Annotated in this window: 58 protein-coding genes and 3 tRNA genes (2 of these 61 cut by a window edge); 36 read left to right on the top strand and 25 right to left on the bottom strand. The window is 33.5% G+C overall.

The features are described from left to right. The 3 genes from ACM55H_RS08895 to ACM55H_RS08885 all read left to right on the top strand — a co-directional run. Positions 1 to 605: the 3' portion of a hypothetical protein gene (locus tag ACM55H_RS08895; protein ID WP_416836170.1), read on the top strand. It extends 76 nt beyond the left edge of the window; 605 of the gene's 681 nt are visible here — the last part of the coding sequence; its start codon lies beyond the left edge, outside the window; it ends in the stop codon at positions 603 to 605. Between the two features lie 154 nt (positions 606 to 759). Then, on the top strand, positions 760 to 1,716 hold the full coding sequence (locus tag ACM55H_RS08890) for a GSCFA domain-containing protein (RefSeq protein WP_416836169.1): 957 nt from the start codon (positions 760 to 762) through the stop codon (positions 1,714 to 1,716). 2 nt (positions 1,717 to 1,718) lie between these two features. After that, positions 1,719 to 2,339: a DUF4230 domain-containing protein gene (locus tag ACM55H_RS08885; RefSeq protein WP_416836168.1), complete on the top strand. Its 621-nt coding sequence runs from the start codon at positions 1,719 to 1,721 to the stop codon at positions 2,337 to 2,339. 70 nt (positions 2,340 to 2,409) lie between these two features. On the opposite strand, the gene ACM55H_RS08880 is transcribed toward ACM55H_RS08885, so the two are convergent. From ACM55H_RS08880 to ACM55H_RS08855, 6 genes are all read right to left on the bottom strand, one after another. Further along, entirely contained in the window at positions 2,410 to 4,167 is a 1,758-nt protein-coding gene (locus tag ACM55H_RS08880) for an aromatic amino acid hydroxylase (protein WP_416836167.1), read from the bottom strand. A 224-nt stretch (positions 4,168 to 4,391) separates the two neighbouring features. Further along, the gene (locus tag ACM55H_RS08875; RefSeq protein ID WP_416836165.1) at positions 4,392 to 5,525 is read right to left on the bottom strand and encodes an esterase-like activity of phytase family protein; all 1,134 of its coding nucleotides are present in this window, start codon (positions 5,523 to 5,525) and stop codon (positions 4,392 to 4,394) included. A gap of 112 nt (positions 5,526 to 5,637) precedes the next feature. Beyond that, positions 5,638 to 6,024 carry a group III truncated hemoglobin gene (locus ACM55H_RS08870; protein WP_416836164.1) on the bottom strand — a complete coding sequence of 129 codons (387 nt, stop codon included), beginning with the start codon at positions 6,022 to 6,024 and terminating at the stop codon, positions 5,638 to 5,640. A 57-nt stretch (positions 6,025 to 6,081) separates the two neighbouring features. Further along, positions 6,082 to 6,615, bottom strand: coding sequence for a DUF4136 domain-containing protein (locus tag ACM55H_RS08865; protein WP_416836163.1), 534 nt, complete (start codon positions 6,613 to 6,615; stop codon positions 6,082 to 6,084). A 49-nt stretch (positions 6,616 to 6,664) separates the two neighbouring features. Next, complete coding sequence (locus ACM55H_RS08860; protein ID WP_416836162.1) at positions 6,665 to 8,647, bottom strand: urocanate hydratase; 1,983 nt, start codon at positions 8,645 to 8,647, stop codon at positions 6,665 to 6,667. 230 nt (positions 8,648 to 8,877) lie between these two features. Beyond that, on the bottom strand, positions 8,878 to 9,054 hold the full coding sequence (locus tag ACM55H_RS08855; RefSeq protein WP_291248393.1) for a DUF5522 domain-containing protein: 177 nt from the start codon (positions 9,052 to 9,054) through the stop codon (positions 8,878 to 8,880). 123 nt (positions 9,055 to 9,177) lie between these two features. On the opposite strand from ACM55H_RS08855, the gene ACM55H_RS08850 reads away from it, so the two are divergent. The 8 genes from ACM55H_RS08850 to hemL all read left to right on the top strand — a co-directional run bounded on the left by ACM55H_RS08850 (position 9,178) and on the right by hemL (position 18,952). Further along, on the top strand, positions 9,178 to 9,513 hold the full coding sequence (locus tag ACM55H_RS08850; RefSeq protein ID WP_416836161.1) for a hypothetical protein: 336 nt from the start codon (positions 9,178 to 9,180) through the stop codon (positions 9,511 to 9,513). A gap of 536 nt (positions 9,514 to 10,049) precedes the next feature. Next, positions 10,050 to 11,612 (top strand): ice-binding family protein, encoded by a 1,563-nt coding sequence (locus ACM55H_RS08845; protein WP_416836160.1) that lies wholly within the window; start codon positions 10,050 to 10,052, stop codon positions 11,610 to 11,612. A 267-nt stretch (positions 11,613 to 11,879) separates the two neighbouring features. Then, complete coding sequence (locus ACM55H_RS08840) at positions 11,880 to 13,472, top strand: ice-binding family protein (protein WP_416836159.1); 1,593 nt, start codon at positions 11,880 to 11,882, stop codon at positions 13,470 to 13,472. Between the two features lie 188 nt (positions 13,473 to 13,660). Then, the gene (locus tag ACM55H_RS08835) at positions 13,661 to 13,888 is read left to right on the top strand and encodes a hypothetical protein (protein ID WP_416836158.1); all 228 of its coding nucleotides are present in this window, start codon (positions 13,661 to 13,663) and stop codon (positions 13,886 to 13,888) included. Positions 13,889 to 13,919: 31 nt separating this feature from the next. Beyond that, the gene (locus ACM55H_RS08830) at positions 13,920 to 15,755 is read left to right on the top strand and encodes a T9SS type A sorting domain-containing protein (protein ID WP_416836157.1); all 1,836 of its coding nucleotides are present in this window, start codon (positions 13,920 to 13,922) and stop codon (positions 15,753 to 15,755) included. A gap of 92 nt (positions 15,756 to 15,847) precedes the next feature. Beyond that, a complete protein-coding gene (locus tag ACM55H_RS08825) occupies positions 15,848 to 16,744 on the top strand; it encodes a 1-aminocyclopropane-1-carboxylate deaminase/D-cysteine desulfhydrase (protein WP_416836156.1) in 897 nt (298 codons plus the stop codon). Further along, complete coding sequence (locus tag ACM55H_RS08820; protein WP_416836155.1) at positions 16,737 to 17,633, top strand: glucosaminidase domain-containing protein; 897 nt, start codon at positions 16,737 to 16,739, stop codon at positions 17,631 to 17,633. The genes ACM55H_RS08825 and ACM55H_RS08820 overlap by 8 nt, the downstream gene beginning before the upstream one ends. 32 nt (positions 17,634 to 17,665) lie before the next feature. Further along, positions 17,666 to 18,952, top strand: coding sequence for a glutamate-1-semialdehyde 2,1-aminomutase (hemL, locus tag ACM55H_RS08815; protein ID WP_416836154.1), 1,287 nt, complete (start codon positions 17,666 to 17,668; stop codon positions 18,950 to 18,952). 59 nt (positions 18,953 to 19,011) lie between these two features. On the opposite strand, the gene ACM55H_RS08810 is transcribed toward hemL, so the two are convergent. The 13 genes from ACM55H_RS08810 to ACM55H_RS08750 all read right to left on the bottom strand — a co-directional run bounded on the left by ACM55H_RS08810 (position 19,012) and on the right by ACM55H_RS08750 (position 28,727). Continuing rightward, positions 19,012 to 19,722: a DUF4369 domain-containing protein gene (locus ACM55H_RS08810; RefSeq protein ID WP_416836153.1), complete on the bottom strand. Its 711-nt coding sequence runs from the start codon at positions 19,720 to 19,722 to the stop codon at positions 19,012 to 19,014. Between the two features lie 215 nt (positions 19,723 to 19,937). After that, on the bottom strand, positions 19,938 to 21,800 hold the full coding sequence (locus tag ACM55H_RS08805; protein WP_416836152.1) for a M61 family metallopeptidase: 1,863 nt from the start codon (positions 21,798 to 21,800) through the stop codon (positions 19,938 to 19,940). A gap of 53 nt (positions 21,801 to 21,853) precedes the next feature. Next, complete coding sequence (locus tag ACM55H_RS08800) at positions 21,854 to 22,801, bottom strand: alpha/beta hydrolase (RefSeq protein ID WP_416836151.1); 948 nt, start codon at positions 22,799 to 22,801, stop codon at positions 21,854 to 21,856. A gap of 1 nt (position 22,802) precedes the next feature. Then, positions 22,803 to 23,144, bottom strand: coding sequence for a hypothetical protein (locus tag ACM55H_RS08795; protein WP_416836150.1), 342 nt, complete (start codon positions 23,142 to 23,144; stop codon positions 22,803 to 22,805). A gap of 10 nt (positions 23,145 to 23,154) precedes the next feature. Beyond that, positions 23,155 to 23,736 (bottom strand): hypothetical protein, encoded by a 582-nt coding sequence (locus ACM55H_RS08790; protein WP_416836149.1) that lies wholly within the window; start codon positions 23,734 to 23,736, stop codon positions 23,155 to 23,157. Beyond that, positions 23,733 to 24,011, bottom strand: coding sequence for a DUF2089 family protein (locus ACM55H_RS08785; protein ID WP_039109031.1), 279 nt, complete (start codon positions 24,009 to 24,011; stop codon positions 23,733 to 23,735). Before ACM55H_RS08785 ends, ACM55H_RS08790 begins: the two co-directional genes overlap by 4 nt. A 154-nt stretch (positions 24,012 to 24,165) precedes the next feature. Next, on the bottom strand, positions 24,166 to 24,444 hold the full coding sequence (locus ACM55H_RS08780) for a DUF2805 domain-containing protein (protein WP_035670363.1): 279 nt from the start codon (positions 24,442 to 24,444) through the stop codon (positions 24,166 to 24,168). Between the two features lie 120 nt (positions 24,445 to 24,564). Then, positions 24,565 to 25,392, bottom strand: coding sequence for a sterol desaturase family protein (locus tag ACM55H_RS08775; protein WP_416836148.1), 828 nt, complete (start codon positions 25,390 to 25,392; stop codon positions 24,565 to 24,567). A 46-nt stretch (positions 25,393 to 25,438) separates the two neighbouring features. After that, positions 25,439 to 26,041, bottom strand: a complete 603-nt coding sequence (locus ACM55H_RS08770; RefSeq protein WP_416836147.1) for an alpha-ketoglutarate-dependent dioxygenase AlkB family protein — start codon at positions 26,039 to 26,041, stop codon at positions 25,439 to 25,441. Between the two features lie 75 nt (positions 26,042 to 26,116). Continuing rightward, a complete protein-coding gene (aqpZ, locus tag ACM55H_RS08765) occupies positions 26,117 to 26,824 on the bottom strand; it encodes an aquaporin Z (RefSeq protein WP_416836146.1) in 708 nt (235 codons plus the stop codon). A gap of 28 nt (positions 26,825 to 26,852) precedes the next feature. Continuing rightward, a complete protein-coding gene (locus ACM55H_RS08760; protein ID WP_416836145.1) occupies positions 26,853 to 27,218 on the bottom strand; it encodes a DoxX family protein in 366 nt (121 codons plus the stop codon). An 82-nt stretch (positions 27,219 to 27,300) separates the two neighbouring features. Next, a complete protein-coding gene (locus tag ACM55H_RS08755; protein WP_416836144.1) occupies positions 27,301 to 28,197 on the bottom strand; it encodes an EamA family transporter in 897 nt (298 codons plus the stop codon). A gap of 128 nt (positions 28,198 to 28,325) precedes the next feature. Continuing rightward, positions 28,326 to 28,727, bottom strand: coding sequence for a DUF2721 domain-containing protein (locus ACM55H_RS08750; protein ID WP_039109037.1), 402 nt, complete (start codon positions 28,725 to 28,727; stop codon positions 28,326 to 28,328). 228 nt (positions 28,728 to 28,955) lie between these two features. Between ACM55H_RS08750 and ACM55H_RS08745 the strand changes: the two genes are divergently transcribed. Further along, a complete protein-coding gene (locus ACM55H_RS08745; RefSeq protein WP_416836143.1) occupies positions 28,956 to 29,423 on the top strand; it encodes a hypothetical protein in 468 nt (155 codons plus the stop codon). 282 nt (positions 29,424 to 29,705) lie between these two features. Here ACM55H_RS08745 and ACM55H_RS08740 read toward each other — a convergent pair whose 3' ends face one another. Both ACM55H_RS08740 and htpG read right to left on the bottom strand, forming a co-directional pair. Beyond that, complete coding sequence (locus ACM55H_RS08740; protein ID WP_416836142.1) at positions 29,706 to 30,272, bottom strand: hypothetical protein; 567 nt, start codon at positions 30,270 to 30,272, stop codon at positions 29,706 to 29,708. Between the two features lie 393 nt (positions 30,273 to 30,665). Then, a complete protein-coding gene (gene htpG / locus ACM55H_RS08735; RefSeq protein WP_416836140.1) occupies positions 30,666 to 32,567 on the bottom strand; it encodes a molecular chaperone HtpG in 1,902 nt (633 codons plus the stop codon). 178 nt (positions 32,568 to 32,745) lie between these two features. On the opposite strand from htpG, the gene ACM55H_RS08730 reads away from it, so the two are divergent. The 3 genes from ACM55H_RS08730 (at position 32,746) to ACM55H_RS08720 (ending at position 34,982) form a co-directional block, all read left to right on the top strand. Then, the gene (locus ACM55H_RS08730) at positions 32,746 to 33,219 is read left to right on the top strand and encodes a lipocalin family protein (RefSeq protein WP_416836139.1); all 474 of its coding nucleotides are present in this window, start codon (positions 32,746 to 32,748) and stop codon (positions 33,217 to 33,219) included. An 18-nt stretch (positions 33,220 to 33,237) separates the two neighbouring features. Next, positions 33,238 to 33,933, top strand: a complete 696-nt coding sequence (locus ACM55H_RS08725) for a YiaD family glycine zipper/OmpA-like lipoprotein (RefSeq protein ID WP_416836138.1) — start codon at positions 33,238 to 33,240, stop codon at positions 33,931 to 33,933. A gap of 104 nt (positions 33,934 to 34,037) precedes the next feature. Then, complete coding sequence (locus ACM55H_RS08720; protein ID WP_416836137.1) at positions 34,038 to 34,982, top strand: ABC transporter ATP-binding protein; 945 nt, start codon at positions 34,038 to 34,040, stop codon at positions 34,980 to 34,982. Positions 34,983 to 35,094: 112 nt separating this feature from the next. Here ACM55H_RS08720 and ACM55H_RS08715 read toward each other — a convergent pair whose 3' ends face one another. Further along, on the bottom strand, positions 35,095 to 35,547 hold the full coding sequence (locus ACM55H_RS08715) for a hypothetical protein (RefSeq protein WP_416836136.1): 453 nt from the start codon (positions 35,545 to 35,547) through the stop codon (positions 35,095 to 35,097). 219 nt (positions 35,548 to 35,766) lie between these two features. On the opposite strand from ACM55H_RS08715, the gene ACM55H_RS08710 reads away from it, so the two are divergent. The 5 genes from ACM55H_RS08710 (at position 35,767) to ACM55H_RS08690 (ending at position 41,188) form a co-directional block, all read left to right on the top strand. Then, positions 35,767 to 37,581 (top strand): hypothetical protein, encoded by a 1,815-nt coding sequence (locus ACM55H_RS08710; protein WP_416836135.1) that lies wholly within the window; start codon positions 35,767 to 35,769, stop codon positions 37,579 to 37,581. A gap of 139 nt (positions 37,582 to 37,720) precedes the next feature. Continuing rightward, positions 37,721 to 38,095 (top strand): hypothetical protein, encoded by a 375-nt coding sequence (locus tag ACM55H_RS08705; RefSeq protein WP_416836134.1) that lies wholly within the window; start codon positions 37,721 to 37,723, stop codon positions 38,093 to 38,095. 113 nt (positions 38,096 to 38,208) lie between these two features. Continuing rightward, positions 38,209 to 39,006, top strand: a complete 798-nt coding sequence (locus ACM55H_RS08700; protein WP_416836133.1) for an MbnP family protein — start codon at positions 38,209 to 38,211, stop codon at positions 39,004 to 39,006. A 168-nt stretch (positions 39,007 to 39,174) separates the two neighbouring features. Then, complete coding sequence (locus ACM55H_RS08695) at positions 39,175 to 40,212, top strand: cytochrome-c peroxidase (protein WP_416836132.1); 1,038 nt, start codon at positions 39,175 to 39,177, stop codon at positions 40,210 to 40,212. Between the two features lie 4 nt (positions 40,213 to 40,216). Then, positions 40,217 to 41,188, top strand: a complete 972-nt coding sequence (locus ACM55H_RS08690) for a transporter (RefSeq protein WP_416836131.1) — start codon at positions 40,217 to 40,219, stop codon at positions 41,186 to 41,188. Positions 41,189 to 41,244: 56 nt separating this feature from the next. Here the strand turns inward: ACM55H_RS08690 and lysS are convergent, their stop codons facing one another. Beyond that, on the bottom strand, positions 41,245 to 42,954 hold the full coding sequence (gene lysS / locus ACM55H_RS08685) for a lysine--tRNA ligase (protein ID WP_416836130.1): 1,710 nt from the start codon (positions 42,952 to 42,954) through the stop codon (positions 41,245 to 41,247). A 205-nt stretch (positions 42,955 to 43,159) separates the two neighbouring features. Here lysS and ACM55H_RS08680 point away from each other — a divergent pair, with 205 nt between their 5' ends. Both ACM55H_RS08680 and lipB read left to right on the top strand, forming a co-directional pair. Beyond that, complete coding sequence (locus tag ACM55H_RS08680) at positions 43,160 to 43,891, top strand: hypothetical protein (protein ID WP_416836128.1); 732 nt, start codon at positions 43,160 to 43,162, stop codon at positions 43,889 to 43,891. Positions 43,892 to 44,008: 117 nt separating this feature from the next. After that, positions 44,009 to 44,719 (top strand): lipoyl(octanoyl) transferase LipB, encoded by a 711-nt coding sequence (gene lipB / locus ACM55H_RS08675; protein ID WP_416836127.1) that lies wholly within the window; start codon positions 44,009 to 44,011, stop codon positions 44,717 to 44,719. Here the strand turns inward: lipB and ACM55H_RS08670 are convergent. Further along, positions 44,716 to 45,375, bottom strand: coding sequence for a ribonuclease HII (locus ACM55H_RS08670; RefSeq protein WP_416836126.1), 660 nt, complete (start codon positions 45,373 to 45,375; stop codon positions 44,716 to 44,718). The two genes, lipB and ACM55H_RS08670, sit on opposite strands and share 4 nt — an antisense overlap. Positions 45,376 to 45,550: 175 nt before the next feature. On the opposite strand from ACM55H_RS08670, the gene ACM55H_RS08665 reads away from it, so the two are divergent. From ACM55H_RS08665 to ACM55H_RS08645, 5 genes are all read left to right on the top strand, one after another. Then, positions 45,551 to 47,509 (top strand): putative porin, encoded by a 1,959-nt coding sequence (locus tag ACM55H_RS08665; protein WP_416836125.1) that lies wholly within the window; start codon positions 45,551 to 45,553, stop codon positions 47,507 to 47,509. Between the two features lie 241 nt (positions 47,510 to 47,750). Beyond that, positions 47,751 to 49,112 carry a pyridoxal-phosphate dependent enzyme gene (locus ACM55H_RS08660; RefSeq protein WP_416836124.1) on the top strand — a complete coding sequence of 454 codons (1,362 nt, stop codon included), beginning with the start codon at positions 47,751 to 47,753 and terminating at the stop codon, positions 49,110 to 49,112. 99 nt (positions 49,113 to 49,211) lie between these two features. After that, entirely contained in the window at positions 49,212 to 49,694 is a 483-nt protein-coding gene (locus ACM55H_RS08655) for a 3'-5' exonuclease (RefSeq protein WP_416836123.1), read from the top strand. Positions 49,695 to 49,748: 54 nt separating this feature from the next. After that, the gene (locus ACM55H_RS08650) at positions 49,749 to 51,020 is read left to right on the top strand and encodes a DUF2851 family protein (RefSeq protein WP_416836122.1); all 1,272 of its coding nucleotides are present in this window, start codon (positions 49,749 to 49,751) and stop codon (positions 51,018 to 51,020) included. A gap of 97 nt (positions 51,021 to 51,117) precedes the next feature. After that, entirely contained in the window at positions 51,118 to 51,345 is a 228-nt protein-coding gene (locus tag ACM55H_RS08645; RefSeq protein WP_039109053.1) for a hypothetical protein, read from the top strand. A gap of 77 nt (positions 51,346 to 51,422) precedes the next feature. Here ACM55H_RS08645 and ACM55H_RS08640 read toward each other — a convergent pair whose 3' ends face one another. Continuing rightward, positions 51,423 to 52,901: an amino acid permease gene (locus tag ACM55H_RS08640; RefSeq protein ID WP_416836121.1), complete on the bottom strand. Its 1,479-nt coding sequence runs from the start codon at positions 52,899 to 52,901 to the stop codon at positions 51,423 to 51,425. A gap of 312 nt (positions 52,902 to 53,213) precedes the next feature. On the opposite strand from ACM55H_RS08640, the gene ACM55H_RS08635 reads away from it, so the two are divergent. The 9 genes from ACM55H_RS08635 to tuf form a co-directional block, all read left to right on the top strand. Beyond that, a complete protein-coding gene (locus ACM55H_RS08635; protein WP_416836120.1) occupies positions 53,214 to 54,098 on the top strand; it encodes a ComEA family DNA-binding protein in 885 nt (294 codons plus the stop codon). Positions 54,099 to 54,115: 17 nt separating this feature from the next. Next, positions 54,116 to 55,258: an acyl-CoA dehydrogenase family protein gene (locus tag ACM55H_RS08630; RefSeq protein WP_416836119.1), complete on the top strand. Its 1,143-nt coding sequence runs from the start codon at positions 54,116 to 54,118 to the stop codon at positions 55,256 to 55,258. Between the two features lie 262 nt (positions 55,259 to 55,520). After that, positions 55,521 to 55,715, top strand: coding sequence for a 30S ribosomal protein S21 (rpsU, locus tag ACM55H_RS08625; protein WP_035670421.1), 195 nt, complete (start codon positions 55,521 to 55,523; stop codon positions 55,713 to 55,715). A gap of 69 nt (positions 55,716 to 55,784) precedes the next feature. Further along, positions 55,785 to 56,681 carry a tyrosine-type recombinase/integrase gene (locus ACM55H_RS08620; protein ID WP_416836118.1) on the top strand — a complete coding sequence of 299 codons (897 nt, stop codon included), beginning with the start codon at positions 55,785 to 55,787 and terminating at the stop codon, positions 56,679 to 56,681. Between the two features lie 34 nt (positions 56,682 to 56,715). Continuing rightward, positions 56,716 to 57,018, top strand: coding sequence for a ribosome hibernation-promoting factor, HPF/YfiA family (gene hpf / locus ACM55H_RS08615; protein WP_039109464.1), 303 nt, complete (start codon positions 56,716 to 56,718; stop codon positions 57,016 to 57,018). 90 nt (positions 57,019 to 57,108) lie between these two features. Beyond that, positions 57,109 to 57,182 (top strand) — tRNA-Thr (locus ACM55H_RS08610). A gap of 62 nt (positions 57,183 to 57,244) precedes the next feature. Further along, positions 57,245 to 57,325: transfer RNA gene (locus ACM55H_RS08605), tRNA-Tyr, on the top strand. 65 nt (positions 57,326 to 57,390) lie between these two features. After that, positions 57,391 to 57,462 (top strand) — tRNA-Thr (locus ACM55H_RS08600). A gap of 59 nt (positions 57,463 to 57,521) precedes the next feature. Then, positions 57,522 to 57,671, top strand: the start of a protein-coding gene (gene tuf, locus ACM55H_RS08595) for an elongation factor Tu (protein ID WP_039109058.1). The gene runs 1,038 nt beyond the window's last position; only the first 150 of its 1,188 coding nucleotides appear in the window; it begins with the start codon at positions 57,522 to 57,524; the stop codon falls past the right edge of the window.

Here is a 57,671-nt window from a genome sequence, read left to right as displayed (position 1 = left end):
TTGTAAGTATTGATGGCGTTCAGAAACATGTTGATTTTACCTATACGGATGGTTTGATTTCGAAAACAGTAACGTTGAACAAAACAAATCAACTTCTCGAAACTGTAGAATACACTTATGTTGCCGGTGAATTGATACGCATAAAGTCCCCAAACAATTATATAATAAATTACATTCATAATTCAGATGAAACTGTTTCTTATGAAAAAAATGTCATTAATTCAGGAAATCAAGAAGTGAAAATGTATCATGGAATTTTGTATTTTCAAAATGAAAATTTCATCAAGGACGAAAGAATATTAGACAACACAACAGTAGGAGTTACTTCTAGTTACAGTATAAGTTTTGATTATGATTCTAAACACAATCCATTGTTTAATGTATTGGGATATAAAAAACTATTGGATTATAATGAAGCAATCTCATCGAATAATAGTTTGATAAGTACAGTGATTATAAGTACTACTAAAGACGAGCAAATAGCATCTTCGGCTAAATTTTATAAAAATTCCTTTGCATACGATTTAGAGAATTATCCAACTGAACAGGTTTCGGAAACATCAATTTCTACTAATGGTTATCTGAAAACACAATATTTCTATTAATAAAATCATGAGTTCATAGAAAACTGGAAAACCCTTTCATAGTTTAAAACATTGAAAGGGTTTCTTAATTTTGAATATACTTGATGAATGAAAAAAGAGTTAAATCGTATTTAATTCACTAAAATTATTCAAATTTGTAGTAAATAAAATAACAATGCAATTTAGAACTCCAATTCCCATTTCTCAAAGTAGTCATTCTATTGATTACAATTCTAAAATTGTGTCTTTGGGATCTTGTTTTGTGGAAAACATGGGTGAAAAATTCAATTATTTTAAATTCGAAAATATCATAAATCCTTTCGGAATAATTTTCAATCCGGTTTCTATTGAAAAAATTATTTATAAAACCATAAATGCAGTATTATTCACTGAAGAAGATATTTTTTTCTATAACGAACGTTGGCATTGTTTTGATGTACATTCGGATTTGAGTAATTCAAATAAGGAGGATTTATTAGCATCTTTAAGCGCGATACTCGAATCAACAAAACAGCAATTACAAGAAGCTTCTCATGTTATTATTACATACGGAACCTCGTGGGTATATCGAAATATTGAAAGTGATGCCATTGTGGCGAATTGCCATAAAGTACCGCAAAAACAGTTTAAGAAAGAATTACTTTCGGTTGACGAGAGTAAAGAAAGTATTGCGAATACTATTAAATTAATCCATTCAGTTAATCCTAGTTGCAATATCATTTTCACGATTTCACCAATACGACATATCAAAGATGGTTTTGTCGAAAACCAATGGAGTAAAGCGAACTTAATTTCGGCTGTTCACAGCGTTCTGAATAAGGAACATTATAAACTGCATACTGAATACTTTCCAAGCTACGAAATCATGATAGACGAACTTCGTGATTATCGGTTTTATGGGGAAGATATGTTGCATCCCAATCAAGTGGCAATCGATTATATCTGGAAGCGTTTTAAGGAAACTACCATTTCTGAAGCTGCTTTAGCTACGATAGATGAAGTAGAAAGTATTCAAAAAAGTCTTTCACATAAGCCTTTTAATCCTAATTCTGAAAGTCATTTGAAGTTTGAGTCCAAACTTCGAGATAAAATCACTAAATTGGAAAAACAATATTCATTCATGAAATTTTAATTATGCTTAGAAAAATAGGTATTGGAATAGGAGTTATTGCCGGAATATTTTTATTATTCAAATTTTGTGACTTTAAGAAAAACGATGATGAAGACATCAGTTATAATACTAATCTCATTCAACAACAAATTGTAAACGTAGGGAAACTTGTGGTTACCGAAGGCCATTTTTCAGAAGTGATAACCTATAAAAATCAACAGAAATATTTATTAGACATGCTTTCTTTCGAGAAAAAAGCCTTGGTTATTGTTAATGCAGATGTGACTGTTGCTTATGATTTGCATAAAATGAAATACGATATCGATGAAAAAAATAAAACGATAACGATTGTAAGCATCCCAAAAGAAGAAATAAAAATCAGCCCCGATATTCAATTTTACGATGTGGAGCAAAGCAAATTGAATCCTTTTACGGGTGATGATTACAATAAAATCAATAAGTCAGTTAAAGCGAATTTAGCCAAGAAAATAGAAAAATCGTCATTAAAAACGAATGCTCAAAATCGCTTAATTAGTGAATTATCCAAAATATTGATTCTGACCAATACCATGGGTTGGAAGTTACAGTATGAGGGAAAAGTAATTGAAAGCGAGAAAGATTTTGGACAGCAAATAAAATTGTAATTTAAAAAATGAACCGCAGTTTCACAGATTTTAGATAATTCTAATAATTTGCTAAACTGCGGTAGTTTTTTTAAGCTTTCTCCTTATCAAAAATCAAATCCAAACCGCCAGCAATCAAATGCGCTACTTCGGGTCTTTTTTCTTTTAAATTTTCAAGATAAGCGATGACTTCCTGTAACAGTTGAGGTTCGTTTCTGTCTCTCAAAAGTTCTGTGATTTCTACGGCTAACAACCAGTCATTTGGGTGATTGGTATGCAATTTATCAAAAATTGGCGCTAAAGAAGTTTGCATGTCTTTAGATTCTCTGATCATTCGAATCGTCTGGTATAAAACCTCTAAATCGTCACGTTCTGTGGTATGTTTAGCCTTGATGGTTTTGCTTGTTGGAACATGCGAAATCAAATCAAAACTATTCACATCAGCCGGACCTGAAAAGGCCGAAATCACTTTTTTTCCTATCGCCATATCGTAATTGCCCCATTCCGGTTGAAACAAAATAGTTTCTTTGTGTGTTACGGTACAGTTTTTTAAACTGATTAAAATAATCTCGCCGTGCAGGTTTCTGGAGCCTGTTATAATTTCCCCTTTTACCGTAATGTCACCTTCAAATTCTAAGGTTACACTTTTGTTTTCAGTGATAGAATAGGCACTTAAATCTCTTGGACTCATGTCTTCAATTGCAAGATTTATACCTTTTAGTTTCCCAATAGGACTTCCAAAACCTTCCAGATGTTTGATTGTTCCATGACCCACTAATTCTTTTTCTCTATACGATAAGGCAGTTTTTCCTGTAGTTTGGATATAGACGGGTTTTCCTTCTTCTTCAATAACATTGGTGAAAACTCCCGAAATCTGAATTCCGGTACTCAGTTCAATCGTTCCCAAAGCATTAGAATGAATCAATTTATTAATTCCCGATAATCCTCCGGTACGCAATGCCATTTTATTGGCAAACTCTTCCAAAACCAAGCTTAAATAAGCAAAATCTGGAGTGACGTAAAGTTGTGGTTGCAGTTTTGTAATGTCAAAACTTTGGTTGGCTGCTGATAGGTCGTAAGCGATTTTCTTCACATTATCCGTCATGCACCACGCACTTTCACCAATAGACGAAAGTAATCCGGCACCATAAATTTTCGGGTTGTCGATAGTTCCTATCAAGCCATATTCTACGGTCCACCAATGTAGGTTTCTAATTTGCGCCATTTCCGATAATTCGCCCATATTATTCTGCAAATCCTCCACCGCTTTTTCGGCAGCATCAATATCGGCTTGAGGCGTATCTTCCGCTTCTTTCAAAATAGAAAGCAGTCGGATGGCTTCGTACATTTGGTAATCTTTATTCGAAGAAATCGCTTTACAGCCTATTTCTCCAAAACGACGCAGGTATTCTGCATATTCAGGATTGGCAATAATGGGCGCATGACCGGCACCTTCGTGAATAATATCTGGTGCTGGCGTGTATTCTATATGTTCGAGTTGACGAATATCAGAAGCAATTACGAGTACATTATAGGCTTGAAATTCCATGAAAGCATTGGGTGGAATAAATCCGTCCACCGCTACAGCAGCCCAGCCTATTTCAGTCAGAATCCGATTCATACCGTACATGCTTGGAATGTGGTCAATTTCAATTCCTGTTTTTTTCAATCCTTCGAGGTATGAACTATGAGCTACTTTCGAAAGATAATTTACATTTTTACGCATTACATAACGCCAAACTGCCTGATTTATAGGTGTGTAGTCGCTATAGTCTTGAGGCTTAATAAATTGCTTTAAGTGCTTTGGCAATCGGTCTAATAATGGATTACTTTCAATAGTTGAGTTCATTTCGAAATCGTTGTAGTTATAATGCAAAAGTACAAATTTCAGGAGCTATTTCCAGCTTTTCATTACAAGTTTTTACAAATCCGTTTGTTTTTCTAAAGTTGCTGCAAGAGCTTCCTCCGGTCGCTTTGCGGCAACAAGAAAAACCAAAAACGGCTTTCGTAAAAAGCTTTTCATTACTACCAGGGCTAGGGGAGTTGGTAATTTATTGATGTTTGTTGGATTTACTATTCCATCAACTCAAACACCAACACTTGCGTTTTTTGCATCTCAGAAAAATTATTATCCGAAATGAAAATAATGGATTGGTGGCCATTTGCCAATTTTGGTCCAAAAGTGATCCCTTCGATATTATCAATAAAAATCCCTAAATCATCCATGTTCAGCATCAGTTTTTTGGGAGCCAATTCAAAATGTTGATTCTTTAACGAACCGTAGTTTTTAATATTAGCTGCCTTTTTCAAGTCACACAAAAATACTTTTATAGTGCAGGCTTGTGTACCGGTAGAATAGGAACGCTCCACTACAAGCAACTGGTTTTTTCCATAATATTGAATTGCCGAAACGCCATTCACGGCAAAAGCGCCTTTTGGATTCGGTTCCAGTGCAATAGGTTCTAATTTGTATGCGTATTGAGCAGTATTCTTTTTTGTTTTGGCATTAAATTGATACAATCGAATCAAACCTCCTTTGCTGGTATTGGCTTGGTCACCGTCTTCAAATAAAGGTTCTTCAATGTTAGTAAAGATGTTTTTGTATTTTGTGTCAAAAGTAATCCCTTCTAAAGTCCCATTATTTCTGGGGCCTTTTTCCTCTTTTTGTATTTCTAAATTCGCTGGTAATTTAGCTTTGCCAAGAAAATTGCCTTTTAAATCTATAAAATTAATAGAAGGGTTTTGTAAAACTAATTTATCTGTAGTAACTACACGAGCGCCTTCGCTACTCCAAACTAAGGAGTTGGTTTTGGGATTGAATCGAATATCTTCAGGGTCGGCTGCCGTTGTTGGGTTAGTATTCCAGTTACCAAAACTTTTTCCGGTTTCATTTTTTAAAGTAGTGACGCTTTGAAAATTAATACTTTCTAATTTATTTTCGAACAACCGAATTTTTGCAGTGTAAAATCTGGAATCGTTAAAAGCTGATCTATCATCACTTATTAGGTAGTAAAGGTCGTTTTTTGCATCATAATCAATTCCGGATAAACCACCAACTTTAGTGTCTTGAAAAGTTTGATTAAAAGGAATTTCTAACGAACTGATAAATTTTAAACTGGGAGTCGGTTTGTTTTCAGCAGTTTGTTTTAAATTGGAACAAGAAAGGAGGACAGCTTGTAAAACAACGAGAATTAGAAATTTACGCATATTTTATTTAGTATAATATTCGTGTGGCTTTTAGTTGAATTGTATTTTATTTCAAAGATACTGGTTATCGAAAAAAAGTTGATTGGTTAGTCTTTAATAATTAGTTAAGGATTTAATTTTTTTCGGCATTCCTGAAATACTCAATTTTATAATTGAACATTTCAGCCATATTTTTGGCACGTAATTTCGCTTCTTCGGCTAATGGGCCTACAAATAAACTATCGGTAGTTTCAATGAAAATTTCCATCCAGCGTTCAAAGTGTTCTTTGGCAACGGGTAATTGTTTGTGAGGAGGAAATGGACTGCCGGAATAAGAGTGAACTTCCAGTAAAATAGTTTGCCAAAAGCGATACATTTTTTCTAAATGTTCTGGCCAGCGGCTGCCTATTTTTTCGTTGAATATTGGTCCAATAAATTGGTCTTTTTGAACTTTGGAGTAAAAAGAATCAACAAGTAATTTGATGTCTTCCAAAGTTGTAATGTCGGTAAGGATTGCCATAATTTGGTATAAAAAAGCCTACGCAAAGGTAGGCTTTATGTTTAAATTTATCTTAAGCTATTTTGCTTTAGGCGGGAATTGCTCTAAAATTTTAGCCACAAATTCATTGATTTGTTTTTCTTTCTCTTTTCGGTTTTGAGTCAAATACCCTACGCCTTCACCTTCCCAAACCAACTCTTTTTTCTTGGCATCAATTAAATCAATATAAAGAGTACCTTCAGTTGAAGTCGAAACATAGGTACGACCTCCCCATAAATAAGGATTCCATCCCCATCCCCAACCATAACCCCATCCTGCGTTATATTGGTTAACATCTACTCGTTCTCTTTCTTTGGTTAAAATATTGATAAGTAAATCAGGTGTTTCACTCTTAGACATTCCTTTTTTGCTCAATTCATTGTCAATCGCATGAAGAATTCTTTTCTTGTCTAATTCTGAAACTTCGACTCTATCGATACCTCTTCTATGAAATGCATAGGTTTTGTATTCACTAAAATCTGCATTTTTATCAAAATCGGAATATACTTTTACGGAACTGCACGAGGCTACTATAAGAAGTAGTACTACTGGAAGGAGTTTAATTGCTTTCATGACTTAGTTGTTTGATTACTATTTGTGTATTAAATATGCGTTCAAATTTTTAAAAATCCAATAAATTATCTGCCACTATATTAGGGATGGTAACTTTCAACAAAGGTTGCGTCTCCATCGCTCTTTTTATTGCAAATAATGCTCCTTCGTTTCGTGCCCAGCTTCTTCGGGAAATTCCGTTATTGACATCCCAGAAAAGCATTGATTCTAAACGTCTTGAAGCTTCTTTTGAACCATCAAGAACCATACCAAAACCACCGTTAATTACCTCTCCCCAGCCAACACCACCACCATTGTGAATCGAGACCCAAGTGGCGCCACGAAAGCTGTCTCCAATGACGTTTTGTATCGCCATATCGGCAGTAAAACGGGAGCCGTCATAAATATTAGACGTTTCTCTGTAGGGTGAATCAGTACCGGAAACATCATGGTGATCTCGACCTAAAACGACAGTTCCTATTTCGCCTTTGGCAATAGCCTGATTAAAAGCTTCGGCAATTTTTACACGTCCCTCGGAATCAGCATAAAGGATTCGGGCTTGAGAACCTACAACGAGTTTATTTTCCTGAGCACCTTTTATCCAGTGAATGTTATCCTGCATTTGTTGCTGAATTTCTTCAGGAGCAGTTTTTGCCATCTCTTCCAGAACTTGGCAGGCAATTAAATCTGTTTTAGCTAAATCTTCTGGTTTTCCCGAAGCACAAACCCATCGGAATGGACCAAAACCGTAATCAAAACACATCGGTCCCATGATGTCCTGAACGTAACTCGGATATCTGAAATCGATATGATTCTCCGCCATTACATCAGCGCCAGCACGGGAAGCTTCCAGTAAAAAAGCATTTCCGTAATCAAAGAAATAGGTTCCTCTAGCAGTATGTTTATTGATAGCAGTAGTGTGTCTGCGTAATGTTTCCTGCACTTTTATTTTGAATAAATCAGGATTATTAGCCATCATTTCATTCGCTGCTTCAAAGGAAACATCGGCAGGATAATAGCCTCCCGCCCAAGGATTATGTAAAGAAGTTTGATCAGATCCTAAATCGATATGGATTTTCTCTTCATCAAATTTTTCCCAAATGTCCACGACATTTCCAAGATAGCCGATAGAAACAGTTTCTTTATTGGCTTGCGCCAAAGCGACTCTTTTTACTAATTCATCTACATTTTCAACCACTTCATTTATCCAACCCTGACTGTGGCGAATATGGGTTATTTTTGGGTTTACTTCGGCACAAACGGTAATGCAACCGGCAATATTTCCCGCTTTTGGTTGTGCGCCACTCATTCCTCCTAATCCTGAGGTAACGAATAAACCGCCTTTTGGACTGCGTTTTATTTTACGAAAACCATTCAAAACGGTGATTGTTGTTCCGTGTACAATTCCTTGCGGACCAATGTACATATAGCTTCCGGCGGTCATTTGTCCGTATTGAGAAACACCTAATGCATTCATTTTTTCCCAATCATCCGGTTTGGAATAATTTGGAATTACCATTCCATTTGTCACGACAACTCTTGGCGCTTCTTTATGTGAAGGAAACAATCCCATTGGATGACCGGAATACATCGTCAATGTTTGTTCGTCGGTCATTTCCGATAAATAGTGCATAGTCAAAAGATATTGCGCCCAGTTTTGAAAAACGGCTCCATTCCCGCCATAGGTAATCAACTCATGTGGATGTTGTGCAACGGCGTAATCCAAATTATTTTGAATCATCAACATAATCGCTTTTGCCTGTTCACATTTTCCTGGATATTCAGCAATAGGTCGCGCATACATTTTATAATCAGGACGAAAGCGATACATATAAATACGGCCATACGTTTCTAGTTCGTCTGAGAATTCTTTGATTAATTCAGCGTGATGTTGTGGTTCAAAATAACGCAAGGCATTGCGTAATGCAAGTTTTTTTTCTTCAGCAGAAAGGATTTCTTTGCGTTTTGGTGCATGATTAATCTCTGTTTCATATGATTTTATTTTTGGTAAAACCAATGGAATTCCTTGTTGTATTTGTTCTTGAAAAGTCATTTTTGATGGTATTCGTTAATTTTTTATGTATAATTTTAAAAGAAAAGTATCTCGACAGGATACCATTTTAGTTTTAAAAATACACTATGGATAACGAATATCCGACCTGTGGTAGGATTTATGAATTTTGATTCTATATTTCTGTAAACAAATATCCATTTAGTTTTTTGTTGGTGTTTTTTGAAAACTGCCGTTCTCTTGATTTCTGCTATCTGTAACTTGAAGATGGACTACTTTTTATTTGTGCCTGTTTTTTTATCATAGCCATACGGACAATGACGACAACCACTTTTACAACAATACCCGCGTTTTAAATGGTATTTTTCAGTGAAACATTTGTAACCTTCAGGAGTGTAATAGAAATCTTCCCCTTCTATTAAATTATTTTCATTACTTTGCTCAATCATACTTGGGATTATTCTATAATAAATGTCATTAGGATTGTTTTAATGAAGAATACAACTCAATCGATTGAGTTTTTCATTAAATAGAACCATTTTATCAGTACAAATTTATAAATTTTATAGCGAATGTTTCTAATTGTTGCTAAATATTTAATTCCAAAAGGATATCGTGGATTAGCGGCATTCCCCTTCATCTTTGTAAAATACCGTATTGATAAAGCAAATGCCGTTTTTGTTAATCACGAAAAAATACACCTGCGCCAACAATTAGAGCTCTTGGTGTTGCCTTTTTTTATTTGGTATTTTATAGAATATTTATTTCGTTTGATTCAATATAAAAAAGCTGATTTAGCTTATAGAAATATCAGTTTCGAAAGAGAAGCTTACGCCAATGAAAAAGATTTAGAGTATTTGAAAAACAGATCTTTATTTAAGTTTTTAGATTTTTTAGATAAAAAATAATTATTGTTTTTTTTGAGTTAAATACTAACGTAGATTTTTTTAAAATAGTTTTTGTCAATGAATGCTATTTTATTCATTAATACTTTTAAAAGTCTATTACTTCAAGAACACTAAGTTTAAAGGACACTTTTTATTGTTTAATTGCGATCAATCAAGTGTACTATTCTTGCTTCCCTTAATTTTTAAATTGCTGAAAGAAACTATTAAAAAGAAACTATTTAAAAATACATCATTGTTTATTTTTAATTTGTAAGAAAAAACATTATATTTTTATGAATAAAATGTTATTTATATTCCAATAAAATTTCACTCATAAAAGTGACTGTTTACTGAAAATTATAAGTTAAAATGAATGCTAAAAAATGGAAAAAGATATTGAATATGCGTCAATCAGACGCTTTATTTTTTTTAACAGGTGTTTACTCATTAATTAACATCACATTTGCACATCATTGGATTTTAATAAATTTTTTAGATTTAAAACGTGTTGTTTTTCAATAAATTAAGATAGATCTCAATAGGGTAATTAAAAATATATGAAAAATAGTATTTCGTTCTTATTCATTTTATTCTTACTAATTTCGGAAGCATCAAATGCACAAGTAGGAATAGGTACAACAAATCCTGAAATTTCGTCGATGCTAGATATTCAATCTACTGATAAAGGATTTCTTTTGCCTCGATTGACTACAGCAGAAAGAGATGCAATAAGTTCACCTGCAACTGGACTTCTTATTTATAACACTACAACTTCAATTTTCAATTTTTATAATTTGGGTTGGAAAGATTTTATTACAGGTTTAGTTTTGCCAATAAATGGAGGAACTGGAATAGCCAATAGTAACGAATCTACTCTTGCATTGCCGGGAGCTTTTGCAACTACAATTACAACTACAGGATTAACAGAAGTTACATTACCTAAGACTGGAACTTTGTACGGAACGGAAACTGGAAGTATAACTTCAGCGCAAATACTGAATTCATTGAGCGATAAAACAGGGACTGGAAAGTTAGTGTTTTCTGAATCGCCAACTTTTACGGGTATAACGCTAGCTCCTACCGCAGCAGTGGGAACGAATACGACACAATTAGCAACGACAGCTTTTGTATTGGCAAATACTGCAAGTAATTATAAATCGGTTAATGCCACTGGTGATATAATTACTAGTTCAACTACGGATGTTTTATTGCCAGGAATGTCGATAAGCCCTTTAGCAGGAATTTATACTGTTGCCTTTAATGGCCAATATACAATAATACCTGGTAATAAAGCGTCGCAAGGAGCGATTGCTTTACAAGCAGTTTATAATCAATTGAATCAAATCACAGTTACAAATACTGTCCATGCTGCTGCGTTTGGAGGTGAGACTCTATATCCCGGAGTATATAGTATAGCTGCGGCGGGTTCCGCAGCAGGGACCCTTACTTTAGATGCACTGGGAGATCCAAATGCTCTTTTTATTTTTAAATTTGGGGCTGCCTTTAGCACAGGTGCAAGTACTAGTGTAGTATTGCTCAATGGAGCATCTGCTGCTAATGTTTTTTGGTTGGCGCAAGGAGCGATAGGGCTAGGAGCTTCAACTATTATGAAAGGAACCCTTATTGCTAATAATGGTGCAGTTTCTTTAGGAGCATCTTGTACGCTTGAAGGAAGAATAGTTTCTACGGCTGGAGCTATAGTTATTGATACTTTAATCATGACTAAAACGGCTAATAGTTCTTATGCCGATTTGGGAGCCTTGTCTTCCTTTGCTATGTTTACTTCTTCCGGTGGTGTTGGTAATACAGGAATTTCAAATATTACAGGAGACATAGGTACTAACTCAGGTGCTATAACAGGTTTTGAAACTTCTTCTGTAAATGGTACTTTTATTACGCCTACTACTGTTAGTGCTTTGGCTACTTTTAGTATTTATAAAAATGGAGTATTAATTGCAAATTCCAGTAGAACGAGATTAAGTTCTGTAAATACTGTAGATGTGTCATTGCAAGCCATTGCAGATGTTTCGGTAGGCCAAGATGTTGATGTAAGGTGGAACATTGATGCCGGAACTTTAAAGCTAGGAAGTAGAATATTAACACTAATTAATGTCAAATAGTTTTTTGATTATTATGTGTGTTTATCTGTGTTGGCTTTAATTTTATTAATTTGTTTTTAAGGCGATTACTTTATTTATAAATATTTTCCTCAATTTTTCTAAAAAAAAATTATAGGTTAATTAAAGAATGTTTTTTACCTGTGTCAGGTTATTCAATAGCGTCATATTTGCATACTTTAAAATTTATAATGTACTTATTAAAGTACAAAAATACATTGTTTTCAGTGTATTAATGATTTAGATCAATAGAATATATAAAATAAATAAATGAAAAATAATATCCTGTTTTTATGCGTTTTATCCCTGCTAATTTCAGAAAAAGGGAATGCACAAGTAGGAATAGGTACCGTTACCCCAGAAGTTTCATCAGCATTAGATATTCATTCTACCGATAAAGGATTTCTTTTGCCTCGTTTAACTACTATAGAAAGAGATGCCATTAGCTCACCTGCAACAGGACTTCTTATTTATAACACTACTACTTCAATTTTCAATTTTTATGATTTAGGTTGGAAAGATTTTATTACAGGTTTAGTTTTACCAATTAATGGGGGGACAGGAATAGCCAATAGTAACGAATCTACTCTTGCTTTACCAGGTGAATTTGCAACTACAATTATAACAACAGGAGTAACAAATGTAACATTACCTACAGCAGGAACAGTTTACGGAACACAAACGGGAAGTATTACATCAGCACAATCACAGAATTCATTAATTGATGAAACAGGGACTAAAAGAGTAGTGTTTTCAGATTCGCCTACCTTCACAGGGATGTCATTAGCTCCTACCGCAGCAGTGGGAACGAATACGACACAATTAGCAACTACGGCTTTTGTATTAGCCAATTCAGATAATTTTAATTCGGTTACTGCAACTGAGGATATAGTAACTAATTCAAATACTGATGTTTTAATTCCAGGATTGTCATTGACTCCTGTGACTGGAACTTATCTGGTTATGTTTAATAGTCAGTATAGTATTACTTCCAGCTATTCTTCTAGATCAGTAAATACTGATCAAGGTAGATTAGATTTAAAAGCGGCATACGATCAGTTGAATGGGGTTTCTGTTACTAATGTTCATGCGCCTGCTCTTGGTAGTGGAGAGGTTCTAACAGCTGGGGTATATTCAATAGGAGCAGCTGGATCAATAGCTGGAGTTTTAACTTTGGACGCACAAGGAAATCCAAATGCAGTGTTTGTTTTTAAAATTGGGGGTGCATTTACTACAGGAGCAGGTACTGTTGTTGCATTGACTAACGGCGCATCTGCATGTAACGTATTTTGGATTGTAGAAGGTGCAGCATCTATGGCCGCTTCAACTACAATGAAAGGAACAGTTATTGCTAATAATGGGGCCGTTTTTATGGGGGCAAATGGAACGCTTGAAGGAAGATTGTTTTCAACAACTGGTGCTATTAGTTTTGGGCCTGGAACTGCATATATGCCTTTAAACTGTTCTTACCTTGACTTAGGAACATTGTCTACTTTTGTTATATTCACTAGTAATGGTGCAATTAGTAACACTGGGAATTCTTATTTCACTGGAGACATAGGTACGAATTTAGGCGATATTTCAGGTTCTGACTATTCAAGCGTGAATGGTTCTATATTTAAACCCGGTACTACTACTGTAGCAACCACTAGTAAAGCATTAGCAACGTTTAGTATTTATCAAAATGGAGTTTTAGTTCCTAACTCGAGTAGAACTTGCGCAAGTAATCTGAATACTGGATCAATTTCTTTACAAGCAATTGCTACAGTTTCTTCAGGGCAAAATATTGACATTAGATGGAAAATTGATTCCGATGCAATAATTCTAAAAAATAGAATCTTAACCATAATGAATGTTAGATAATATGGTTTCAAAAAAGAATAAAATTGATTTTAGATTTATAATGGAAATTTATAAAATCACTTATAGTTTACATTAAAAAAGTATTTGAAAAAAGTTGGCGTTTTTGACAATTTTTATTTTCAATTTTTAGAGCAAAAATACAAGCGAAATATTTACGATAGTTTTTTTAAAATAATGTAAGTAATTACATGTTTAAAATTAAAAAAAATGTATTTAAACGTTTTTTTATACTTTTTATCGGTGTTATAGTTACTTGTGAGCCTGTTTTTTTTGTAACTTTAAATAAAATATTAAATGTTGGGTTTGGTTTTCTAAAAAATGGGATTATAAACGCATCAGAAATTTTATTATTATTCCTAATAGCTTCATTTTCTATCATTAAAGATGTTATTGCATCTAATGGAATTGCTCATTAAAAAAGTACAAATTAATTTAATACAGAAGCTTATGAACTCAAAATTACTTAAAAAAACACTATTGATTATTTCCGGAGTTTTATTTCAGAGTAATATCAATGCGCAAATGTTTGTAAGTGCCAATACGAATGTATTTGTAAATAATGAAGTTGTTTATATAAAACAAGGCTTGGAATTAAATGCTGCGAGCAGTAATTTTTACTTAAGGAGAGATGCGCAGTTATTGCAAGCTTCTACCGTAGCAGGAGCTAATAAAGGAGTTGGGAACTTATCTGTTTTTCAAGAAGGGTCAACTAATAATTTTCAATTTAATTATTGGTGTTCCCCAGTGGGAGGAAATATTGCTACAGCAGGAAATTCTCCTTTTGGGATTACCCAACTTAAAGATATTGTTGATTTGACGAATAGCAATAATCCAACTATTTTAGCGATGAATAATTACAATGGTACAGCTAGCCCATTTGCAATTGCTCCATTTTGGATAAATAAATTAGTAGCTTCATCTGGATATACAAGTTGGACTCAAGTAGGATCCGCTTCTAGTATAAATGCTGGAGAAGGATTTACCATGAAAGGAACTTCAGGAACAAATTTAACTACGGTAAATGGAGTTCAAAACAATCCGACAAGTCAACAACGATATGATTTTAGAGGAAAACCTAATGATGGAACCATTTCTATTAATGTATTAGATCAAGAATTTACATTAACGGGTAATCCGTATCCATCAGCAATAGATTTGTCTGCTTTTTTAACCGATGCAACAAATTGTACAGGGATTGCTTATTTCTGGGAGCAGGACAAAACGGTAAGTTCTCATTATATAGCAGATTACAAAGGAGGATATGGAACTTTTTCTCCAGTTTCTAGATCGGGGTCTGGTATTTATGTTCCGGCAACATTCTATTCTTATGATGGTTCCGGTAATGAAGGAACGAGTACCGGAACGGGTGGGATTTATGAAAGACGTTTTAGTCCTGTAGGGCAGGGATTTATGATTGATGGAACTGCAAATGGAACAGTAGAAATGAAAAATAGTTACCGAGTATTTGTCAAAGAAGGAGCGTCAAATTATTCCCAATTTAATAAAAGTGCAAATCAAAATAAAACGAAAACCAACGGCGATTATTTGTCCAAAATTCAATCTGTTTCTGGTTTTGATTATACTAAAGTGAGTCTTTTACCAACACCACAAATTAGATTCAATACATTGATGAATAATCAAGGAGTTCGTCAACTTGCGCTGGCATTTATTCCTGAAGCAACTGATGGAGTTGATCGTGCAATGGATGCAATGTCCTCAAGTGATGATTCTCCAGCGGATGTTTACTTCGTATTAGAAGATACGGAGTATGTTATTGATGCTGTAAACTTTGATGTTGATAAGAGTATTCCAATTGGTTTTAGGAATGGAGATCAAGCCAATTATAAAATTACGGTTAAGGAAATTTTGAATTTTACTGAGGCAAACAATGTTTATTTACACGATAAGGTAGCAGATAAATATTTTGATATAAAAAATGATTTCCATGAATTGACATTGCCAGCTGGAGTCAATAATACACAATTTGAAATTACTTTTAAAAGTAATTCTACTTTAGGGGTTAAGGATTTAGCTGGTGAGAGTTTTGTGGTTTATCAAAATAATTCAACTAAAAATTTGACAATCAATAATCCATTGTTAATGGATCTTGCTACTTGTGGTTTGTATGATGTAGCAGGAAAATTAATTTTCAGTAAAAAAGATTTAGGAGTGAATTCCTCGTATAAATTTTCTACTTCGGGTCTTGGCGATGGTATTTATATTGTTAAGTTATCGACGAAAGACAATATTGAGGTGGGTAAAAAAATTATTATTAGAAATTAAATTCCAGAAATAAATAGAAAACGAAAAATGCAATCTGTGAGGATTGCATTTTTTATTATATATTAATTTTACCTTTGTAAAAAATATTTAGTTTGAATCAACAGGTAACGATATCATTTCCAAATTCAATTTCAGTGCATATCAAACGAGAAGATTTGATTCATCCATTTGTTTCGGGAAATAAGTTTAGAAAGTTGAAGTATAATTTGCTTCAAGCAAAAGAAGAAAATCAGGAAACACTATTGACTTTTGGAGGCGCTTTTTCGAATCATATTGCAGCAGTTGCTTTTGCAGGAAAAGAAAAAGGATTCAAAACCATTGGGATTATTCGTGGAGAAGAATTAGAACGTAAAATTTCAGAAAATCCAACTTTATCATTCGCTCAAAACTGCGGAATGCAATTGGAATTTGTTTCCAGAGAGGAGTATCGCTTGAAAAGTGAGATCTTATTTTTAGAAAATTTAAAAATAAAATTCGGCGATTTCTATCTTATTCCAGAAGGAGGAACCAATGAATTGGCCATCAAGGGCTGTGAGGAAATTCTAACTGAGGACGATGCTAGATTTGATTATATCTGTTGTTCAATAGGCACAGGCGGAACCATTTCAGGAATTATAAACAGTGTTTTACCACATCAAAAAGTTTTAGGATTTCCGGCTTTAAAAGGTGATTTTTTAAAAGATGAAATTCGTAATTTTGTCCAAAATGAGAATTGGGAATTAATTACGGACTATCATTTTGGAGGTTATGGAAAAGTAAATTCAGCATTAATCGATTTTATTAATCGGTTTTATGATGAAAATCAAATTCCTTTGGATCCTATTTATACAGGAAAGATGGTTTTTGGCGTTATAGATTTAATACAGAACAACTATTTTCCGGCTCAATCAAAAATTTTACTAATTCATACTGGTGGAATTCAAGGAATTCAGGGAATGAATATGAAATTAAGAAACAAACAATTACCAACAATCAATATCAATGTTTAAAAAAATTCTACTGCTTTTTATACTATTATTTTTGGTAGGTTGTAAAGCCACAAAACCGGTTATTATAACTACAAAAAAAGTTCCGGTAAAACCAAAATCACAAGTAGTTAATACTGCTAAAAAGCCTAATGTAGCGAAACCGTTATATACAAAACCTGCAAAGCAAGAACAAAATAATCAAGAGACGGAAGTAATTGTTTCCACATCAAAAACGGTGGTTACTAATGAAGTAATTAAAGCTTATGTTTCTCAATTCAAAGATATTGCGATGGGGAATATGAAAAATTATGGTATCCCTGCCAGTATTATTTTGGCCCAGGGAATTTTAGAATCGGGTGCTGGAGTAGGCGATTTGGCCATAAGTGCCAATAATCATTTTGGTATAAAATGTCATGAAGGATGGACTGGAGAAAGTGTGAGGCATGATGATGATTCTGAACAGGAATGCTTCAGAAAATACAATAATCCATCGGAATCGTTTAAAGATCATGCTATATTTCTAACCGGTAGAAGCAGGTATTCTAAATTATTTACATTACAAAAAGGAGATTATAAGGCTTGGGCCAGAGGATTAAGAACGGCAGGTTATGCAACAGATCCAAGATATCCTGATAAATTGATTTCCTATATAGAACGCTATAATTTGCATCAATATGACAATCAGGTATTAGATGTGAATTATGTGTCGAATGAAAAACAATTGGTAGAAGAATTGACATTAGAAACTAAAAAATCAAAAAGCCAAGATATAGCTTTATATGAAGTTCAAAAAGGAGATACTTTTTATTCTATTTCGAAAAAATTCAACCTAATGGTGGATGAATTGAAAAGGATCAATAATCTTTCGAATAATATACTTTCTATTGGGCAAAAACTGATAGTGAAATAATTTAAAAAATAATCATAACTCAAAATTTATAAATGTTATATACAAGAAGTAGTCAGCTTTTTGCTGAAGCAGAAAAAGTAATTCCAGGAGGAGTAAATTCACCAGTAAGAGCCTTTAAAGCGGTAGGTGGAACTCCAATTTTTGTTAAAAGTGCCAAAGGGGCTTATATGTATGATGAAGATGGAAACCGTTTGATTGATTACATTAATTCATGGGGACCGATGATTTTAGGACATGCTTTTGAACCGGTTGTACAAGCCGTGATTGAGAAAGCTAAATTGGGAACTTCTTTTGGAATGCCCACAGAATTAGAAACTCAAATTGCAGCTTTGGCTGTTTCTATGGTTCCTAATATTGATAAAATTAGATTTGTAAATTCAGGAACTGAAGCTTGTATGAGCGCGGTAAGACTCGCTCGTGGATTTACTAAAAGAGATAAAATAATCAAATTTGCAGGTTGTTATCACGGTCATTCGGATTCATTTTTGATTCAGGCTGGAAGTGGAGCGATTACTTTTGGAACACCAAATAGTCCTGGAGTAACGGAAGGAACTGCCAAAGATACTTTGCTGGCACGTTACAATGATTTAGAGAATGTAGCAGCTTTAATTAAAGCTAATAAAAATGAAATTGCAGCCATTATCGTAGAGCCTGTTGCTGGAAATATGGGTTGTATTCCGCCAAATAAAGGTTTTCTGGAAGGCTTGCGCCAATTGTGTACTGACAATGGAATTCTGCTGATTTTTGATGAGGTGATGACGGGATTCAGACTTGCCAGAGGTGGTGTTCAAGAATTATTCAATATAACTGCTGATATAGTTTGTTTCGGAAAAGTAATTGGAGGAGGTTTGCCGGTTGGTGCTTTTGCTGCTCGTGAAGAAATTATGAATTATCTGGCTCCATTAGGACCTGTTTATCAAGCAGGAACTTTATCAGGAAATCCATTAGCAATGGCAGCAGGATTAGCGATGTTACAATCGTTAGATGCAGATCGTGCTATTTTTCAAAGATTAGAAGAAAAAACAGCCTATTTAGCTGCTGGAATGGAAAAAGTTTTGAAAGCAAATAATGTTGTTTTTACCATAAACAGAATTGGTTCGATGGTTTCCGTACATTTTGATGCTGCTCCGGTAGTCGATTTTCAATCTGCTGCAAAAGGAGATAATGAAACCTTCAAAAAATTCTTTCATGGATTATTACAGGAAGGAATTTATATTGCTCCATCCGCTTACGAAACCTGGTTCATCACTGATGCATTAACGTATGATGATTTAGATTTTACAATTCAAGCTGTAGATAAAGTTTCTAAAACTTTTTAATTATAAAAAAACTTCCGGCTTAGACCGGAAGTTTTTTTATGGTGTAATTTTAACCCAATTTACTTTTGCTTTTTGATATCGGCAACATATTTAGTCAATTTTTTTCCATAAAGTGATTGTGCCACTTTTGGAGACATTGATTTTTGAATCGTATCTAAATATTTAATATTGATATCATAAATCTCTGATAAGGCGATATAAGGGGCTACATCGTAGTTTCTATTGTTTATTGCAAAGTTGGTAGCAAATAGATATTTTCTTTTTATATTAGAGTCTTGTTTTGCACTTAAGCTGTCAATTGCTTTCGTGTTATTATTTTTAATGGCATTGAATTTTTTCTCAATTAAAGTAAGATTTTCATCTGTGAAACGGGAATTTATCTTTTTATACTCTTGATATAAATCGTTATTTTTTGATCCTGTAATTTTTGCACCAGAAAGATACGAGTCTAAACTAGTTTCAATAGTTATATTTCCTGGCTCAGCAAAGAATGTGATGTTGTTATCCAGTGAATTGCTTACGCCTCTATCCAAAAATAAATAAAGCATTTCAGGAGATTTTAAATCTAAGTCACTTTCAAAAGCAGAGCTCCCATCTATGTTAATAGTATCAATAGCTACAAGGCTGGTATCAACTATTTTTTGAATGTATAAAGTTCCTTTTTTTAATCCTTTGATATTTCCGGTAATATGTAAGTTTGTTTTTGATTCCTTTTCGCTACAAGAAGATAAAAGCAAAAGGGTAGCGAATGCGATAATAGATTTTTTCATGTGAAGTTAATATTTGTTTTTTTTGAAACTGGTATCGCCATTCTTTAGTATGATTTGTCCCGAAGCTTCGGAATTGAATCATGGCGATTTCATTTGTGTTTATATTTTGACGCAAAATAAAGAAAATTGTTGGAATGATTTGGCAACGCATTCAAATTTTACAAAAAAAATCCCAATCTATTTCTAAATTGGGATTTTATGAATTGTTTTTTGGTTTATGCTTTAAACCAAGCTTCTTTTAATTTGTTTTTTGAAGAATCAGTAGCTTTCAAACCGTCTTTTTCTTCGTAAGGCAATTTTACTTTTCCGTTAATAATTTGTGTTGCGCCGTTGCGTTTTATTTTCACGGAAATCGCATCGTTTTCTTTCCATTTTTGACTTTCGGCAATCATTTCATAGATATTGTCTAAAGAATAGGGCTTATTGTTTATAGCGATTATAATATCTCCTCCTTTAAGTCCCAAACTTGTATAAAAATCAATTAACGTTATCTTTGGATCAACGATTATTTCTTTAGTTTTTTGGTCAACATTGATATATGGTGTTTTCCCTTTTAAGAAAACATTGCCGGGTACTTTTTCTATTGTATTAGTAACACCCACTTTAGCCAAGTAAGTAGCATAAGGAATTGGGGTTGTTCCAGATACATAGGTACTTAAAAAAGTTCCTACTTCTGGATAGGTCAAAGCCGTTATTTTTGCGAAAAGTTCCTCATCATTAAATGGTTTTGTAGGACCATATTCATTCGATAGCTTTTGCATCAAATCAAGAATTCCTTTTTCTCCGTTGCTTTTTTCTCGAATTATAATATCCAAACACATTCCAATAAGTGCTCCTTTTTCATATACATTCAAATATTGGTCTTTGTAAGGTTGAGTCAGTACATTTGCGCTCATAGTTGTAAATGACATGGTATCATTCATAGTGTTGGCACGAGTTATTTTTTCTGCTATACGCGTATAAAATTCATCTTCATCAATTAAGCCTTGGTTAATTTGGAAAAGATTAGCAAAATATTCTGTAACACCTTCGTACATCCACAAGTGTTGAGACATTTTTGGTGCATTGTAATCAAAATATTGAATCTCTTTAGAATGAATAGACAAAGGAGTTACAATATGGAAAAATTCATGTGAAACTACATCTTTCATCGATTTTACTAATTCATCTTTTGGCATCATTTCAGGTAAAACTACCGTTGTTGCCGTAGGGTGTTCTAAAGCACCAAATCCTTTTGCGTCATCTTCCTTCATTGTCGACAGATACAACAAAACACTGTATTTTTTAGTGGAATTTATTTTGCCTAAAAAATTCTTTTGGGCAGTCATCATCGTCTTCATCTCTGGAGTAATGCTTTCAGCCGTATATTTTCCAGTTGGAGAATAAACACCAATCAATATTTCCATTCCATCAACTGTAAAAGTGGTGTAATCTGGCTTGGCATACATGATCGGATTTTCTACCAATTCTGCATATCGAGACGTTATGAATTTATCATTTGTGGCACTTGCGTCCAAATCAGTCATAGAGGTCGCCCCCCAAAGTGTTGCTGGATGTGAAATCGTTACTTCATACGGTATTGACATGTAATTTGTAAAATAACCCACAAAACAATGGGTGTTCAGCATTATGTTTTTACCGGCATCAATATTAGAACCTGCAGGTGAAAAAATTTCATCATCACCAAATTTTTTACCAGTTTCGGTATCAAATGAATCATTTACCAAATAAGTAATCTTGTATAACGTTTTTGCATTCGCAATGGACCAAGAATTAGCATCTGTTTTCTTTACTTCCAATAGGTTTCCCTTTGCATCATACGCTTTTAAATCATCAATATATCTCCCGTAGTTGTCTTCAGAATACGTTCCTGGAACTGTTTTTGGAATATGATACGTAATTTCATCAGTAGAAATTGATGGCGCATTTACGGTTACCATCACCTTGTCATTTTTTATATCATTTAGATTGATTGCAACCTGAACTTCTTGTTTTGAAGCATTAGTTATAGAAGTACTTGCCGTTTTACAGCTCCAAAGAACAGAAGCTAAAGCAAGGGAAAAAAGTATTCGTTTCATTTTGTTCGTTTTATTTTTGTTATAAGTCATTTAAATCCTGCAATTGTTACAGTTTATAATGATTTAATGAAGACAATAATATTGTTAGTTAATTTTGTCGATACCGGTAGATCAGGATTGGTATAGGATTTCATGTTTTCGGCATCATCACCTATAATTTCTTTGAAAATATGATTCATATTGTCAATAATAACAAGTTCAGCATCAGGTTTTGCTTTTTTCAATAACTCCGCATCTGTAACATTGACTTGTAAATCTTTGGTTCCATTTATCAGTAATGTGGGGATTTTTAACTTTTTGATTTCATCTTGCGGATTGTATTTTATCCATGAAATCATATAGGGTTGAACACTTGCTCTAAATAAAGAGGCTAGCATTTGATTTTTTAGTTCAAAAGTTTTTCCGCTTTTAAGAATTTCAAGATCTTTTTGTACTTCTTCTTTTAGAAAAGGAGCTTGTTTCTCTATTTGCTCTACTAAAACAGCATCAATTGTTCTTCCGGCTCCTGCTAATGAAATGAAGGCATCCGCATTGTTGTTTGCGGCTAGCATCCCTATTAGCGAACCCTCACTGTGTCCTGCAATTATTATTTTGTTGTATTTTTTTTGATTTTTGAAATAAGTAAAAACGTCTTTTGCATCATTGACAAAATCATCAAATGAAAGTGTCGCTTCGTTTACAGTTCCTGTCATCATTTGAGCGATAATTCTTTTGTCATAACTGAAAACAGCAATATCATTTTTTACTAATTCTTCTGATACGTATTTTGAAGAGTTGTTGATTAAGTTTTTCTGATTGCCATCTCTATCCGTAGGTCCGGAACCTGCAATTAGAATAACAAGATTTGTTTTTTTGTTTTGTTTTAAAGGAGAATACAACGAACCTTTTATCAATGGATTGATGGAGATTTCTTCTTTGTTAAAAGATTTAAGTACCGTTTTCGTTTGAGAATGACATAGTATTGAAAATAATGTCAGCAATAAGAATAGTGATTTTTTCATTTTATTTAGTGTTTAATACCCGCATTGTTTCTTCTGGATTCTCAACTTCGATAATCAGTTTTTTGTAGTAATTGTCTTTTAGTTCCACAATCAGGGCATTTTTTTTATTCATAACGTCCCAAAAATTCCTACCTTTTTTATAAAATGTTCCTGCGGTAATTATACCGGGAATTTCTGTACCGGGAATTCTGAAACCTCTCCAAAACGTAAATTCGTTTTTGTTTTGATATGCTCTTATAATGTTCTCTTTTGAAATGGTAATTTTACTTTCCATCGCCCAAATTTTATGGAAACCTTTTATTTCAAAAATAAATGTATCGCCACTTACTGTTACTGAAACCATAATTTTAGATTTATAAAAAATTAATAATTGCTATTTTAGAAATAATTTCGGCAACAACTATCGCTGCTGTAAATAATAAGATATGCTTGGTTTCTTTTGCGTTTACGGCTGTTTTAAATCCGTTAAAAAGTAATGTGATGAACCAAATTAACGAAGCAATAATTGCAAATGACATCAGTAATAGATGCAAAATATCGGTACTTGAAAGTGTGTTTGTTTTAGTTGATTTCACCAAGTTTAAAATTCCTTGTGAAATAGTATATGCCTTATTATTTGCATTGAAGAAAGTAACAATGTAGTATGGAATTCGAGCAATCATACTTGTCAAAAAAACATCAATAATTCTCGTTTTTGGATTAATGATTTTGCCAACAATAAATAGTAAAATAGTTGTACATAGAATATTAATCCCAATTTCTAAAATAGGTTGATAAAGGGGCACTTTTTCTACAAAGTGTAAATCAATAACTCCGTCAAAGCGTGCATTAAAAACAAAACCTAAATAACCACCAATTACGGTAAATGCTAATCCCACAATAATTAAAATCCTTTCCGAATATTTTTCGAAAGGATTGAATAGCAATGTTTTCATATTTTTTGTTTTAGAAGGCTTATTTTCTGAATGATATCGTCTAATTTATTTCTTACGGTAGGATAGCTATTTCCCATTTGAGAAGCCATTTCTTTCAAACTTCCGCTTGTCATAAAAAATTGAAGAATAAAGTTTTGTTCTTCTTCTGATATTTGAAGGAGTAGCGGTAAGGAATAATTGCCTGAAACTATTGTTGAGCAATTCCCACAGCTAAGCTGCGTAACCGAAAGTGCGTTTTCGCAACTCGGACATTGTATAGGAAGTTTTGGTTGCATACAGTTATATTAGTATACAAATGTAAATAATATTTATATATTAATTAATATTATTTATTTGTTTATTAATATTATTAATAAAAAGGCGCTTGGAAATAAAATTTAAATCTGTCTAAAAACAAAAAAACTCCTGAATGATACAGGAGTTTTATTTTTAATCAAGTTTATTTTTTATGTAATATTTACCATCCAAATCTTCATCAAAATCATCTATTTTAACAGGTTTTGGTTTTGGTTTATTTGCAGTAGCTTTCTTTTTCCACATTTCAAATTTTTCTGCTGGCATCTTCTTTTTCATGATCTCAAGAACCTCTTTTTCAGCCAAACCAAATTCTTTTTTGATAATTTCAAAAGGATTTTTTTCCTCTAAGGCCAATGTAACAAGTTTTTCTGTTTGTTCCCAGTTCAATTCTTTGCGGTTACTCTTTTTCATCACGTGAAAATTAATTCAAATAAGTTGTTAATGATTAATAAATGTCATTTCTAATTATATTCCAATATTAAGAAAAAAAATAATTACTTCATATCAAAACAAGATTTTTTTTATTGTTTTTTAATTGTTTTCTGTTGAACGTGGTTTTTGAAACGGTATTTTGAGCAAATTTTTCAATTGATTGTGTTCTTCGGGATTGGGATGTGTATCGATACCATAGATAATTTCTTCTTTCGGGAGTGCCATAAAAGTCCCAAAAAGGCGATCCCAAATCGAAAATATATTTCCGTAATTACTATCAGTATAGGGCAACATATGATGATGGTGTACTTTATGCATATCGGGAGAGACGATAAAATAGCTCAAAATCGTATCTAATTTTTTAGGAAGCGAGATATTGGCGTGATTAAATTGTGTGGCAATAACGGATAAAGTTTGATAAAGAAAAACCATCCACATGGGACTTCCTACGATTAATACACCCAGAGTGGTAAAGACAAATCGGATAACACTTTCTCCGGGATGATGTCTGTTCGCAGAGGTGGTGTCTATCCAAGTATCGGTATGATGAATTAAGTGAAAACGCCATAGTAATTTAGTTTTATGTTCTACTAAATGCACCAAATAAGCGCCTATTAAATCCAATAAAAGTAATCCAACAAGAGCGTAAATTCCCAAAGGCATTTGTGGAAGCCATTGTAGAATTCCAAAATGGTTTGCAACAGTCCAATCAGCAGATTTTAATAAAATAAAAGCCAGAAAGAAATTGACAACGATAGTCGTAAACGTCAAAAAAACATTGATACTTGCATGATGCCATTTTTTATAGGTAAAGTTAAAAAGCGGAAAAGCATTTTCTATCAACCAAAAAATAGTGATTCCACTCACCAGAATTAAACTTCTATGCGAAGAAGGAATAGTAGAGAAATAGGCAATAATAGTATTCATAATTTGGGTATTTATTTCAAATCTAATGATTTTTAGCAGAAATTATCTATTTGATTACCCGAAAAGTACCATTTATTCTGGGACCTATGGGTTTAGCGGTTTTTGGAATCTGGTGTTTCCAGAAATGCTGCGTGGTTCCTTTCATTAGTAATAAACTACCGTGTTCCAGAATGATACTTTTTTTCTGGTCCTTATCAGAATTGTGTTTTAATTGAAAGATGCGTTCAGCACCAAAACTGACTGAAGCAATTACAGGATTTGTCCCTAATTCTTTTTCGTTATCGGCGTGCCAGCCGTTACTGTCTTTTCCGTCACGATACTGATTGAGTAAAACGGTCGTGAAATTAGTATCAGAAACACTTTCAATTCGTGATTTTATCTTTTGCAAAAGCAAATTCCAAGGATGCGGTTGCATTTTTATATTCGAATATGAATATGGTTTGCCTTCGTTTCCATACAAAGCTGTCAATCGAGGTTGCGGATGAATTTTGCCAAAAACTCGAATTTCATCCTGTTGCCAAGGAATTTCATGTATCAGCTCCGCATAAATGCTATCGGCTTCTTCTTTGTCAAAAAAAGCTGGATAATACATAATTTCTGCATCCGGCAAATGGAGATGTATCGGTTCTGATTGAAATAGTGAATTCATTGTACAAAAATAAAGAGAAAAACGTAACGTTGCGGTTTCATTTTTCTCTCTGTAATAAATATAATTTTTAAAAAGCTATACTTCTGAATTATCCTGCAATAGATTTTTATAAATAAAACCAGCCACAATAGCGCCTAATATTGGTGCAACCCAAAACAACCACACTTGTGATAATGGTTCGCCTCCTACAAATAAAGCCTGCGATAATGATCTTGCCGGATTTACAGAAGTATTGGTGATAGGAATACTGATTAAGTGGATTAAGGTTAATGCTAAACCAATGGCAATTCCTGCGAATTTTCCGTTTGCAAATTTATCGGTTGCACCAAGAATAATCAATAAGAAAAATAATGTCAATACAAATTCGGCAATAAAAGCAGCTTGCATGGAATATCCATCGGGTGAAAAAGTACCAAATCCATTCGAAGCAAAAGCTCCTGCCTTAGTATTGTCTATCATAAAACCAGCTTTTCCGGATGCAATTGTGAACAAAGTTCCTGCAGCGGCAATAGCACCAACACATTGGGCAATGATATAAGGCAGTAATTCTTTGGCCGAAAATCTACCTCCTGCCCATAATCCAAAAGAAACAGCCGGATTAAAATGACCACCGGAAATGTGACCTACAGCATATGCCATAGTCAAAACCGTTAAGCCAAAAGCTAGAGAAACGCCCACAAATCCAATTCCTAAATCAGGAATTCCAGCAGCAAAAAGTGCACTGCCACAACCTCCAAATACCAACCAATAGGTTCCGAAAAATTCTGCAAAAAGTTTTTTCATAATAGATTTATTTAAATTAAGGGTAAAGTTAATTATTGAAAAATGTATATTGAAAGGCCCAATACATCAAGCCAAACTGCAAGGGAATTCGCAGAAGTAAAATCCATTTGGGTAAACCCATTCTCGCTTTTTCATTTGCATACATATAAATATGCGTTGGAAAAATTGCAAGTAATAAGGCTATAATTCCCCAAGCGGCAAGTTTTGAAGTGACAGGAATGCAGAGTATTATTCCTAAAAGTATTTCGGCAAAGCCGCTTATGGAATTTAATAATTTTGGATTTGGAAAATAAGGAGGAATGATTTTTAGGTAAAGTCGAGGGTTTCTGAAATGATTTAATCCTGCTAAAATATAAACAAAAGCCATTGCGTATAAATGCCAAGGTAAAGTCATAACAAGTTGTTTGTTACGAATTTAGTAAAATTATTAATACAAATAATACAATTAAATTAATAATTTTAGCTTTAAATGAAAATTAGGTTGTTTTCTTAAAATTTACATTCATGATGATAATAGCCAGAATAATTAAAAGAATTCCAAACCATTGAATCGTATTAACTTTTTCGCTTAAAAGAAAATAAGCCATTAGTACCGAAACCGGAAGTTCCAATGCAGACACAATGCTTCCTAATCCAATTCCAGTAAGAGGGAAACCTGCATTGAATAATAATGGCGGAATCACTGTTCCAAAAAGGGCCAGTACAATTCCCCATTTCATGAAAATATCAAAATTGAAGGGAGCGTTTTGTGTTGCAAGAGCAAACCCAAAAACAATTATCGCTCCACCCAACAACATAAAAAGACTGCGTTGCGCTGACGAAACATGGGTTGCCACACGATTAGCGGTAAACATTGTTGTGGTAAAGGAAACCGCTGATAAAAGCCCCAATACGATTCCACGCCAGTCAAAATCGACTTTACTCTGAATTAGATTCGTAGCAAGAGCAGTTCCTATCAATACGATGATTACGGATATGATTTTTTGTGTGGAAGGTGTTTTCTTTTCTAAAATCATTTCGAATAAAACGCCCATCCAAACGGTTTGCATCAACAATATAATAGCAATTGAAACTGGAATGTATTTGATGGCTAAATAATAAAAAACACTGGTCATTCCCAGAGAAGTTCCGGCAAGCATCAATTGAAAAATGTTTTTCTTGGAGGCTTTTACAACATCATTCCCTTTTTTAGCTTTTTGAAAGCTATTGATAATTAACATTCCTAAAATCCCATATATAAATTGGGCTATTGTTACTTCGGGAGTTGTAAAACCTTCGCCATAAGCTATTTTTACAAACGTAGCCAGCATTCCGTAGCTCGTTGCTCCAAGACCTACTAAGAAAACTCCTTTTAATACACTGTTCTTTATCATTTATTCTATTTTAAAAAGCGGGCAAAGATAGGTTTTTGTTGTTCGTATGCGTGTCAATTATGAATTAAGATTCGAGTTTTAGTATTTCCTTAAAATAACAATTTAAAAATTCCTTCTAAATGCGAGAATTATTTTGTTTCTTTTTCTATCAAATCGCTTAAGTGCAAACGCAATGCATCTACCGAAATGTTTATTTCCCAAAATGATAATCCCAATGAAATAAGTAAACCAAGTAAACTCATTCCAAAAAGATAAATTCCAAATAATTGCTGATCTAAAAACAACAATAACATTGTGAAAACGGATAAAAAGAGACTTGATACTCCAGCCATTTGCATGTAACGAATGAGTGTTAAGCGTAAGTTCAGGTTTTTGATTTCCAATAAAATCATTTTATTTTCTTTCTCTTTATATGTCTTTTTTAGTCCTCTAACAATTGTTGCAACGGTCAAAAATCGGTTTGTATATGCCAATAAAATCAACGAGGTTGCGGAGAAAAGTAAAGCAGGAGTTTCTATGTGTAAAGTCATAATTGTGGTTGTTTTTTTTTATAATGAAAAATCTAAAGTACGCAATTCGATTCTTTTTTTTAATAAAAAAAGAGCAAGAGGGATGTGGAGTTGGATGAATATCCAATTTGCAGTTTCTCGTACATTTTTAAAATAATAAAACTTTTAGGTAGGGTAAAGTGCTTTATAGTTGTCTTACTATTGAAGTTAGAAATACAAATAATAGTAACTATAACTAAAATAGAAATTATGAAAACAATTAAAGCCTTATTCGCTGTACTTTTTTTAGGAACAATAGCAACAGTGCAGGCACAAGATGCCCGTGTAGAAAGTGAAACAAGAATAAATACCAACTCAGATAAAATAGCGTACTACCAACAAAGAGGTGCAGCTGATGCAAAATTTGAGATAGCGTTTGAAGCGAAAAGTAAAGCCGAAGAAAAAGCCTTTTGGAAAGAACAAAAAGCGTACGAAAAAGCGTTAAAGAAAAAGAATAGAACAGCGTATCATGCTTATTTTGCGGGCAAGCGAGATGCTTATAAAACGCATCATTCTCATTGTGATGCCCATTGCCACCACAGTGATTCCTTTTATGGATACGCGGGATTTTATTATTATGAATATGATCAAAGAAATTATCAAAGAGCACCAAGCAATACTTCGGTAAATACACAAATAGGCGTGCGTGCCCCCAGCGTGCGATTAGGCCTTTTTTAATATATTGAAGTTTGCATAAAGCCGTTTTTTCTTGTTTAGAAAGAACGGCTTTACTTATTTTAGAGCAGGTATTTTGCATTATTTTCTGTTACAAAGAGCAAACACATTCCAATTAATACGAGCATTATTTTATTTGCATTTTTTTTATAATTTTGTTTATGGGCACGAGTGAGATGCTCGCGCTAGCTGGGGGGTGCGGAGAAAGGAGCAGAGTACTTTCTGCTACCATAAAACAAACTTAGTAAATTAAGTGTTTATTTTACCTAAAAACCGCACTGGCGATTAGCGGCGGTTAGCAGCCGGTTTTGTCACTTTTTTGGAAATTGGTTTTGTTGCTATTTTGGAAATGGAATCTTTTTCATGCTCAATTTTTGTCTGTATTAATTCTAGTTCTTTTATTCTTGTCTCAAGTGATTGTTTTTCCTGATCTGAATGAATTGTAAAAAAACCAATACCAATAGAAACTACAATAGAAACAAAAGACAATACATGTGGAAGGTATTTTGTTCTCAATAGCCATTGATTAACCTTTGTCGTTGACGTCAAATTTTCTAGTTCTGCTTTTTCTTTTGCTTTCCTATTCTCTTCAGCTTCTTTTTTAGCACTTTTTTTTGACTGAGTGTATTTAAGCCAACCACCTTTTCCAATAACTTCTAATCCAAAAGGTGTCAGTTGCAATACAGGGCTGTTTTTAAAGGGCTGTTTAATTAATCCTAAATCATCTATTAAATATGAAATGCTTTGACGATAAAATCTTTCTTCGTCATCTCTTCTAAAATTACGTTTCAATTCATAAGGATTACCCGTTGCAATTTCCCAAAGTGAATTATCTACTAATTGATCGTTCATACGTGGTTTTTTTAAACTGGTTGCTAACTAGTTTATATTATGACAAAATCATACAAACCCAACCATTTATGGGTAGATATATATGACTATGTCATACTTTGTTATAATTCAAATATATAAATAATTCTTTACAAATAGTTACAACAGATTATTTAATAAGTGAACTGGTTTGAGCGGTTTTGATGACATTATTTTGAAAATAAAAACACTCTAAATAGCCCCGATGGAAATGTAAATCCCATGCTATTACAAGGAACGAAGTAATCAGCGTGGATTGCAATGGACAGCAGGAGGAGTCGTTTTTGTGGAAAATGGGTGTGCTGCTCCTAAACAAAAAAGACCCGCAAGTTTTCACTTGCAGGTCTTGATACTTAATTCTTTTTTTCTTAATACTTATTTTATCATGTCAAAACTTCTTTTTACGAAAGCTGTTAATGCTTCTCCTTTTAATAAGTTTTGTGACAATTTAGCTAAGTCTAAGGCTTGTTTTACCAAACTTTCCTGAGCTGTTTTGTCTTTGTTGTTTAGGATGCTTGTTGCTAATTCAGAATTAGTATTCACCACTAAATTATACATTTCCGGCATATTGCCCATTCCGAACATTCCGCCACCACCTGATTGACTCATCTCTTTCATTCTACGCATGAATTCTGGTTGCGTGATGATAAATGGTGAAGCATTGCTGTCTAAAGCTTCCAGTTGAACCGAATAGGTTTGTTTAGGAACAATTGCCTCTAAAACAGTTTTTAAATTCGTTTGTTCTTCTTCGGATAATTTAGAAATAGTAGTTTCCTCTTTCTTGATTAAATTATCAATATGATCTGAATCAACTCGCACGAAAGTCATTCCGCTGTTATCGCCTTCAATTTTTTGAATTAAATGAGAGATAATTGGGGAATCAAGCAATAAAACTTCATATCCTTTTTCTTTTGCAATTTCGATATAAGAGTGTTGTGCTTCTTTATTTCCAGCATATAAAACAACCAGTTTTCCGTCTTTGTCAGTTTGATTTGCAGCCAGTTTTTCTTTTAATTCTTCCAGCGTGTAAAATTTATCATCTACAGTTGGATACAAAACAAAAGCGCCTGATTTTTCGTAGAATTTATCTTCGGAAAGCATTCCGTATTCTAAAACGATTTTGATATCGTTCCATTTTTTCTCAAAATCTTCACGGTTTTCGTTGAATAACGATTTTAGTTTATCAGCCACTTTACGGGTGATGTAATTCGAGATTTTCTTAACGGCCGCATCCGCTTGCAATCCAGAACGGGATACATTCAATGGAATATCCGGTGAGTCTATAACCCCTTTAAGCATGGTTAAAAATTCAGGAACAATTCCCTCTACATTATCTGTTACGTAAACTTGATTTTGGTATAATTGAATTTTATCTTTCTGAATTTGTAAATCAGAACCCAATTTTGGGAAATATAAAATACCAGTCAAATTAAATGGATAATCTACATTTAAATGAATGTGGAATAACGGTTCCTCAAATTGCATTGGATACAATTCGTGGTAGAAATTTTTATAATCCTCATCCGATAATTCCGTTGGTAGTTTTGTCCAAGCTGGATTTGGGTTGTTGATGATGTTATCTATTTCAACTGTTTTGAAGGTTTCCTCTTTGTCTTCTGGAGCAACTTCTTCGCCCTTTTTTTGTTCAATTTTCTCCGTTTTAGTTCCAAATTTAATTGGAATAGGCATGAACTTATTGTATTTATTCAATAACTGGTTGATTTTTGCGTCTTCCAAAAATTCTAAAGAATCTTCAGCAATATGCAAAATAATCTCTGTTCCACGAGTGGTTTTATCAGCAGGCTCTAAGGTGAACTCAGGACTTCCGTCACAGGTCCAGTGCGCTGCTGGTTCATCTTTGAAAGATTTAGTGATAATTTCCACTTTTTCGGCAACCATAAATGCAGAATAGAAACCAAGACCAAAATGACCAATAATTCCTGAATCTTTAGCTGAATCTTTGTATTTGTCCAAGAATTCTTCAGCACCAGAAAAGGCTACTTGGTTGATGTATTTTTCTACTTCATCCGCAGTCATTCCTAAACCTTGATCGATAATGTGTAGTTTTTTACCTTCTTTGTCGATTTTTACTTCGATAATTGGGTTGCCATATTCTACTTTGGCTTCTCCAATGCTTGTTAAATGTTTTAATTTTAGCGTGGCATCAGTCCCATTTGAAATCAATTCACGCAAGAAAATTTCGTGATCACTGTACAAGAATTTCTTGATTAGGGGGAAGATGTTTTCTACCGAAACATTAATTTTTCCAGTTGTCATATTTTGAATTTTTAAGTTTGAATTTGGAACTATTCAGTCAAATAAGATACCAATCTAGATTAAAGTGACAAATTGTCGTAAGCGTTAATTATGATATAAAATAATTTAATTGTGAAACATTTTTGTTTTTATGCTTTGTATCTTTGTACTAATATTAATCACAAAATTTTTTGAAACGATGAGAAAAGTCATTTTATTATGCACATTAGCAGTTTTGATGTTTGCATGTAAGTCAACATCAGTAACAAGTACAAATACCGATAGAAAAGCGCAGGTTGCTATGAAAGGAAACTGGGTAATCAGTTCCGTAACCTATCCAGGTTCACAATACATTAAAGTGAATTCATTTCAAATTGCCGATTCAGAGTGTTTTGTAGGCAGTACTTGGAAATTTATTTCTAATAATAATAAAGGAAATATGGCTTTGACAAAAGCTGGATGTTCCTCATTTAGTTCTCCAATTACTTGGTTTGTAAATAAAGATGGTCAATTTATTCTGAAAGTTTTGGATGCAGGCATAAAAGCAAAAAAAGTTAGAGAAGGGTATATATTATATGTAGCAAACCAAACAGAAACTTCTTTTCAGTTGATTGATAAAATTGATGTAGGAGGAAAAATGACTGATGTGGTTTACCAATTTCAAAAAAACTAATTAATTAAAAATACAAATATGAAAAAGATTTCAATAGTTGCAATGGCAACAATAATGTTGATGGGTTCAATGTTTACTAGCTGTGAGGCAGTTAAAAATACGAATAAAACACAAAGAGGAGCTGGAATAGGAGCTGTTGCCGGAGCTGTTTTAGGAGGAGTTCTAGGAAATAATTTAGGTAAAGGTGGTAACGGAGCATTAGGAGCGGTATTAGGTGGAGTTGTTGGTGGAGTTGCCGGTGGAGTTATTGGTAACAAAATGGATAAACAAGCAAGAGAAATCGATGCTGCACTTCCAGGAGCTGAAGTGGTTCGTGTAGGAGAAGGAATTAAATTAGTTTTGAATGAAAATGCAGTGCGTTTTAATACTAATAAATCTTCTTTGACAGCTTCTGCAAAAGCTAATTTAGATAAATTGGTTCCTGTTTTTGGAGAATATCCAGATACTAATATTACTATTTACGGATATACTGACAGTACTGGTCCAGCAGATTATAATTTAAAACTTTCTGGAGAAAGAGCTGCATCAGTTAAAAGTTATTTAGCAAGCAAAGGGGTTTCTTCTAGTAGATTTCAAGTAACTGGTTTGGGAATTGCTGATCCAATTGCTTCAAATGAAACAGCAGATGGAAGAAGTCAAAACCGTCGTGTTGAATTTGCTATTACCGCAAATGAGAAAATGATTCAAGATGCAAAAACGGAAGTGAAGCAATAAACTAATTTTCTATAAAAATGAAAGCTGTTTCGTAATGAAACAGCTTTTTTTTTGACTACATTTTTAAATTAAACATTGTAAATTTGCGCTCTTAAATATTAAACATGCTTGAAATAAAAAATATATTTTTTACTTACATTGAAAATCCCGTTATCAAGAATGTTAGTTTTGAAATTACTCAAGGACAAAATGTAGCTGTAATTGGTGAAAGTGGCTGTGGGAAAAGTACTTTGTTGAAATTGATATATGGATTATATGATTTAGATGAAGGGGAAATAACCTATAATAATAAACCCATTTTTGGACCCAAACGCAATCTTGTTCCTGGGGAAGATTATATTAAATACTTAGCTCAGGATTTCGACTTGATGCCTTACATATCTGTTGAAGAAAACGTAGGGAAGTTTTTGTCTAATATTTATAAAGACAAAAAGAAAGCCAGAGTTCAGGAGCTTTTGGAAATGGTAGAAATGACTGAATTTGCAAAAGTGAAAGCCAAATATCTTAGTGGGGGACAACAGCAACGAGTAGCATTGGCAAGAGTTTTGGCGTTGGAGCCGGAAATAATTTTGTTGGATGAACCTTTTAGTCAGATTGATTCCTTCAGAAAAAATGCCTTGCGTAGAAATTTATTCAGTTATTTAAAACAAAAGGGAATTACCTGTATCATTGCCACGCATGATAGTACAGATGCTTTGTCTTTTTCGGATGAAACGATAGTGGTTCAAAACGGAAGTGTAGTTGCTAAAGGAAACTCAAAATTCCTATATGAAAATCCCACAAATAAATATGTTGCGTCTCTTTTTGGAGAAGTAAATGAATTGAAATTATCACAATTAATTGATCTGGATGGAGATGATGAAACACTTTTATTGTATCCACACCAATTAAAAGTAGTCGATAACGCAATGATGCACGTAGTTGTAAAACAATGTTATTTTAAAGGAAGCCATTATTTGATAAAAGCAGCTTTTGAAAGAAGAGCCATTTTCTTTGAACATGATTCGGAATTAGAATTGAATCAGGAAGTGACATTGATGTTAGGGTAAGAAGCGGATTGTAGATTAAGAAAGCAATGGACAACTAGAAATGGCTATTGCAAGATGCATTACGGCAAAATATAAAACCCCAAAATCTTAAATTTTGGGGTTTTTATTTATGTTATTTTTTTAACTCTGCTTTTCTTTCTCCTCCATGATGTCCACGATGTCCATTTCTTTGGTGCTGTTTTTCTTTCATTGCATCCCATTTTTCAAATTGTTCCGGAGACAATATACTTTTCATTTTATTCTTCATGACAATTTGCTCATCTAGCATCTTGTTTTTCATAGCAAAAAGTTCATCACTAGTCGGTTTTTCCTGATTTGCTTTACGCGCCGTTCTCATAGCTTCTCTTTTGGTACTTTGTTCAGCAATGATTTGTTTCATTTGTTCTTGCTGTTTGGTATTCAAGTCTAGGTCTAATGTCATTTTTTTTAACATTAATTGATTTCGTTGTTCTGGAGTAAATTTTTCCATCTCATCTCTATGAGGTCTTTTTTCCATTTCTTTTTTGTCCTGAGCAAAAGATGACATACCAACAACTAATAATGCGGCGATAATTAATTTTTTCATTTCTATTGTTTTAAGTTATGGTTATAAGACAACAGAAGAAATGAAAAGTTTAATCGTTAACAAAAGTTTACCGTTTGGATAATGGGAGAAAAATTATTGTTCAGCTACCTAAAAAGTATTATTGTTTTCAGCGTAGTAATTTATAGCGCATGATATTTATCAGCTTTTATGCCGTTTTGTTTCTCGACTTTTGTGGTTTATTTATTAAATCATTTTGGCATGACAACAATTAAACCACTTCATACATTTCATATTCCGGTAATGGGACTTGCATATACGATTGATAGCCCGATAAGAGTGGCGAAGTATGGAATATCTTCTGTGATTTCAATTATGGATGATGAACTTATCGAAAAAATGAATGCATTTTACAGTAAGAAATTTGATCTTCCTTACCAAGAAATCACTCAAAAAATTCATGATTATCGGGCAGAACGCATTACTTCTTATTTGAATTTGGTGGACAAAATCGTAAAAGAAAAATTTGAAAATTTTAAAACCGAATTGTCCGAGAGCAAATTGGCATTGGAAAATTATATGGCAATGTTGCCCAATAAATCGGAAATTAAATTAGGCTTGCAAAATTTGTTGGAAGAAGGTTTTACTTTCAAAGAAAATATCAAAAATTATCTGGAGAATAATCTTTATCCGGGTGCCATTGATGTAAATATAATGACCAAACTCGATAAGGACAATTTCATTAAAGACGAACAATTACCAATTGCTTTCAATGATGCACATGCTGCTCTTCGCGGTTTTGCGAATAGTACATTAGAATCTTCAGTTGTTTTATCTGCGGGAATGAATCCAAGATTGTACAGTTATTTTGAAAATTTTACGGCTTTCTTTCCAGATTTGAATAATACGCTGAAAAAGAAAATCACGCTGAAAGTAAGCGATTTTCGTTCGGCGATGATTCAAGGAAATTTTTTAGCTAAAAAAGGACTTTGGGTTTCTGAATACCGAATCGAATCCGGTTTAAATTGTGGAGGACATGCTTTTGCAACCGAAGGGTATTTGTTGGGACCCATTTTAGAAGAATTCAAACAGAAAAAGGATCAATTGATTCAATCTGCCCATGATTTGATGGTAAAGGCTTTGGGACAAAAAGAAATGCATGTTCCGGAACAACCATTGGATTTAAAAATCACCGTTCAAGGTGGCGTAGGAACTGCTGAAGAACATGATTTTCTATTGGACCATTATGATGTAGATTCTGTGGGTTGGGGTTCGCCGTTTTTATTGGTTCCCGAAGCGACTTCGGTAGATAAACACACCAGAGGATTATTGGCTGGAGCCAAAGAAAAGGATTTGTATTTAAGTCATATTTCGCCTTTGGGAATTCCTTTTAATACGTTGCGCGGAACGACTAATGAAAAATTAAAACTGAAACGTATTGAGGAAAGTAAAGCGGGAAGTTCGTGTCCAAAACGATTTTTGGCGTTAAGCAAAGAATACGATGTAAAAGGAATTTGCACTTCTTCCAAAAAATACCAAGATTTAAAACTGGAGGAATTACTCCAACAAAAAGATGTTTTATCTGCGGAAATTTTCGAAAAAAAGAAAAACAGTATCACTGAAAAAGCTTGTCTTTGCGTAGGTTTGGCCAATGCTTCGTATCTTGAAAATGATATTAAAATAAAAGGGCAGGCACAAGGTGTGATTATTTGTCCCGGACCAAACATGGCTTATTTTGACCAGGAAGTTTCACTTTCTAAAATGGTGCAACATATTTATGGGAACGCTTCCGTATTAAGGGTCACGGATCGCCCGAATTTATTTGTCAAAGAATTAAAAATGTATTTGGATTATTTGAAAAATGAAATCACAGCAGTTTCTGATGAAATTACTGCGGCACAAATAAAAAAATGGCATTCATTCAAAAAGAATTTGATGGAAGGAATTGCATATTATGAAGATTTATTTTCAGCAACACCTTTTTTCGAAAGCACTAAAAAAGAGATTCTAAATCAATTTAATTCCTATAAAACGGAATTGATAGAAATTGAAATTCCTGAATTAATTCTGGTTTAATACTAAATAGGCTTGAAGTTTTTTCAGGCCTATTTTATTGTTTTCTGAAATTTGAAGAAATGTTGAAATGAAATAAAAAAAGGGCTTTTAATTTTTTAAATTATATTTACTTTAAAGAATTATAATCTACCTTTGCCCCGTGAAAAAAATAGCATTCATATTAATCGTATTTATTTTCCTAAAGCCATTATTCCCGGTTTTAGAATATGCCGTTAATTATGAATATATTTCAAAAGTACTGTGTGTTAATAAGGCAAAACCGATGATGCATTGTAATGGAAAGTGCCATTTGATGAAAGAATTAGCCAAAGCACAAGAAGAAGAAAAACAATCATCTTCTAATAAAAAGAATACAACATTTGATACCGTTGATTTAATCTTGGACATCAAAAACGATTTTTCCTTATTAGTTTATAACGGAAATACCAAAACAACAATACATTCAAAATATAGTAATTTATATTCCCACCTGAATTTATATTCCATTTTTCATCCGCCCATTTTTATTTCCTAAATTTTAGCTGAAACACTTTTGCGTGTATTTTTTCATTTGACAAATGTCATTTGAAAATATCTTGCGCGCGCAATTATTTCAAAACAAAAAACAAGAAATATACAATCATATAAATGAAAAATTTACGGAATAAGGCAATAGCAATTATTGCATTAAGCGCTGTATTTGCAGGCTGTACTAATAATGATGAGGTAATCTCAGGAACAGGAAACTTAGGGGTTGAATTCGATAATTCTTTTGGGGCAAATGACCTGATATTAAGTACGCAAGCTAATACAACTTCAAACAATGAAGTATTAAAAATCAATACAGTTAAATACATTATCTGCAACATCGTCTTGACCAAAGAGGATGGAACTACTTTTACCTATCCAAAAAGCGAAAGCTATTTTATCGTTGATGAAGCTACTGAAGCCAGTCATTTATTGGAATTAAAGAATGTTCCTGCGGCAAATTATACCAAAGTAAAATTTGGAATAGGAGTTGACAAAGCGCAATGGGAATTAGGCGCGGCGGGTCAGGGAAATTTTCTGGCTACAGCTCAAGCTACTGATATGTTGTGGAGTTGGTCTGCGGGGTATAAATTCCTTGCTTTCGAAGGTACATTTACGTCCCCAACAGTGGCTAACAGCACATCGTTTATGGTTCATACGGGACAAACGGGAACAAATTACAACTATACCGAAGTAACACTTGATTTGCCTACAAAAGCGATGGTACGAACTACTATTGCTCCAGAAATTCACGTTGTAGCTGATGTGTCTAAAATTATTGACGGAACAAACAAAATCAAACTTTCGGATAATAACATGGGCGGAATGGGAGCCATGATTATGGGCGGAACAAATTTACCTTTAATCACAGCAAACCTTAACGGAATGTTTACGGTAGCACACGTTCATAACGATTAATTCGTGTTGAATTAGAAGCTATTTCCTGCTATACATTGCAAGTCCTCGCTAAAAAATGTGGTTTTCTAAGCTGGAAAAAGAGCTTCCTTTGGTCGCTTTTTCCAGCAAGAAAAACTACATTTTTCTGCTGCGGGCTTTCCATTACTATCAGGGCTAAAAAACGTGAAAATGTACAAATTAATAGTGTTATTTCTCTTTTTGACTTTGCTTTCCAGTTGTTCGGATCAAGATGATGTTTATGTCAATAAACCTTTAGATTTCGAAGTGCCGTCTAATTTTCCGGATTTGGCTTATAATATCGCATTGAATCCGCCAACAGAGAAAGGATTTGAACTGGGTAAGAAGTTGTTTTACGATGGAAGATTATCTTCGGATGGACTTATTTCTTGCGGGTTTTGTCACATTCAGGAAAATGCATTTACACATCACGGACATACTTTCAGTCATGGCGTGGGTGATAATATAGGAACCAGAAATACGCCTCCAATTCAGAATCTAGGCTATCAAACGGCATTTATGTATGATGGAGCAACAACGCATTTGGATTTGCAACCCATTATTCCATTGACAAGTGCTATTGAAATGAATGGAAATCTGACGACAATTGTTGCCATGATGAAAGCAGATAAAACCTATCAAAAGCTTTTTCAGCAAGCATTTACAGATGGAGCCATAAATACCGAAAATATGCTGAAAGCACTGTCTCAATTTATGTTGATGGTGACTTCATCTAATTCTAAATTTGATAAATACCGTCGTAATGAAATGGGCGGTACTTTAACTTCAGAGGAATTAGCTGGGTATGCGCTTTTCAATGCAAAATGTGCTTCGTGTCACGCCACAGATTTGATGACTGATAATTCCTATCGAAATAATGGCTTGGCGGTCAATCCGCAAATAAATGATGTTGGAAGATTTCGAGTGACGCAATTGGCAACGGATTATTATAAATTCAAAGTGCCCAGTTTGCGAAATGTTGAAAAAACCGCGCCTTATATGCACGATGGAAGATTCGGGACATTAGAATCCGTTTTGAATCATTATGCTTCTGGAGTTGTAAACGGAACCACTTTAGACCCAATTCTAAATCAAAACGGAAGTTTAGGAATTCCGCTTTCTGATATTGAAAAAACACAATTAATTGCCTTCCTAAAAACACTAACCGATAATCAATATCTCACTGATAAACGATTCTCAGAATATTAAAATCATGAAAAATAAAATTTTAATTATTGTTTTAGTTCTTTTTGTAAACCAGTTTGTTTTTGCCAAAATAGAAAAAGACAGCATTTCGAGATTTACCTTCCAGAAAATGCAATTACTCGAAGATTTCGAAGATGATTGTGATGCTTGTGGCTGTTCGGCCAGTGGAGGTAGTATGGGATTTAGTTCCATGCTGAATAATAATTTTGTAGGCTTGCGCTATTTCAATCAAAGTTATACCAGCAGAGACGGGATTTTCGCCAACTCGCCGTGGGTAGATGAAAATTTCAATACGGTCCAAATTTGGGCTAAAATACCAATTACAGAAAAAATTCAGATTTCGGCATTGGTTCCTTATCATTTTCACAATCGCGAGCGTTCCACCGGAACAGAAAATATTCAAGGATTGGGTGATATTTCCGTTATGGCGATGTACTCCATATATCAAACGCAAAAAGACAGCACGGTTTTTACCCATAAACTGCAATTGGGCGGAGGAGTAAAAATCCCAACAGGAAAATTTGATGAAGCTAACAATAGCGGAAGTGTAAACCAGAGTTTCCAAGTTGGAACAGGAAGTTGGGATTATCTTTTGGTATCTGAATATGTTATAAAAAAGAAAAATTTGGGATTAAGCACCATGCTGAATTATACTTTCAAAACCGAAAACCAAAAGCAGTACCAATTTGGAAATCAATTTAATTATGGTAGTACACTGTTTTATCTTTTTGATTTACCGGCTGTAAAACTGGTTCCGCAAGTGGGCTTGGCGGGCGAAATCTATGAAACCAATAAGCAATATGGAGAAAAATTACCGGATACATCAGGAGATATTCTTTTTAGTAAATTTGGAATTGAAGCTGGAAAAGGGGACTTTTCCATTGGTGTAAACGCAATGCTTCCCATCAATCAACATTTGTCCAATTCAAAAATCGAAGCCAATTACCGTTGGAGTGTCAATTTGAATTATACTTTGTAAAACAAAAAAGGAGCTTCGAATTGAAGCTCCTTTTTTATATAATCAAACGGAATAAACTATTCAGCTAATTCCACCACTTTACTATCACCTACTAAAGCTACTTTCACTAAACCATGTTTAGCCAAGCCTTTCATGGCAGCATCCCATTTCTTTCCACTCAAATCTGATTTTACTTTCAATAATCCCAAATCCATTTTGCTTTCATTGGTTTTCAAAAGAGCAATGATTAATTTCTCTTCGTCTAACAATTCAATTTGAACTTGTTTTTTCTCTGGTCGCATTTGTGGAAACAACAATACTTCTTGAATAGAAGCATTATTAGTCAAATACATAATCAATCGGTCCATCCCAATTCCCATTCCAGATGTTGGTGGCATTCCATATTCTAAAGCTCTTAAGAAATCTTCATCGATAATTCCTGTGGCTTCATCATCTCCTTTTTCAGCCAATCTCATTTGGTCTTCAAAACGTTCTCTTTGGTCAATTGGGTCATTCAATTCAGAATAAGCGTTCGCTACTTCTTTACCACAAACCATTAATTCAAAACGTTCTGTCAATTCAGGATTGTCACGATGTTGCTTACACAATGGTGACATTTCCTTTGGATAATCCGTGATAAATGTTGGCTGAATATAATTTCCTTCGCATTTAGCGCCAAAAATCTCATCAATCAATTTTCCTTTACCCATCGTGGCATCCACATCAATTCCCATACCTCTGGCAGCGTCAAATAACTCTGTTTCACTCTTTCCAGAAATATCAAATCCAGTAAAATGTTTGATAGAATCGGTCATTGTAACTCGAGCATAAGGCGCTTTGAAATTGATGGTATGTTCTCCAAAAGTCACTTCTGATTTCCCATTTACGGCAATCGCGCAATGCTCCAAAAGATCTTCAGCAAATTTCATCATCCAATTGTAGTCTTTGTAGGCTACATATATTTCCATGGCAGTAAATTCCGGGTTGTGGGTACGGTCCATTCCTTCGTTACGGAAGTTTTTCGAAAACTCATACACCCCATCAAAACCACCAACAATCAATCTTTTTAAGTACAATTCATTCGCAATACGCATGTATAAAGGCATATCAAGCGAGTTGTGGTGCGTGATAAAAGGACGCGCAGCAGCTCCACCAGGAATTGGTTGTAAAACAGGAGTTTCTACCTCTAAATATCCTTTATCATTAAAGAAAGAACGCATCGCATTGAACAATTTAGTTCTCTTGATAAACGTTTCTTTAACATGATCGTTCACCGTTAAATCCACATAACGACGACGGTATCTTTGTTCCGGATCAGCAAAAGCATCGTGTGTTTTTCCATCAGCATCCGTTTTTACCACAGGAAGGGGTTTCAAAGCTTTTGCCAAAACCGTCAATCCATAAACATGAACGGATATTTCACCCACTTGCGTTTTGAAAACCGTTCCGCGAACCCCAATAAAATCGCCAATATCCAATAGTTTTTTGAAAACTACATTGTACATTGTTTTCTCCTCATCAGTCGAAATATCATCTCTCGAAACATAGATTTGAATACGCCCTTCAGCATCTTTCAATTCTGCAAATGAAGCTTTTCCCATGATACGCTTACCCATCAAACGTCCTGCTAAAACAACTTCTTTTCCTTCGTACTTCTCGAAATCGGCTAGGATTTCGCTGGAATAAGCGGTTGTCATAAATTCGGCTGCTGGATAAGGCTCAATGCCTAAATTGCGTAATTCGGTAAGTGCTTCTCTACGTAATATTTCTTGTTCGGATAATGCCATTTTATGCTGTTTTTAAGAGCGCAAAGATACTGTATAAGTAGCAAAGTAGCAAAGTGCTAACCGTTTTTTGGAGCTATTTCCAGCTTTCCGTTATAATCTTTTTATTTTTAAAGAAAAAATAAAAAGGATTTCCACTGTAATCTGGGCTAGGGATTGTAGTTATTATTTTACATTTGGTAAAAATTACGATTCAAAATCATAAAAATTGAAAAATAAAATTTACGCTTTTTTGCTTTTAGGGCTACTCGCTGCAAGCTGCCAAATCACCGAAACCATCTATTTAAACCAGGACGGAACGGGGAAAATAGAAACCGAATCACTTCGCGACGAACACAGTTACATGCAATTAGCGGGTGAAAATTATTCCAAAGAAGAAAAATTTGAGGATACAACTTACGTTTTTAAGGATTTTATAACGAAATATTCGGAAACATTTTCAAAACTTCCACCATCCGAAAAAGCTATTTTTCAAAAATATGCAACGGTAAACGTTCACATCAAGAAAAGTTCCTACGAGAAAGAATTTCGAACAAAAATCAATCAAAACTTCGATAAAATAGAAGCAGTACCAGATTTATACAAAACCCAGGAATATGCAGATGATTTAGAACACAATTATGCCTTGACTGCCGAAGAACATTATTATAAAGTCAGCTACACTTTTGACGGAAGTCTTTTTAAAAGGACAGTGAAAATTACTAATGAAGTCGAATTAAAAAAACAGCAAGATAAAATTGCTGACTTGAAAACCCGAGTGGCTAATTTTAAAATCAATCAGCCTTATATTTTAAAATATCATTTTCCTCGAAAAATAAAATCAGTTTCGAATGCAAATGCAAAAATAAGCGAAGATAAAAAAGCATTAGAATTGCAATTTCTAATAACAGATTGTTTACAAAATCCAGAAAGCACAAATTTAGAGGTGATTTTGGAATAAGAATTTTAAACTAAAGATCTAACGGAACACTGCATTATTCATTCTTGAAAACTTTGTACCTTTGCCAATCAAAAATTAGTGAACGAAATAGGATTCCTTCGTTCCACGCAATGACAAATGAACAAAACCATCCAACTTCAAGATTTAGAGAACAAAGATTACAAGGAAACTTGGGAATACCAAGAAGAATTGTTCAAAGGAATAGTTGACTTAAAAATTAAAAATAGGAGAGAGGAAACGAGTTTACAAACGCCTAATTATTTCCTTTTTGTGGAACATCCTCATGTGTATACTTTGGGTAAAAGTGGCGATTTAAGTAATTTACTTTTATCCGAAAAACAACTCGAAGCCAAAGGAGCGACGTTCTATAAAATCAATCGTGGCGGCGATATTACGTATCACGGCCCCGGACAAATTGTAGGTTATCCAATTATTGACTTAGAAAATTTCTTTACTGATATTCATAAATACTTGCGTTTTCTGGAAGAAGCCATTATTCTTACCCTTCAAGAATATGGAATTTCTTGTGGCAGAAGTGAAGGCGAAACAGGTGTTTGGTTGGACGCAGGAACTCCATTTGCTCGAAAAATTTGTGCTATGGGTGTTCGCGCTTCCCGTTGGGTAACCATGCATGGATTTGCTTTAAACGTAAATGCTGATTTGGGTTATTTTGATAACATCATTCCGTGTGGAATTCGCGGTAAAGCAGTAACTTCATTAAACATAGAACTCGGAGTTGAAAGAGTAAATGAAGAAGAAGTCAAAGAAAAAATCCTGAAGCATTTCTCCATTCTTTTTGATGCGACTTTTGAGAAATCTGAAATCTAAATTTCTAATTTTAACTGTTCCGGCAATAGTCGAAATGTCATTCGGTGATATTTCGTTATCCCGTATTTTCGTATTGCTTCACGATGTTCTTTGGTAGGATAGCCTTTATTTTGTTTCCAGTTGTACATGGGGAACTCCTCATGAATGCGATTCATATAATCATCCCGATAAGTTTTTGCCAATACTGAGGCAGCAGCAATACTCATAAATTTAGAATCCCCTTTTACGATACTGGTATTTGGAATCGAATTTAAAATTTCGAGTTCAGCTACAGTAAAAATTTTTCCTCCACGGTTTTTTATTCCTTTTTTATGGATTAATGGCGCATTTCCATCAACAATAATATATTCGGGTTTGGGATGGAGTTTTAGAATACTTTCCTGCATCGCTTTTATAGATGCATTCAGAATATTGATTTCGTCAATTATCAGGGGCTCAAGATGCGTTACTGCAAAGGAAATGGCTTGTTGTTCAATGATAGGGCGTAATTTTTCTCTGGCTTTTTCGGATAATTGTTTACTGTCGTTCAGGATTGCGTTTTCAAAATCAAAAGGTAATATAACGGCTGCTGCAGTAACTGGACCGGCAAGACAGCCACGACCCGCTTCATCAGTTCCGCTTTCGAGGATAATTTTCGAAAAATTGTTTTCGAGCATGTTGTATTTTTTTAAAGAAACAAATATTATAAAATTTTCGCTGTAAAAACCCGTTAGTTATCTATTTGTTATAACAATCCTATAAAATGCTGTGTTTTTTTATTTATATGTTTTTATAAATTACCTTTGCTTGATTAAAAGTGTAAAAATAATTGCCTAATTATACCCCATTCAAATGAGAATTTTCTTTTTTTTTATTTTTATATCATTCTCCACTTTGCTGTTTTCTCAAGAAAGGAATAGTAAAGAATTAGATTACAATAGCAAATACAACGGTTCCGATTCTATCAAAAAGGTAAAACAACCGGTTGCTACCATAGATATGTATCGCGTGATTACTTTGGATCGAGACACAACTTACATAGATACTTCACTTACTATCCAAAAAGAATACAGCCATAATTATTTGCGAAAAGATATTTTTGGACTTTTGCCTTTTGCAAATGAAGGTCAAACGTATAATACATTGCAATATAGTTTAACTGATTTTTCACCTTTACCAGAATTTGGTTTCAAAGCGAAACATTTTAATTTTCTGGAGGCAAACCAAATACGATATAGTTCAGTTGCCACTCCAGTTACCGAATTATATTTTAAAAGTGTCATGCAAAAAGGGCAATCGACAGATGCATTCATTACTTTAAACACGTCTGAAAACCTTAATTTTTCTATAGCTTACAGAGGATTGCGCTCTCAGGGAGAATATTTAAATCAATTGGCAAGTACTGGAAATTTTAGATTTACCGTAAGTTATAATACTAAAAATAAGCGCTATTATTCTAATGCGCATTTTACATCACAAGATATTTTAAATGAAGAAAACGGTGGAATTACAACCATTAGTGATTTCGAAAGTGAAGATCCAAAATACAATAACAGACAACGATTTGAAGTCTTTTTTTTAGATGCTAAATCATTTCTGAAAGGGAAAAGAATATTCTTAGATCACAATTTTAGAATAAATGCAAACAAAGGAGCAAATAATTTATATGTAACGCACCAATTTAATTATGAAAATAAGTTTTTCGAATACAATCAGGTAACCGTTCCTTCTACCGTGGGTTCGGAAATTGTATATCGATTTGGAGCTTCTTTCAAAGATAGTGGAATCAATGATCAAACCCGTTACAATAAAATGTATAATAGAGCCGGGTTGATTTATGAGAACACAACTTTAGGAAAATTTCAGTTTTTTGTAGATGATTTTAGGTCTAATTATTACTACAACCAGATATTAATTTTTGATAATAAAACGGTTCCGGGTTCTTTGGCTCAAAAAATAAATAATGCAGGAGGGCAATATGAGTATCAAAAAAATAAATGGAATGGGAAATTTTTGTATTCAAGATCGATTACGAATCAATCTTTATCAAATTTGGATGCTAAAGTTAAATATGATTTCAATGATGAAACGCAGTTGTCATTTCAATATCAAAACATAAATAAGTTGCCAAATAATAATTACAACCTGTATCAGAGTAGTTATGTTCAATACAACTGGTCAAATGATTTCAAGAATGAAAAAATAAACTCAATTAGCGCTAATGCAATTACACCGTGGTTTAATGCCTCGTTACAGTATTCTGTGCTTAACGATCATTTGTATTTTAATGATGTTTCAACCGATGCGCAAATATTGGCACGTACTCAAATCGTTACTCCGGTACAATACGCTAATACCATAAATTATTTGTCCGTGAAAGTGAACAAAGAATTGAAATTTGGTAGTTTTGCATTAGATAATACTGTTTTGTATCAAAAAGTAGATCAGCAAGATAATATTTTAAACGTTCCTGAAATTGTGACGAGAAATACATTCTATTACTCGGGTTCTTTTTTCAAAAAGAAAGCTTTGTTTTTGCAAACAGGTATTTCTTTGAATTATTTTACGAAATATTTTGCCAATGATTATAATCCGGTAATCGGAGAATTTTTTGTCCAGAATAAAAAGGAAATTGGCAATTCTCCAAACCTTGATTTCTTTATTAATGCTAAGATTCAAAGAACCAGAATTTACTTTAAAGCTGAGCATTTTAATTCTTCTTTATCGGGTAACAATTTTTACGCGTCACCTAATAATCCTTCTCGTGATTTTACAATCCGTTTTGGACTGGTTTGGAATTTCTTCAATTAATAAATAGTAGCACACTATTTAGCAAAAAGTCCTTTTTCAATGCTAACCGATATACTTTTACTCGCTAGAGAATAAGCGAGTGAAGGGTATTACTTTAAATAAAATTCAAGGAACTCCCAATAAAATAAAGTATAGCGAATTAATAAGGAGTGTAAAATTCTTTATGCAGGATTTTTTTGTAACAATATGCTATCTTTGTGTTGTGATTTATAACAACGAACACTCTTAAATGAATAATAAAATGCAGTACGCAGAAAACATATTAGGCACAATAGGCAACACACCATTAGTTAAACTTAATAAAGTTGTTGCTGGTATAGATGCTTTGGTACTTGCTAAAGTAGAAACCTTCAATCCTGGAAATTCCGTAAAAGACAGAATGGCCGTTAAAATGATTGAAGATGCCGAAGCGGATGGAAGACTAAAACCAGGAGGAACAATTATTGAAGGGACTTCAGGAAATACAGGAATGGGATTGGCATTAGTGGCTATCATAAAAGGGTACAAACTTATTTGTGTGATTTCGGATAAACAGTCCAAAGAAAAAATGGATATTCTTCGTGCCGTAGGTGCAAAAGTGGTAGTTTGCCCTACCGATGTTGAACCTACCGATCCACGGTCGTATTATTCTGTTTCTAAAAGATTAGCGGAAGAGACACCTAATTCCTGGTATGTAAACCAATACGATAATCCATCCAATTCTTTAGCACATTATGAGCAAACCGGACCTGAAATTTGGGAACAAACTGGCGGTAAAATCACTCATTTTGTATCGGGTGTAGGAACTGGAGGAACAATTTCCGGAGTTGGAAAATATTTGAAAGAAAAAAATCCAAATATTAAAATTTGGGGAATTGATACGTATGGTTCTGTGTTTAAAAAGTACCATGAAACAGGAATTTTCGACGAAAATGAAATCTATTCTTACATTACCGAAGGAATTGGCGAAGACATATTACCAAAAAATGTTGATTTCTCTTTGATTGATGGTTTTACAAAAGTAACCGACAAAGATGCGGCGGTTTATACCCGAAAAATTGCACTTGAAGAAGGGATTTTTGTAGGCAATTCTGCTGGTGCAGCCGTAAAAGGATTATTACAGCTTAAAGAACATTTCAAACCCGAAGATGTGGTGGTTGTCTTGTTTCATGATTCAGGAAGTCGCTATGTAGGTAAAATGTTCAATGACGATTGGATGCGTGAAAGAGGGTTTTTGGATGAAGAAATCAAAAAAGCGGAAGATGTTATCAAAGATCATATCGACAAACCATTGATTGTAGTTCGTACAGAAGAATTAGTTTCACACGCTATTGAAAGAATGCGTAAATACAAGATTTCTCAAATTCCGGTGATTGATGTCACAGGTTTTGTAGGTTCAGTTGATGAAAGTGATTTGTTCCAAAGTTATGTTGCAGATAAAAATGTAGCGGATAGACCTATTAAAGAAATTATGGGAAAACCATTTCCAATCGTAAAATTAGGAACCTCAATAGAAGAAGTTTCGAAATTATTTACCAAAGAAAACGATGCGGTTTTGGTTGAATTAGAGAATGGAAATCACCATATTATTACTAAATATGATATTATTGGATCGATAAAATAAGAATATATTTTTCAAGTATTAAAATTTTCATAACCACAAATTTGACGAATTAAATTCGTTAAATTTGTGGTTTTTTAGTTTTATAAAAATGCAAATTTAATGACCTTCACTGCTATAGATTTTGAAACCGCAACAGCATTCCATCCTTGCTCCGTAGGTATTGTTACCGTAGAAAACGGAATAATTGTAGATGAGTTTGTCAGTTTAATCAAGCCGCCAAATAATTTATATTCTCCTTTTACGATTCAAGTGCATGGAATTTATCCACGGGATACGGTGAATGCAAAATCATTCGCGCAAGTATATCCAGAAATTCAAAAACGGCTACAAAATAGGGTTATTGTAGCTCATAATGAGAGTTTCGACAGAAATGTTCTTGCCAAATCAATGGCGCTTTATGGTTTAGATTATGCTGATTTGAATATCGCTTCTCGTTGGGAATGCACGGTAAAAATTTACAAATCCAAAGGATTAAAACCAACTAAACTAAGTGATTGTTGCCGGGAAATGAATATTTCATTAAATCATCACGAAGCATTATCCGATGCTCGTGCTTGCGCTAAATTGTATTTATTGAAATAAATTTCTCTCATTTCTGTTTTTTTCTTACTTTAGTCTTTCATCTAAAATATTAAAATGAAAGAAGATTTCCTCCATTACCTCTGGAAATTCAAGAAGTTCGATACCTTGAATTTAAAAACGTTCAACAATGAGGGAGTCACAATTATCAATGTAGGTCAATTTCTTGAATTGGCGGGTCCTGATTTCTTTAATGCTCAAATTACTATTGGTGAGCAGAAATGGGCCGGAAACGTTGAAATTCATCTTAAATCTTCAGATTGGTATGTGCATCATCACGAAAAAGATGCGAGTTATGAAAATGTAATTTTACATGTAGTTTGGGAACATGACACAGAGATTTTTAGAAGCAACAATACTGAAATTCCGGTTTTGGAACTCAAAAAATATGTTGAAAAAGAAACAGTTGAGAATTACCAATCTTTAATGGCTCCTAAGTCTTGGATTTTTTGCGAAAAGCAACTAAAAGAGATTGACGAATTTGCTTTTAAAAACTGGCAAGAACGGTTATTTTTTGAACGTTTAGAAAGGAAATCCCAACCTATATTTGATTTATTGGAACAAACTAACCAAGATTGGGAAGCGGTTTTATTTTGTCTTTTAGCGAAGAGTTTTGGTCTAAATATGAATGGAGAAATCTTTTTAAAAATAGCACAATCTATTCCCTTTTCAATAATTAGAAAAGAAAGTTTTGAAGTGGAGAATCTTGAAGCTTTGATTTTTGGAGCCTCTGGATTATTGGATTCAGAAAAAGAAGATAATTATTTCAAAGATTTAAAATTCAGGTATTTCTATTTGTTGCATAAATATCAAATAGAGAAAGTGTGTATAGAACCCGTTCAGTTTTTTAAGCACCGTCCTGATAATTTTCCTACGATACGACTTTCTCAATTGGCCAATTTATACCACAGTCAGCAAAATTTATTTTCTAAAATAAGCACTCTAAATTCATTAAAAGATATTTACGGAGTGTTTCAAGTATCCGCTTCAGAATATTGGTTGAATCATTATCAATTTGACAAAGAAAGTCCGAAGAAAAAGAAATCGCTTTCTAAATCTTTCATAGATTTGATTGTTATAAATACTATCATTCCGCTTCAGTTTGCTTTTGCAAAAAGTCAAGGAAAGGAAATTTCGGAGGATTTGATAGGTCTTTTAAATGAAGTCGCTCCAGAGAAAAATGCGGTTATGGATAAATTTAGTTCTTTTGGAATACAATCAAAAAGTGCTTTTGAAACGCAATCTTTGTTGCAACTCAAAAATGAATATTGTAATAAAAGTAAATGTTTAGAATGTTCCGTAGGGATGGAATTGTTGAAAAAAAGTTGATTCAGTTATTTTTGTATTTGTTTACTGGAGATTGCTGTAATGTTGTAAATTTGTTTTTCGAATAAACGAATAAGCATTCAACTAATAAACTAAAAAAATGTCAGTAGTAATCAAGCTCAAATTTTTTTTTGAGAAACACGGCTTTCATGTTTCTTCCCGTATGGCTGATACATTAGGAATGCGGGCTAGTAGTGTGCGATTGTTTTTTATTTATTTGTCGTTTGTTACTGTTGGATTATGGTTTGCCGTTTATTTGACATTGGCTTTTTGGATTCGTTTGAAGGATTTAATTCGGGCTAAACGCACTTCTGTTTTTGATTTGTAAAGTAATATAAATAAGAAAAAGGGATTATAAAGTATTTAAGTACTTCATAACCCCTTTTTTATTTTGTGAAAATAAATTTATTCTTTAGTATTGTTTAATACGCTATTTTTCTTTCCATAAGCAAAATAGAAAATAACACCTATTACCATCCATGCAAAAAGTCTAAGCCAGTTTGTCCAACCTAAGCCTGCCATCATCAAAACGCAAGTGATAACTCCTAAAATTGGAACTAAAGGTACGAATGGTGTTTTGAATTCGCGAACCATGTTTGGTTCTTTTTTTCTTAGAATTATTACTGATACACATACTAATGAAAAAGCAAACAATGTTCCAATACTAGTCATGTCACCTACAATATCTCCAGGAATAAAAGCGGCAAATGCACCAACAATTATTAAAATAGCGATATTAGCTTTGTATGGTGTTTTGTATTTTGGATGTAAGTCGCTAAACATTTTAGGCAATAAGCCATCTTTACCCATTGCATAAAATACTCTGGATTGTCCTAATAGCATCACTAAAATTACAGAAGAAAATCCTGCCAAAATAGCTACAGTTACTAATTGACCTAACCAAGCGTATCCAATCATGTATTTGTTAATTGCAAATGCCACAGAAGCTTCTTTACCACCTGTTCTAAAATCTTCTATAGTTGCTACTCCAGTAAGAACATGAGCAAATAAAATATATAATACGGTGCAAATAGCTAATGAACCCAAGATACCTATAGGCATATTTCTTTTTGGGTTTATCGTTTCCTGTGCAGCTGTACTTACTGCATCGAATCCTATAAAAGCAAAGAAAACGGTTCCGGCTGCTCCAATTATTCCCCAAAAGCCTCCAAATTTATGATCGATACCATGTTCATCTGTGAAAATTGAACTTGCTGGAATATAAGGAGTGTGATTTGCTGGATTTACAAAATGCCATCCTATAATAATAATTAATATTACGATAGCAACTTTTACAATTACAATGATTCCATTAACAAAAGCTGATTCTTGAATTCCTTTTATTAATAATAAACTAATAATTCCAACTATAAATAATGCAGGTAAGTTAATCATTCCATGTTCACCAGTTATTGGATCAGTTTGAAATGGAGAATGTGACAACGAAAAGGGTATTGGACTCATGTGTAGCACATTGACCAGTAAATTGTTGAGGTATTCACTCCAAGCGATTCCTACAGTGGCAGCTCCTACGGCATATTCAAGAATTAAATCCCAACCAATAATCCAGGCTAAAAATTCACCCATTGTTGCATAAGTATAGGTGTAAGCACTACCAGAAATAGGAATTGAAGAAGAAAGCTCTGCATAACACAATCCGGCTAATGCGCATCCAATTGCAGCAACAATAAACGCTATTGTTACAGATGGTCCTGCATTTTGTGAAGCAGCCATTGCCGTTCTTACAAACAATCCTGCGCCAATTATGGCACCAATGCCTAATGCAATTAGAGTCCAAGCGGTTAATGTTCTTTTTAATCCCTTTTCAGAATCAGCGGCCTCTGCTAAAAGCTGAGCTAATGGTTTTCTTTTCCAAATAGACATGTTTTGTGTGTTTTTTTGTTATTAAGCTCCAAATGTATTCTTTTTTATAAAAAATAAAAACAATAATTTAAATAAATTTTATAAAATAAAAAAAACCTAACAATATTTTAATAAATGAATAATAATTATTTTAATGGCTTAATTTTATTAATTACATAAAAAATATAATGTTATTTTTTTAAATTCTTATTTTAAAGTTGTAAAATTTTCGATAAGAAAATATAAGTTGAATTGATTTTTATTCTATTTTTAAATTTAAATAGTTTTCTTATTTTTAGCTATTAAAATAAGTTTTTTAATCAAATTAAAATAATGAATTTCAGAACGATGGTTGCCTATTTTAAATTTTCTCGTGAACAACGTACAGGTGTGTTTTTATTATTTGCGATTATCATTGTTTTGCAATCGGTTTATTTTTTTGTTGATTTTAGTGCTGTCGTGAAAAATTATCCGGAGAAACAGAAATGGCTTTCACTACAATCTCAAATTGATTCCATGAAAACTGATAATTCTAAGGATTTTCCTAAAATATATCCTTTCAATCCTAATTTTATAACAGACTATAAAGGATATAAACTAGGAATGTCAGTTCAGGAAATTGACCGCTTGTTGGCTTTTAGAAAAGAAAACAAATATGTTAATTCTGCAGAGGAATTTCAAAACGTGACTAAAGTTTCGGATTCGTTATTAAATGTAATTGCTCCCTTTTTTAAATTTCCAGATTGGGTAAATAATAAAAAAGAATATAAAGCATATAAAAATTATCAAGATCAGGCTTTCGCCAAAAAGGAAAAAATTGTTTTAATCGATATCAATTTGGCCACCAAAGAAGATTTGATAAAAATTTATGGAATAGGCGAGGCCATATCTCTTCGGATTTTAAAGCAAAAAGAAAGCTTAGGCGGGTTTGTTTCAATGGAACAAATGAAAGATGTTTGGGGATTATCACCTGAAGTTATTGAAAATTTGAATACCCATTTTAAAATTTCAGCTCTACCAAATTTTAAAAAGATAGACATTAATAATGCTTCTTTAAAAGAGCTTTCCCAGTTTTATTATTTTAGATATGCTTTAGCCAAAGAAATTGTGACTTATAGAAGTATGACAGGAAATATTAAGAATATTGAGGATTTAACAAAAATTAAGGGATTTCCTGTTGATAAAGCAAATTTAATTGGCTTATATTTGGACTTTTAAAATAAAACACTGTCACAATGAACTTTGATTACAACGAAACGCAATCTATGATTGCACAATCTATAAGAGATTTTGCTGAAAAAGAAATTCGTCCAAATATAATGGAGTGGGATGAAGCACAAACATTTCCTGTGCCTTTGTTTAAAAAATTAGGTGAAATGGGGTTTATGGGTGTTTTAGTACCAGAAGAACTTGGAGGTTCTGGATTAGGATACCATGAGTACATTACTATTGTAGAAGAAATATCAAAAGTAGATCCATCTATTGGACTATCAGTAGCAGCTCACAATTCTTTATGTACGAATCATATTTTGACTTTTGGAAACGAAGAACAAAAGAAAAGATGGATTCCGAAACTAGCCACTGCTGAGCATATAGGTGCTTGGGGATTGACAGAACATGATACAGGATCAGATGCGGGTGGAATGAATACTACTGCAAAAAAAGATGGAGATTTCTGGATTGTCAATGGAGCTAAGAATTTCATTACGCACGCCATTTCGGGAGATATCGCTGTGGTTATTGTTCGTACCGGTGAAAAAGGAGATTCGAAAGGAATGACTGCTTTTGTATTCGAAAAAGGAATGCCAGGTTTTGCCTCAGGAAAAAAAGAAAATAAATTAGGGATGCGTGCCAGCGAAACTGCTGAATTGATATTTGATAATTGTCGTATTCCTGATGCTAACAGATTAGGGGAAGTAGGACAAGGTTTTATTCAAGCGATGAAAGTTTTAGATGGAGGAAGAATATCGATAGGAGCATTGTCATTAGGGATCGCAAAAGGTGCTTATGAAGCTGCATTAAAATATTCGAAAGAAAGGCATCAATTTGGACAACCAATTTGTGAATTTCAAGGAATTTCATTCAAGTTAGCTGATATGGCAACTGAAATTGAAGCTTCGGAATTGTTGTTGCATAAAGCGGCTTTCTTGAAACAACAACACAAACCGGTTACCACGATGGGAGCTATGGCTAAAATGTATGCTTCAGAAGTTTGTGTAAAAGTTGCGAATGAAGCGGTGCAAATTCATGGTGGATATGGTTATATTAAAGATTATCCAGTGGAGAAATTCTATAGAGATTCTAAATTGTGTACCATTGGGGAAGGTACAACTGAAATTCAAAAAATAGTAATTTCCAGAAATTTGTTGAAAGAATAGTTTTTGAAAATTTGAATATAGTATAAAGAGTCAAGATGCATTAAATTGTAGATTGGCTCTTTTTTTTTGCGTGAAGGATGGAAGAGGAAAGCCCGGAATGCAATGAGGACTTGCAACGGACAGCCTGACGGCGGGATAGAGACGTTTTGTGAATGATGAAAGTGGTGTTCGCCGGCACGCCCAAAAATAATCTATAATTCATGACTCGTAATTCAAAATAATGTTTACTTTTGCACACTTAAAGAAAGGGGGTGTCTATATTATGTTAATTATACCAATTAAAGACGGAGAAAATATCGATAGAGCGTTAAAACGTTACAAAAGAAAATTTGATAAAACAGGAACTGTTCGTCAATTAAGAGCACGTACTGCTTTTATTAAGCCTTCAGTTACAAATAGAATCAAAATTCAAAAAGCGGCTTATATCCAAAATATGAGAGATAACTTAGAGAGTTAGTCAATATCTATTAGAATAAAGTACCGTTAGTCATTAAAGTTTTATAACTTTGATGCTAACGGTTTTTTTATGGCTACTAATAAAGATGCATTTCGGGATTATCTACAGTTGGAGAAAAAATACTCTTCGCATACTGTAACTGCGTATTGCAATGATATTGCTTCTTTTGAGTCGTTCAATACGATTCATTTTGATCAAGAGAATATTGAGCAAGTTAATTATAGTCAAATTAGAACTTGGATTGTTTCTCTTGTTGATAATGATATATCAAATACCTCGGTTAATAGAAAAATTGCATCCTTAAAAGCATTTTATAAATTTCTATTAAAAACAAAACAAATAAAGTTGAGTCCGCTATTGAAACACAAAGCGCTAAAGACTCCTAAAATAGTACAAATTCCGTTTTCTGAAAAAGAAGTTGAAGATGCATTAGGTCATTTGCAAAATCCTGTAGGCTTTGAGGAAATAAGAAATAAGCTTATAGTTGATTTATTTTATACTACCGGCATGCGAAGAACGGAGTTGATTCATTTAAAAGTAGTTAATGTCAATTTGCCTAGTGCCACAATCAAAGTGCTGGGAAAAAGGAATAAGGAGCGGATATTGCCAGTTTTGCCGATAATTATAAATCAGTTTTCTTTATATTTAAAGGAGCGCTCTTTCATGCTGTCAATAGTGGATGACGATTATTTTTTTCTCACAAAAAAAGGGTTAAAATTAAATGATTCTTTTGTGTATCGATTAATAAATTCTTACTTTAGTGCTGTCTCCGAGAAAGTAAAAAAGAGTCCGCATATATTGAGACATACGTTTGCAACTCATTTATTAAATAACGGAGCCGATTTGAACTCAGTAAAAGAATTATTAGGACATTCCAGTTTGGCGTCAACGCAAATATATACGCACAATAGTTTGGCGGAACTAAAAAAAGTATATGGAGATGCACATCCAAGGAATCAGAAGTAATTCGGAAATGTTTAACTATTAAAAAATAATGATTATGAAGGTAAATGTTCATGCAGTTAACTTTACTGTTGACAAAAAGCTAGTTGATTTTGTTCAAGAAAGAATGGACAAGTTAGAAAAATATTACGATAAGGTGGTATCCGTGGATGTTTTTTTAAAAGTTGAAAAGACAAGTGATAAAGAGAACAAAATTGCTGAGATAAAAATTAATGTTCCGGGTGATGATTTTGTGGTTAAAAAGCAGTGTAAAATTTTTGAAGAAGCAGTGGAGCTTTGTGCTGAATCTTTAGAACGATTGTTGGTAAAAAGGAAAGAAAAAATAAGTTCGCACATTTAATATAAATTTTTTTGAAAAAATGTTTTGATTGAGAGATAAAATCTCTACATTTGCAGTCCGTTAGAAATAGCGGACTTTTTTATTGATATTGCCAGCGTAGCTCAGTTGGCTAGAGCAGCTGATTTGTAATCAGCAGGTCGTGGGTTCGAGTCCCTCCGCCGGCTCTAAAAATTTATTTCCAAAGCGTTTGGAAATAGTTCTTTTAAAGTACTGGAAATCAATAAAAGGGGAGATACTCAAGCGGCCAACGAGGGCAGACTGTAAATCTGCTGTGTAAACTTCGCAGGTTCGAATCCTGCTCTCCCCACAAAAGAAAGTTTGAAAAATCGAATTTTTAAATTTGAATGTTGAACTTTTAATGAAGATTTCTCTGCCGGTGTAGCTCAGGGGTAGAGTGCTTCCTTGGTAAGGAAGAGGTCTCGGGTTCAATTCCCGACATTGGCTCAAAATGAAATATTTGAACACTAATAAATTATAATAACTAAGATTAAAAATTAAGTAAAATGGCAAAAGAAAATTTTAATCGTTCCAAACCGCACTTAAATATAGGTACAATTGGACACGTAGATCACGGAAAAACTACTTTAACTGCAGCAATAACGAAAGTATTATCTGATGCTGGTTACTGTCAAGCAAAATCATTTGATCAAATT

Origin of the sequence: Flavobacterium cryoconiti, from assembly GCF_048158645.1 — a bacterium.
Lineage (GTDB): Bacteria > Bacteroidota > Bacteroidia > Flavobacteriales > Flavobacteriaceae > Flavobacterium > Flavobacterium cryoconiti.
This window is presented reverse-complemented; position numbering and strand designations above follow the sequence as displayed.

Bases quoted from the DNA above. Each gene is read 5' to 3' on its own strand.
- ACM55H_RS08870 (WP_416836164.1), bottom strand. From the start codon at position 6,024: ATGGCAATCCTTACCGACATTACAACTTTGGAAGACATCAAATTACTT.
- ACM55H_RS08845 (WP_416836160.1), top strand. From the start codon at position 10,050: ATGAAAAATAGTATTTCGTTCTTATTCATTTTATTCTTACTAATTTCG.
- ACM55H_RS08810 (WP_416836153.1), bottom strand. From the start codon at position 19,722: ATGAAAAAATCTATTATCGCATTCGCTACCCTTTTGCTTTTATCTTCT.
- ACM55H_RS08820 (WP_416836155.1), top strand. From the start codon at position 16,737: ATGTTTAAAAAAATTCTACTGCTTTTTATACTATTATTTTTGGTAGGT.
- ACM55H_RS08890 (WP_416836169.1), top strand. From the start codon at position 760: ATGCAATTTAGAACTCCAATTCCCATTTCTCAAAGTAGTCATTCTATT.
- ACM55H_RS08645 (WP_039109053.1), top strand. From the start codon at position 51,118: ATGTCAGTAGTAATCAAGCTCAAATTTTTTTTTGAGAAACACGGCTTT.
- ACM55H_RS08740 (WP_416836142.1), bottom strand. From the start codon at position 30,272: ATGAACGATCAATTAGTAGATAATTCACTTTGGGAAATTGCAACGGGT.
- ACM55H_RS08795 (WP_416836150.1), bottom strand. From the start codon at position 23,144: ATGGTTTCAGTAACAGTAAGTGGCGATACATTTATTTTTGAAATAAAA.
- ACM55H_RS08635 (WP_416836120.1), top strand. From the start codon at position 53,214: ATGAATTTCAGAACGATGGTTGCCTATTTTAAATTTTCTCGTGAACAA.
- ACM55H_RS08710 (WP_416836135.1), top strand. From the start codon at position 35,767: ATGACAACAATTAAACCACTTCATACATTTCATATTCCGGTAATGGGA.
- ACM55H_RS08745 (WP_416836143.1), top strand. From the start codon at position 28,956: ATGAAAACAATTAAAGCCTTATTCGCTGTACTTTTTTTAGGAACAATA.
- ACM55H_RS08640 (WP_416836121.1), bottom strand. From the start codon at position 52,901: ATGTCTATTTGGAAAAGAAAACCATTAGCTCAGCTTTTAGCAGAGGCC.
- ACM55H_RS08655 (WP_416836123.1), top strand. From the start codon at position 49,212: ATGACCTTCACTGCTATAGATTTTGAAACCGCAACAGCATTCCATCCT.
- ACM55H_RS08865 (WP_416836163.1), bottom strand. From the start codon at position 6,615: ATGAAAGCAATTAAACTCCTTCCAGTAGTACTACTTCTTATAGTAGCC.
- ACM55H_RS08885 (WP_416836168.1), top strand. From the start codon at position 1,719: ATGCTTAGAAAAATAGGTATTGGAATAGGAGTTATTGCCGGAATATTT.
- ACM55H_RS08840 (WP_416836159.1), top strand. From the start codon at position 11,880: ATGAAAAATAATATCCTGTTTTTATGCGTTTTATCCCTGCTAATTTCA.
- ACM55H_RS08720 (WP_416836137.1), top strand. From the start codon at position 34,038: ATGCTTGAAATAAAAAATATATTTTTTACTTACATTGAAAATCCCGTT.
- ACM55H_RS08805 (WP_416836152.1), bottom strand. From the start codon at position 21,800: ATGAAACGAATACTTTTTTCCCTTGCTTTAGCTTCTGTTCTTTGGAGC.
- ACM55H_RS08880 (WP_416836167.1), bottom strand. From the start codon at position 4,167: ATGAACTCAACTATTGAAAGTAATCCATTATTAGACCGATTGCCAAAG.
- ACM55H_RS08630 (WP_416836119.1), top strand. From the start codon at position 54,116: ATGAACTTTGATTACAACGAAACGCAATCTATGATTGCACAATCTATA.
- ACM55H_RS08855 (WP_291248393.1), bottom strand. From the start codon at position 9,054: ATGATTGAGCAAAGTAATGAAAATAATTTAATAGAAGGGGAAGATTTC.
- ACM55H_RS08620 (WP_416836118.1), top strand. From the start codon at position 55,785: ATGGCTACTAATAAAGATGCATTTCGGGATTATCTACAGTTGGAGAAA.
- ACM55H_RS08785 (WP_039109031.1), bottom strand. From the start codon at position 24,011: ATGCAACCAAAACTTCCTATACAATGTCCGAGTTGCGAAAACGCACTT.
- ACM55H_RS08860 (WP_416836162.1), bottom strand. From the start codon at position 8,647: ATGACTTTTCAAGAACAAATACAACAAGGAATTCCATTGGTTTTACCA.
- ACM55H_RS08775 (WP_416836148.1), bottom strand. From the start codon at position 25,392: ATGAATACTATTATTGCCTATTTCTCTACTATTCCTTCTTCGCATAGA.
- ACM55H_RS08715 (WP_416836136.1), bottom strand. From the start codon at position 35,547: ATGAAAAAATTAATTATCGCCGCATTATTAGTTGTTGGTATGTCATCT.
- ACM55H_RS08800 (WP_416836151.1), bottom strand. From the start codon at position 22,801: ATGAAAAAATCACTATTCTTATTGCTGACATTATTTTCAATACTATGT.
- aqpZ (WP_416836146.1), bottom strand. From the start codon at position 26,824: ATGAAAAAACTTTTTGCAGAATTTTTCGGAACCTATTGGTTGGTATTT.
- ACM55H_RS08760 (WP_416836145.1), bottom strand. From the start codon at position 27,218: ATGACTTTACCTTGGCATTTATACGCAATGGCTTTTGTTTATATTTTA.
- ACM55H_RS08660 (WP_416836124.1), top strand. From the start codon at position 47,751: ATGCAGTACGCAGAAAACATATTAGGCACAATAGGCAACACACCATTA.
- ACM55H_RS08835 (WP_416836158.1), top strand. From the start codon at position 13,661: ATGTTTAAAATTAAAAAAAATGTATTTAAACGTTTTTTTATACTTTTT.
- ACM55H_RS08730 (WP_416836139.1), top strand. From the start codon at position 32,746: ATGAGAAAAGTCATTTTATTATGCACATTAGCAGTTTTGATGTTTGCA.
- ACM55H_RS08700 (WP_416836133.1), top strand. From the start codon at position 38,209: ATGAAAAATTTACGGAATAAGGCAATAGCAATTATTGCATTAAGCGCT.
- ACM55H_RS08780 (WP_035670363.1), bottom strand. From the start codon at position 24,444: ATGAAAAAGAGTAACCGCAAAGAATTGAACTGGGAACAAACAGAAAAA.
- ACM55H_RS08830 (WP_416836157.1), top strand. From the start codon at position 13,920: ATGAACTCAAAATTACTTAAAAAAACACTATTGATTATTTCCGGAGTT.
- ACM55H_RS08750 (WP_039109037.1), bottom strand. From the start codon at position 28,727: ATGACTTTACACATAGAAACTCCTGCTTTACTTTTCTCCGCAACCTCG.
- ACM55H_RS08725 (WP_416836138.1), top strand. From the start codon at position 33,238: ATGAAAAAGATTTCAATAGTTGCAATGGCAACAATAATGTTGATGGGT.
- ACM55H_RS08850 (WP_416836161.1), top strand. From the start codon at position 9,178: ATGTTTCTAATTGTTGCTAAATATTTAATTCCAAAAGGATATCGTGGA.
- hpf (WP_039109464.1), top strand. From the start codon at position 56,716: ATGAAGGTAAATGTTCATGCAGTTAACTTTACTGTTGACAAAAAGCTA.
- ACM55H_RS08665 (WP_416836125.1), top strand. From the start codon at position 45,551: ATGAGAATTTTCTTTTTTTTTATTTTTATATCATTCTCCACTTTGCTG.
- hemL (WP_416836154.1), top strand. From the start codon at position 17,666: ATGTTATATACAAGAAGTAGTCAGCTTTTTGCTGAAGCAGAAAAAGTA.
- ACM55H_RS08690 (WP_416836131.1), top strand. From the start codon at position 40,217: ATGAAAAATAAAATTTTAATTATTGTTTTAGTTCTTTTTGTAAACCAG.
- ACM55H_RS08650 (WP_416836122.1), top strand. From the start codon at position 49,749: ATGAAAGAAGATTTCCTCCATTACCTCTGGAAATTCAAGAAGTTCGAT.
- ACM55H_RS08695 (WP_416836132.1), top strand. From the start codon at position 39,175: ATGTACAAATTAATAGTGTTATTTCTCTTTTTGACTTTGCTTTCCAGT.
- ACM55H_RS08790 (WP_416836149.1), bottom strand. From the start codon at position 23,736: ATGAAAACATTGCTATTCAATCCTTTCGAAAAATATTCGGAAAGGATT.
- ACM55H_RS08755 (WP_416836144.1), bottom strand. From the start codon at position 28,197: ATGATAAAGAACAGTGTATTAAAAGGAGTTTTCTTAGTAGGTCTTGGA.
- ACM55H_RS08875 (WP_416836165.1), bottom strand. From the start codon at position 5,525: ATGCGTAAATTTCTAATTCTCGTTGTTTTACAAGCTGTCCTCCTTTCT.
- lipB (WP_416836127.1), top strand. From the start codon at position 44,009: ATGAACAAAACCATCCAACTTCAAGATTTAGAGAACAAAGATTACAAG.
- rpsU (WP_035670421.1), top strand. From the start codon at position 55,521: ATGTTAATTATACCAATTAAAGACGGAGAAAATATCGATAGAGCGTTA.
- htpG (WP_416836140.1), bottom strand. From the start codon at position 32,567: ATGACAACTGGAAAAATTAATGTTTCGGTAGAAAACATCTTCCCCCTA.
- lysS (WP_416836130.1), bottom strand. From the start codon at position 42,954: ATGGCATTATCCGAACAAGAAATATTACGTAGAGAAGCACTTACCGAA.
- ACM55H_RS08770 (WP_416836147.1), bottom strand. From the start codon at position 26,041: ATGAATTCACTATTTCAATCAGAACCGATACATCTCCATTTGCCGGAT.
- ACM55H_RS08670 (WP_416836126.1), bottom strand. From the start codon at position 45,375: ATGCTCGAAAACAATTTTTCGAAAATTATCCTCGAAAGCGGAACTGAT.